This window comes from Mesorhizobium sp. WSM4884 (assembly GCF_029625675.1).
GTDB lineage: Bacteria > Pseudomonadota > Alphaproteobacteria > Rhizobiales > Rhizobiaceae > Mesorhizobium.
Genome location: NZ_JARTVO010000002.1, coordinates 170,804 through 227,431, shown reverse-complemented (window position 1 = coordinate 227,431; position 56,628 = coordinate 170,804). Strand labels below are relative to the sequence as shown.

Annotated in this window: 54 protein-coding genes, 1 tRNA gene and 1 pseudogene (2 of these 56 only partly in view); 28 read left to right on the top strand and 28 right to left on the bottom strand. The window is 62.8% G+C overall.

The features are described 5' to 3' along the window. A protein-coding gene (locus tag P9236_RS03710; protein ID WP_278073244.1) for a DUF2478 domain-containing protein crosses the window boundary here: on the top strand, positions 1-395 show its 3' portion. Its footprint begins 199 nt before the window's first position; 395 of the gene's 594 nt are visible here — the last part of the coding sequence; its start codon lies beyond the left edge, outside the window; it ends in the stop codon at positions 393-395. A 167-nt stretch (positions 396-562) separates the two neighbouring features. Here P9236_RS03710 and P9236_RS03705 read toward each other — a convergent pair whose 3' ends face one another. The 4 genes from P9236_RS03705 to P9236_RS03690 all read right to left on the bottom strand — a co-directional run bounded on the left by P9236_RS03705 (position 563) and on the right by P9236_RS03690 (position 6,407). Then, a complete protein-coding gene (locus tag P9236_RS03705) occupies positions 563-3,787 on the bottom strand; it encodes an efflux RND transporter permease subunit (RefSeq protein WP_278073243.1) in 3,225 nt (1,074 codons plus the stop codon). Continuing rightward, a complete protein-coding gene (locus P9236_RS03700) occupies positions 3,784-4,794 on the bottom strand; it encodes an efflux RND transporter periplasmic adaptor subunit (RefSeq protein WP_278073242.1) in 1,011 nt (336 codons plus the stop codon). The genes P9236_RS03705 and P9236_RS03700 overlap by 4 nt, the downstream gene beginning before the upstream one ends. An 86-nt stretch (positions 4,795-4,880) precedes the next feature. After that, the gene (locus tag P9236_RS03695; RefSeq protein WP_127248327.1) at positions 4,881-5,084 is read right to left on the bottom strand and encodes a DUF2892 domain-containing protein; all 204 of its coding nucleotides are present in this window, start codon (positions 5,082-5,084) and stop codon (positions 4,881-4,883) included. A gap of 30 nt (positions 5,085-5,114) precedes the next feature. Beyond that, positions 5,115-6,407 carry an FAD/NAD(P)-binding oxidoreductase gene (locus tag P9236_RS03690; protein ID WP_278073241.1) on the bottom strand — a complete coding sequence of 431 codons (1,293 nt, stop codon included), beginning with the start codon at positions 6,405-6,407 and terminating at the stop codon, positions 5,115-5,117. 123 nt (positions 6,408-6,530) lie between these two features. On the opposite strand from P9236_RS03690, the gene P9236_RS03685 reads away from it, so the two are divergent. Continuing rightward, positions 6,531-6,872 (top strand): metalloregulator ArsR/SmtB family transcription factor, encoded by a 342-nt coding sequence (locus P9236_RS03685; RefSeq protein ID WP_347405167.1) that lies wholly within the window; start codon positions 6,531-6,533, stop codon positions 6,870-6,872. Between the two features lie 155 nt (positions 6,873-7,027). After that, on the top strand, positions 7,028-7,432 hold the full coding sequence (locus tag P9236_RS03680) for a host attachment protein (RefSeq protein WP_278073239.1): 405 nt from the start codon (positions 7,028-7,030) through the stop codon (positions 7,430-7,432). A 90-nt stretch (positions 7,433-7,522) separates the two neighbouring features. Here P9236_RS03680 and P9236_RS03675 read toward each other — a convergent pair whose 3' ends face one another. Beyond that, entirely contained in the window at positions 7,523-7,744 is a 222-nt protein-coding gene (locus P9236_RS03675; RefSeq protein WP_278073238.1) for a hypothetical protein, read from the bottom strand. 203 nt (positions 7,745-7,947) lie between these two features. On the opposite strand from P9236_RS03675, the gene P9236_RS03670 reads away from it, so the two are divergent. From P9236_RS03670 to P9236_RS03625, 10 genes are all read left to right on the top strand, one after another. Continuing rightward, complete coding sequence (locus tag P9236_RS03670) at positions 7,948-8,397, top strand: hypothetical protein (protein WP_278073237.1); 450 nt, start codon at positions 7,948-7,950, stop codon at positions 8,395-8,397. A gap of 102 nt (positions 8,398-8,499) precedes the next feature. Further along, positions 8,500-11,031, top strand: coding sequence for a copper-translocating P-type ATPase (locus P9236_RS03665; protein ID WP_278073236.1), 2,532 nt, complete (start codon positions 8,500-8,502; stop codon positions 11,029-11,031). After that, positions 11,028-11,405 carry a cupredoxin domain-containing protein gene (locus P9236_RS03660; RefSeq protein ID WP_278073235.1) on the top strand — a complete coding sequence of 126 codons (378 nt, stop codon included), beginning with the start codon at positions 11,028-11,030 and terminating at the stop codon, positions 11,403-11,405. Before P9236_RS03665 ends, P9236_RS03660 begins: the two co-directional genes overlap by 4 nt. Before the next feature lie 10 nt (positions 11,406-11,415). Further along, positions 11,416-11,673 carry a DUF2933 domain-containing protein gene (locus P9236_RS03655; protein WP_278073234.1) on the top strand — a complete coding sequence of 86 codons (258 nt, stop codon included), beginning with the start codon at positions 11,416-11,418 and terminating at the stop codon, positions 11,671-11,673. Next, positions 11,670-12,350 carry an isoprenylcysteine carboxylmethyltransferase family protein gene (locus tag P9236_RS03650; protein ID WP_278073233.1) on the top strand — a complete coding sequence of 227 codons (681 nt, stop codon included), beginning with the start codon at positions 11,670-11,672 and terminating at the stop codon, positions 12,348-12,350. The genes P9236_RS03655 and P9236_RS03650 overlap by 4 nt, the downstream gene beginning before the upstream one ends. A 53-nt stretch (positions 12,351-12,403) precedes the next feature. Beyond that, on the top strand, positions 12,404-13,594 hold the full coding sequence (locus P9236_RS03645; protein WP_278073232.1) for a methionine adenosyltransferase: 1,191 nt from the start codon (positions 12,404-12,406) through the stop codon (positions 13,592-13,594). A 28-nt stretch (positions 13,595-13,622) separates the two neighbouring features. Next, positions 13,623-14,330, top strand: coding sequence for an ABC transporter ATP-binding protein (locus tag P9236_RS03640; protein ID WP_278073231.1), 708 nt, complete (start codon positions 13,623-13,625; stop codon positions 14,328-14,330). A 4-nt stretch (positions 14,331-14,334) separates the two neighbouring features. Then, the gene (locus P9236_RS03635) at positions 14,335-16,698 is read left to right on the top strand and encodes an ABC transporter permease (RefSeq protein ID WP_278073230.1); all 2,364 of its coding nucleotides are present in this window, start codon (positions 14,335-14,337) and stop codon (positions 16,696-16,698) included. A 5-nt stretch (positions 16,699-16,703) separates the two neighbouring features. Continuing rightward, positions 16,704-17,921 carry an HlyD family efflux transporter periplasmic adaptor subunit gene (locus P9236_RS03630; RefSeq protein ID WP_278073229.1) on the top strand — a complete coding sequence of 406 codons (1,218 nt, stop codon included), beginning with the start codon at positions 16,704-16,706 and terminating at the stop codon, positions 17,919-17,921. Between the two features lie 262 nt (positions 17,922-18,183). Continuing rightward, entirely contained in the window at positions 18,184-18,408 is a 225-nt protein-coding gene (locus tag P9236_RS03625) for a host attachment protein (protein ID WP_278073535.1), read from the top strand. A gap of 90 nt (positions 18,409-18,498) precedes the next feature. On the opposite strand, the gene P9236_RS03620 is transcribed toward P9236_RS03625, so the two are convergent. Next, entirely contained in the window at positions 18,499-20,160 is a 1,662-nt protein-coding gene (locus P9236_RS03620) for a PEP/pyruvate-binding domain-containing protein (RefSeq protein ID WP_278073228.1), read from the bottom strand. Next, positions 20,157-22,100, bottom strand: coding sequence for a DUF47 family protein (locus tag P9236_RS03615; protein WP_278073227.1), 1,944 nt, complete (start codon positions 22,098-22,100; stop codon positions 20,157-20,159). Before P9236_RS03615 ends, P9236_RS03620 begins: the two co-directional genes overlap by 4 nt. Before the next feature lie 268 nt (positions 22,101-22,368). Between P9236_RS03615 and P9236_RS03610 the strand changes: the two are divergent. Next, a pseudogene (locus P9236_RS03610) lies at positions 22,369-22,568 on the top strand (integrase); the annotation flags it as partial. A 179-nt stretch (positions 22,569-22,747) separates the two neighbouring features. On the opposite strand, the gene P9236_RS03605 reads toward P9236_RS03610, so the two are convergent. The 6 genes from P9236_RS03605 to P9236_RS03580 form a co-directional block, all read right to left on the bottom strand. After that, positions 22,748-23,770 (bottom strand): ABC transporter ATP-binding protein, encoded by a 1,023-nt coding sequence (locus P9236_RS03605; protein ID WP_278073226.1) that lies wholly within the window; start codon positions 23,768-23,770, stop codon positions 22,748-22,750. Continuing rightward, complete coding sequence (locus P9236_RS03600) at positions 23,767-24,393, bottom strand: cation-transporting P-type ATPase (protein WP_278073534.1); 627 nt, start codon at positions 24,391-24,393, stop codon at positions 23,767-23,769. Before P9236_RS03600 ends, P9236_RS03605 begins: the two co-directional genes overlap by 4 nt. Positions 24,394-24,788: 395 nt before the next feature. Further along, positions 24,789-25,409, bottom strand: a complete 621-nt coding sequence (locus P9236_RS03595; protein ID WP_278073225.1) for a hypothetical protein — start codon at positions 25,407-25,409, stop codon at positions 24,789-24,791. Positions 25,410-25,513: 104 nt separating this feature from the next. After that, positions 25,514-25,729, bottom strand: a complete 216-nt coding sequence (locus P9236_RS03590; RefSeq protein WP_278073224.1) for a hypothetical protein — start codon at positions 25,727-25,729, stop codon at positions 25,514-25,516. Positions 25,730-25,823: 94 nt separating this feature from the next. Beyond that, the gene (locus P9236_RS03585; protein ID WP_278073223.1) at positions 25,824-26,033 is read right to left on the bottom strand and encodes a ChaB family protein; all 210 of its coding nucleotides are present in this window, start codon (positions 26,031-26,033) and stop codon (positions 25,824-25,826) included. A 149-nt stretch (positions 26,034-26,182) separates the two neighbouring features. Then, on the bottom strand, positions 26,183-27,487 hold the full coding sequence (locus tag P9236_RS03580) for a divalent metal cation transporter (protein ID WP_278073222.1): 1,305 nt from the start codon (positions 27,485-27,487) through the stop codon (positions 26,183-26,185). Between the two features lie 193 nt (positions 27,488-27,680). Between P9236_RS03580 and ftsH the strand changes: the two genes are divergently transcribed. Then, a complete protein-coding gene (ftsH, locus tag P9236_RS03575; protein ID WP_278073221.1) occupies positions 27,681-29,519 on the top strand; it encodes an ATP-dependent zinc metalloprotease FtsH in 1,839 nt (612 codons plus the stop codon). Positions 29,520-29,681: 162 nt separating this feature from the next. Here ftsH and P9236_RS03570 read toward each other — a convergent pair whose 3' ends face one another. After that, a complete protein-coding gene (locus P9236_RS03570) occupies positions 29,682-30,509 on the bottom strand; it encodes a universal stress protein (RefSeq protein ID WP_278073220.1) in 828 nt (275 codons plus the stop codon). 97 nt (positions 30,510-30,606) lie between these two features. After that, positions 30,607-31,140, bottom strand: a complete 534-nt coding sequence (locus P9236_RS03565; RefSeq protein ID WP_278073219.1) for a flavin reductase family protein — start codon at positions 31,138-31,140, stop codon at positions 30,607-30,609. A 212-nt stretch (positions 31,141-31,352) separates the two neighbouring features. Here P9236_RS03565 and P9236_RS03560 point away from each other — a divergent pair, with 212 nt between their 5' ends. From P9236_RS03560 to P9236_RS03525, 8 genes are all read left to right on the top strand, one after another. Beyond that, on the top strand, positions 31,353-31,928 hold the full coding sequence (locus P9236_RS03560) for a hypothetical protein (RefSeq protein ID WP_278073218.1): 576 nt from the start codon (positions 31,353-31,355) through the stop codon (positions 31,926-31,928). Positions 31,929-32,046: 118 nt separating this feature from the next. Beyond that, a complete protein-coding gene (locus P9236_RS03555; protein ID WP_278073217.1) occupies positions 32,047-33,813 on the top strand; it encodes an alpha/beta fold hydrolase in 1,767 nt (588 codons plus the stop codon). A 63-nt stretch (positions 33,814-33,876) separates the two neighbouring features. Continuing rightward, positions 33,877-34,203 (top strand): cytochrome c, encoded by a 327-nt coding sequence (locus P9236_RS03550; RefSeq protein ID WP_278073533.1) that lies wholly within the window; start codon positions 33,877-33,879, stop codon positions 34,201-34,203. A gap of 87 nt (positions 34,204-34,290) precedes the next feature. Further along, on the top strand, positions 34,291-34,716 hold the full coding sequence (locus tag P9236_RS03545) for a DUF3775 domain-containing protein (RefSeq protein ID WP_278073216.1): 426 nt from the start codon (positions 34,291-34,293) through the stop codon (positions 34,714-34,716). Between the two features lie 73 nt (positions 34,717-34,789). After that, a complete protein-coding gene (locus tag P9236_RS03540; RefSeq protein WP_278073215.1) occupies positions 34,790-35,617 on the top strand; it encodes a universal stress protein in 828 nt (275 codons plus the stop codon). 54 nt (positions 35,618-35,671) lie between these two features. Beyond that, complete coding sequence (locus P9236_RS03535; protein ID WP_278073214.1) at positions 35,672-36,508, top strand: universal stress protein; 837 nt, start codon at positions 35,672-35,674, stop codon at positions 36,506-36,508. A gap of 167 nt (positions 36,509-36,675) precedes the next feature. Further along, a complete protein-coding gene (tnpA, locus tag P9236_RS03530; protein ID WP_278073213.1) occupies positions 36,676-37,104 on the top strand; it encodes an IS200/IS605 family transposase in 429 nt (142 codons plus the stop codon). Positions 37,105-37,263: 159 nt separating this feature from the next. Continuing rightward, entirely contained in the window at positions 37,264-39,807 is a 2,544-nt protein-coding gene (locus tag P9236_RS03525) for a cation-translocating P-type ATPase (protein ID WP_278073212.1), read from the top strand. A 146-nt stretch (positions 39,808-39,953) separates the two neighbouring features. Here P9236_RS03525 and groL read toward each other — a convergent pair whose 3' ends face one another. Further along, positions 39,954-41,576: a chaperonin GroEL gene (gene groL / locus P9236_RS03520; RefSeq protein ID WP_278073211.1), complete on the bottom strand. Its 1,623-nt coding sequence runs from the start codon at positions 41,574-41,576 to the stop codon at positions 39,954-39,956. Positions 41,577-41,704: 128 nt separating this feature from the next. Here groL and P9236_RS03515 point away from each other — a divergent pair, with 128 nt between their 5' ends. Both P9236_RS03515 and P9236_RS03510 read left to right on the top strand, forming a co-directional pair. After that, a complete protein-coding gene (locus P9236_RS03515; protein ID WP_278073210.1) occupies positions 41,705-42,244 on the top strand; it encodes a hydrolase in 540 nt (179 codons plus the stop codon). Positions 42,245-42,323: 79 nt separating this feature from the next. Further along, positions 42,324-43,286: an alpha/beta hydrolase gene (locus P9236_RS03510; RefSeq protein WP_278073209.1), complete on the top strand. Its 963-nt coding sequence runs from the start codon at positions 42,324-42,326 to the stop codon at positions 43,284-43,286. Positions 43,287-43,326: 40 nt separating this feature from the next. On the opposite strand, the gene P9236_RS03505 is transcribed toward P9236_RS03510, so the two are convergent. Beyond that, entirely contained in the window at positions 43,327-44,577 is a 1,251-nt protein-coding gene (locus tag P9236_RS03505; RefSeq protein ID WP_278073208.1) for an MFS transporter, read from the bottom strand. Between the two features lie 191 nt (positions 44,578-44,768). Here P9236_RS03505 and P9236_RS03500 point away from each other — a divergent pair, with 191 nt between their 5' ends. After that, a complete protein-coding gene (locus tag P9236_RS03500) occupies positions 44,769-45,131 on the top strand; it encodes an SHOCT domain-containing protein (RefSeq protein WP_278073207.1) in 363 nt (120 codons plus the stop codon). Positions 45,132-45,202: 71 nt separating this feature from the next. On the opposite strand, the gene arcC is transcribed toward P9236_RS03500, so the two are convergent. The 8 genes from arcC to P9236_RS03460 form a co-directional block, all read right to left on the bottom strand. Continuing rightward, the gene (arcC, locus tag P9236_RS03495; protein ID WP_278073206.1) at positions 45,203-46,108 is read right to left on the bottom strand and encodes a carbamate kinase; all 906 of its coding nucleotides are present in this window, start codon (positions 46,106-46,108) and stop codon (positions 45,203-45,205) included. 1 nt (position 46,109) lies between these two features. After that, on the bottom strand, positions 46,110-47,111 hold the full coding sequence (argF, locus tag P9236_RS03490) for an ornithine carbamoyltransferase (RefSeq protein ID WP_278073205.1): 1,002 nt from the start codon (positions 47,109-47,111) through the stop codon (positions 46,110-46,112). Positions 47,112-47,123: 12 nt separating this feature from the next. Next, entirely contained in the window at positions 47,124-48,338 is a 1,215-nt protein-coding gene (locus P9236_RS03485) for an arginine deiminase (RefSeq protein WP_278073204.1), read from the bottom strand. 11 nt (positions 48,339-48,349) lie between these two features. Next, positions 48,350-49,816, bottom strand: a complete 1,467-nt coding sequence (arcD, locus tag P9236_RS03480; RefSeq protein WP_278073203.1) for an arginine-ornithine antiporter — start codon at positions 49,814-49,816, stop codon at positions 48,350-48,352. A 124-nt stretch (positions 49,817-49,940) separates the two neighbouring features. Beyond that, positions 49,941-51,185 (bottom strand): MgtC/SapB family protein, encoded by a 1,245-nt coding sequence (locus P9236_RS03475; protein WP_278073202.1) that lies wholly within the window; start codon positions 51,183-51,185, stop codon positions 49,941-49,943. Positions 51,186-51,379: 194 nt separating this feature from the next. Then, complete coding sequence (locus tag P9236_RS03470) at positions 51,380-51,832, bottom strand: pyridoxamine 5'-phosphate oxidase family protein (protein ID WP_278073201.1); 453 nt, start codon at positions 51,830-51,832, stop codon at positions 51,380-51,382. A gap of 9 nt (positions 51,833-51,841) precedes the next feature. After that, complete coding sequence (locus P9236_RS03465) at positions 51,842-52,570, bottom strand: phosphoribosyltransferase (protein ID WP_278073200.1); 729 nt, start codon at positions 52,568-52,570, stop codon at positions 51,842-51,844. A gap of 3 nt (positions 52,571-52,573) precedes the next feature. Continuing rightward, a complete protein-coding gene (locus P9236_RS03460; protein ID WP_278073199.1) occupies positions 52,574-53,032 on the bottom strand; it encodes a DUF2267 domain-containing protein in 459 nt (152 codons plus the stop codon). Positions 53,033-53,184: 152 nt separating this feature from the next. Here P9236_RS03460 and P9236_RS03455 point away from each other — a divergent pair, with 152 nt between their 5' ends. After that, positions 53,185-53,409, top strand: coding sequence for a hypothetical protein (locus P9236_RS03455; protein WP_278073198.1), 225 nt, complete (start codon positions 53,185-53,187; stop codon positions 53,407-53,409). A 78-nt stretch (positions 53,410-53,487) separates the two neighbouring features. Here P9236_RS03455 and P9236_RS03450 read toward each other — a convergent pair whose 3' ends face one another. From P9236_RS03450 to P9236_RS03440, 3 genes are all read right to left on the bottom strand, one after another. Then, positions 53,488-54,024: an Hsp20/alpha crystallin family protein gene (locus tag P9236_RS03450; RefSeq protein WP_278073197.1), complete on the bottom strand. Its 537-nt coding sequence runs from the start codon at positions 54,022-54,024 to the stop codon at positions 53,488-53,490. Positions 54,025-54,479: 455 nt separating this feature from the next. Next, positions 54,480-54,554: transfer RNA gene (locus P9236_RS03445), tRNA-Gln, on the bottom strand. A 175-nt stretch (positions 54,555-54,729) separates the two neighbouring features. Further along, a complete protein-coding gene (locus tag P9236_RS03440) occupies positions 54,730-55,074 on the bottom strand; it encodes a VOC family protein (RefSeq protein WP_278073196.1) in 345 nt (114 codons plus the stop codon). A 217-nt stretch (positions 55,075-55,291) separates the two neighbouring features. Here P9236_RS03440 and ppdK point away from each other — a divergent pair, with 217 nt between their 5' ends. Continuing rightward, on the top strand, positions 55,292-56,628 hold the beginning of the coding sequence (gene ppdK, locus P9236_RS03435; protein ID WP_278073195.1) for a pyruvate, phosphate dikinase. Its footprint extends 1,348 nt past the window's final position; 1,337 of the gene's 2,685 nt are visible here — the first part of the coding sequence; the start codon lies at positions 55,292-55,294; the stop codon falls past the right edge of the window.

The window sequence follows — 56,628 nt, the reverse complement described above, 5'->3', positions numbered from 1 at the left end:
TCCATGGCATATCCGATGATCGAGGTCCCCATGCTCGAGGCTGTGTTTTGAATATCGATCGGCTGCTCGGCGCCTGTGAAGCCGCGGGAGCGGGATTGTCCGGTCAGACCGATCTGCTGGTTCTCTGCAAATTCGGAAAGACCGAGGCCGAAGGAGGTGGCTTCAGGGCTCTGATCGCCAAGGCGCTCGAGCTTTCCGTACCCGTGCTGATCGGCGTTCCCGTCGTCAATCTTGCACCGTTCCGCGAATTTGCAGCCGACCTCGCCCGGGAAATCGAACTGTCTCATCTTTCGTCAGATCGGTTCGCGGCCGTGGAGCGTCTGCTCCGCGGTAGCTTGATGCGTGACCCCAACCAATCCCAGGATGGGAGAATGGCCGGTGCCGAGGTGGCTTGAGATCATTCTGCGCTCCATCGTTGCCGGCGGAGCTGCGGGCGCTTGTGCAGCTGTCGTCAATTTGACCGGAGGCCCGTCGGTTTTGATTTCTTTGGCCGCGATCCTGATAGTGTTCGGCGTCTCCGGCGATTTCCGCCAGGACTAAACACTTCACCGGCTTGCTCAGGTTATCCAGCCTGCGGTGCTTCACCGGCGGGCGGGCCACCGCGCAGCGCTACGTAGATCGCCGGAATGACGAGCACGGTCAGCAGCGTCGAGGAGGCGAGGCCGAACAGCAGGGATATGGCAAGACCCTGGAAGATCGGATCGGTCAGGATCACCGCGGCGCCGATCATCGCCGCGAGCGCGGTGAGCAGGATCGGCTTGAAGCGGATTGCGCCGGCCTTGAGCAGCACGCCGACGAGCGGCTCGTCCGTCCCCCTGGCGTGCCGGATGAAATCCACCAGTAGGATCGAGTTGCGCACGATGATGCCGGCGAGCGCGATGAAGCCGATCATCGAGGTTGCCGTGAAGGGCGCGGCGAAGGCCCAGTGGCCGAGCATGATGCCGATCAGCGTCAGCGGGATCGGGGTCAGGATGACCAGCGGCAGCTTGAACGAGCCGAACTGCGCGACGACGAGAATGTATATGCCAAGGATCGCCACCATGAACGCGGCGCCCATGTCGCGGAACGTCACCCAGGTCACCTCCCACTCGCCGTCCCACAATAAAGTGGGCTTGGATTCGTCGTCCGGCTGGCCGTGCAGCGCGATGGCCGGTTTGGGCACGTTGCCCCAGTCCGCCTTGGCGATCGCGTCATCCACGGCAAGCATGCCATAGACCGGCGCCTCGAACGCGCCGGCCAGTTCGCCCATCACCATCTCGGCCGGGCGCCCGTTGTGGCGGAAGATCGGATAAGAGGCCGGCTCCCGGCTTATCCGCACGACGTCGCCAAGCTCGACAACGTCGCGCGCGCCGGGCAGCGCGTTGGCTGCCACCGGCGTTGCCAGGGCGCGCTGGTCGACCACGCCGTTTGTCTTGGACAAGGCGATGCGAATCGGGATCGGCAGGCGTCCGCCGCCCCGGTGCGAGTAGCCGACCGTGGTCCCGCCGTAGAGATAGCTCAGCGTGTCGTACACGTCCGCTTGCTCGACCTTGTAGTATTCCAGATTGTCCTGGTCGATCGAAAGCCGGAGCCGTTCCGGCTGATTGTGGAAGCTGTCATCGACGTCGACGATGAACGGGACGCTGGCGAAGGTCTCGCGCACCTTGGCCGCGACCGCACGGCGGGTCTCGGCGTCCGGGCCGTAGATTTCAGCCAGCAGCGTGCCGAGAACCGGCGGCCCCGGCGGCGGCTCGACCACCTTCAGCACCGTGCCCGCCGGCATCGCCATTCCCCTCAAGCGATCGCGCAAGTCGAGCGCAACGGCATGGCTGGCGCGGCTGCGCTCGCCCTTGGGAAGCAGGTTGACGGCAATGTCGCCCTGTTCGGGGCTCGATCGCAGGTAGTAGTGGCGCACCAAGCCGTTGAAGTTGAAAGGCGCGGCGGCGCCTGCGTAGGTCTGGAACGAAACCACTTCCGGCACCGAGGCCAGCCGGTTCACGGCGGCCTGCAGCAGCCGGTCGGTGTCCTCGACCGACGAGCCCCTGGGCAGGTCCGCCACGATCTGGAGCTCGGTCTTGTTGTCGAAGGGCAGAAGCTTGACCGTCACGTGCTTGGTGTAGATCAGCGCCATGGACCCGATCGTGGCGATACCCACGACCAAAAGGAACGCCCACGCCCGGAACCGCGACTTCAAGATCGGCCGCGCCACCGCGACATAGATGCGTCCCAGCACGCCGCCATGCGCACTGCCGGCATGGCCATGCGCGCCGGCCTGATCCTTGCCGCCTAGCTTCATCATCAGCCATGGTGTCAGCATCACCGCGACGAAGAAGGAGAACAGCATCGCGGCCGATGCATTGGCCGGGATCGGGCTCATATAGGGGCCCATGAGGCCGGAGACGAACAGCATGGGCAGCAGCGCCGCCACGACGGTCAGCGTCGCCACGATGGTGGGATTGCCGACCTCGGCGACCGCATCGATTGCAGCCTGGGTGCGCGAACGGCCATCGTCCATCGCCCAGTGGCGCGCGATGTTCTCGATGATCACGATCGCGTCGTCGACGAGGATGCCGATGGAGAAGATCAGCGCGAACAGGCTGACGCGGTTCAGCGTGTAGCCCATGACGCGCGATGCGAACATGGTCAGCAGGATCGTCGTGGGTATCACCACGGCCACCACCAGAGCCTCCCGCCAACCGATGGCGACGGCGACCAGGAGAACGATGGAGACGGTCGCCAGGCCGAGATGGAAGAGCAATTCGTTGGCCTTCTCATTGGCCGTTTCGCCATAGTTGCGCGTCACGGCCATCTCGACGTCCTTGGGGAAGATCTGGCCGCGCACCTGATCGAGGCGCTTGACGATCGTATCGGCGATGACGACCGCATTGGTACCCGGTCGCTTCGCGATCGCCACCGACACGGCCGGCGTGCGCTCGAGACCTTTGTCGGACTTGACGATGTCGGTGACGCGGTTCTCCGCCGGCGACGTCGCGAGCACGATGCTGGCGACGTCGCGGATATAGACCGGCCGGCCGTCGCGAGCGGTCAGCAAAAGGTTGCCGATGTCGGACAAAGCCTGCAGTGTCTGGCCGGCCACCAGCAGCCGCTGGTTGCCCTGGTCGCGCACCGTGCCGATCTGGAAGGAACGGTTGGCGCCCGCGATCTTGCCCGTCAACTGCTGCAGCGTGATGCCGTAGAGCGAGAGCTTTTCCGGATCCGGCTCGACCTGGATCTCTTCCGGCTGCTCCCCGACTATGTAGGTGAGGCCGATATCGGGAAGCTTTGCGACCTCGACCTGCAGTTCATGCGCAAGACGCGTCAGATCCGCAGAGGAGTAGCGCGTCGCTGCCTGTCGCGCCGGCGTCAGCGTCACCACCACGATGGCGACGTCGTCGATGCCGCGCCCGACGATCAGCGGCTCAGGGATCCCGACGGGGATGCGATCCATGTTGGCGCGGACCTTGTCGTGGACGCGCAGGATCGCGGCGTCCGAGCTGGTGCCGACCTTGAAGCGCGCGGTCACCAGCGCGCCGTCATCCGTGGTCTGCGAGTAGACGTGCTCCACGCCGGCTATGCCCTTGATGATCGTCTCCAGCGGCTCGGTCACGAGCTTGACGGCATCCTCGGCCTTCAGGCCGTTGGCGGACACGTGGATGTCGACCATGGGCACGGAGATCTGCGGCTCCTCCTCGCGCGGCAACGTAACCAGGGCCACAAGCCCGAGCGCCAGCGCGGCGAGCAGGAACAGAGGCGTCAACGGCGATGCGATGAAGGAACGGGTAAGCCAGCCGGCGATGCCGAGTTTCATGGCAGGACGACCTTGTCGCCATCGGCAAGACCGCTCAGGATCTCGACGCGAGGCTGGCCGGCGTCCTGGAATTCCCCGCCCAACACGACCGCGACCTCGAGCGGGCCGTCGGCCGTCTCGACCGTGACGTAGTCTATGCCGTGCACGGTCTTGAGTGCCTCAGGCGGAACGCCCAGCATGGTCCGTTTGGCAACCGGTATGGAAACCAGCGTGCGCTCATTGACGAAATAGGTCCCGATATCGATGACTTCGACGTCGGCAATGACGCGGCCGTTCTCGATCTCGGGGTAGACCTTCGCGATCCGCCCCTCGCTGGCCTTGACGAAGCCGGCATTGGTACCCGTGCCGCGTTCGCCGATGTCGACGCGGGCGCCTTCCGTTATTTCGACGGCATGCCGTTCCGGCAAGGACAGTCGCAGATAGTACTGGCCCGACGCTACCCGTGCGACAGATTCGCCCGCCATGACCACCGAGCCGGCGGCCACCGGTACCGTCAGCACCCGGCCGTCGGCCGGAGCCAGGATATCGCCTTCCCTGGTGCTTTGCTCGATGACCGCCTTCTCGGCAATCGCTGCCGCCAGCTGGTTCGTGACGACATCGAACTGCGTCTTCGCGGCATCGACCCGGCTTTGAGCGGCGGCACCCTTGGCGAGCAGGTCCTGCGCGCGCTGCAGATCGGTGCGGGCGCTGTCGAGTTGCGAATTCAGCGCTGCGATCTTGGCGTCGGCGGCTCTGAGCTGCAGTGCGAGCTTGTCGTCGACGACCGTGGCAATCACGTCGCCCTTGCTTACCTCAGCGCCCTCCGAGACGCGGACGGACGCGACGGTTCCCGAAATCCTCGCCCTGGCCGGCAGGATGGTGTGGCTCTCCACCTGTCCATACACAGCCTTCATCTCGGTGACGGCCGCGGCCTTGACAGTGAAATCGGCGGCGCGTGCATCGACCGCGACAAGGCCGGCGGCGCCGATCAGAACAATGCTCGCGAGGGCCGATCGTATGGTTCTCATTATGCTTGTCTCGTCGATTGAAATGGCTCGGGAGGCGACTGGGCCGCCTCCCGATCAGCGACCAATTTGCTCGCGATGACGTGCCGCTATTTGAACGCCACGCCCGGCTTGCAGCCGAGCTTCTTGAAGACCATCGCCGCCGGGCAGAAGCCCGTGACCGAGGCCTGCACCATGTTGAGCCCGGCGAATGCGGTCAGCAGGAACCAGTAGGGCGAATAGTAGATGCCGAGCGCGAGCGATATCAGCACCATGAAGCCCGCGAACATGAGAACTGCCCTGTCTATCGTCATGATCCCTTTTTCTCCTGGATACCGCCGTGCCTATTCGGCCGGCTCGATGTGGATGGCCTTGAGTTTCTTGATGCCGAGAACATCGAGCGCCAGCCCCTCATAGAAGGTCTCGCTCTTTCCCTGCCGCACCTTGTGGAGGAAGTATTTCTCGAACCCGACCTTCGCCGCGTGGACCCACTTGCCCTGCGAGGACCAGTTGACGTTGCGGGGAGGGATCTGCGGCTGCGCGACGAAGGCTATGCCTTCGTCGCCGAAATCGGCGAGGCAGACCGCATTCCATGTCGCGACAGCCCGCGGCTCCTCGCCGCGCAGAAGCGCGCCGATGTTCTCGGCGGTGGCCGTGACCATGGATTCGATCATGAAGCCCGTCTTCGGCACGCCCACGGGAAGCGGTGTCTTGCCGACCGGCGGAATGGCGACGCAGACGCCGATCGCAAAGATGTTCGGATAGGTCTGGTTGCGCTGATGCTTGTCGATGGTGACGAAGCCGCGTGGATTGACCATGCCCTCGACACCCATCACCGCCGGCACGCCGCGGAAAGCCGGCAGCATCATCGAGAAGGCGAAGGGAAGGTCATGCTTGGCCTTGGTCGTCCCATCGTCGTTGACTTCCTCGACATGCATCACGCCGGCGTCGACCGAAGCCACCTTGGCGTTGGTGACCCACTTGATGTGGCGATCGCGCATGGCGCTCTCGAGCAGGCCCTTGGTGTCGCCGACTCCGTCGAGGCCGAGATGGCCGATATAGGGCTCCGGCGTCACGAAGGTCATCGGCACGCGGTCGCGCACCCTGGTCTTGCGCAGCGCGGTGTCCAGGATGAAGGCGAATTCATAGGCCGGGCCGTAGCAGGATGCGCCCTGGACCGCGCCCACGACTATCGGGCCTGGCTTGCGGACCAATTCGTCGAACCTCGCCCGCGCGGCGACGGCATGATCGATCTGGCAAATGGATTGGGTGTGTCCGGCAGGTCCGAGACCCGGTACCTCGTCGAAAGCAAGATCCGGGCCGGTCGCGATGATCAGATAGTCGTAGTCGACGAAGGAGCCGTCGTTGAGCTCGACGCGGTTTTCCTTTGCATGCACCTTCTTCGCGCCCTCGGGGCGCAGCGCGATGCCGCGCCTTTTGAAGGTGCCCGCCAGGTCGACGGTGACGTCCTTGCGCTCCCGCCAGCCGACGGCCACCCAGGGATTGGAAGGCACAAAGGAATAGGACGTGCCGAGCGTGACGACGGTCAGCCGATCCTCGCCGCGCAGCTTGTCGCGCATTTCATACGCCATGATCGTGCCGCCGAGACCTGCTCCGAGGACGACGATGTGGGACATGATATCCTCCCGTTGGTTCGATCTTCGCAGCATCCTGCGCGGGAAAATCGCGCTCCGCGTTGATCGGGCTCAATTTCCAAACGGGGCGACGCAATTGTAAGGTGACGGCGTCGAAGAGCCCGAATGGCAAGCTTGCATGTAACATTCAAAGATTATAAATTCAAGAACATGAATGTAAGAGAATTGATCCCGGCCTCAGGCAAGGCGGCGGAACTCCTCCGCAGCCTGTCCCATCCACAGCGTTTGCTCGTGCTGTGCGCCCTCGGCGACGAGGAGCGCTCGGTGGCCGAGCTGCGCGAACTGCTCGACATCGACCAGGTGCCGATGTCGCAACAGCTTATGCGGCTGAGGGCCGACGGGCTGGTCGAGGCGCGCCGCGACGGGACCACCGTCTATTACCGCATCACCAGGCCGGAAGTGCTGACGGTCATCGAAGCGCTACATTCGGCTTTCTGCCCGAAGTAGGTGACCGCAGCTTTGAGGCTGGGGAGAGCTTCTTGCTCGCCGCCCGTTCTTCGCTTGATCCACGTCAAGGCAGCGCAACCGGATCTGCAATCTCCTTTTCGCATTGATGCATTAGGCGGACGAACGCCCACGCGATCCGATTGTGGAGAAGACACATGATCCTGAATAATGACACCCTTGTCGCGGTTACGGATGGCGAGAAGTTGCGGCTGTTCCACAACAAGGGCCACGAACCGCATCTCGATTTGATCGAAATCGAGGATCCCGTCCTTGAAGTAGCCCGCGCCGGATCCGGCGGCAGGCACCGCAGTTCTACCGCCAACCCGGACAACTCCCGGTTGCGTGAGGATGATTTTGCCGGGTCGGTTGCGGCCTATCTCAACCACCAGGCGCTCGAGGAAGCGTACGAGCACATATTGGTGATCGCCGATCCGCGCACGCTTGGCGAAATGCGCAGACACTACCAGCCGTCGTTGAATGCGAAGCTGGTGGGCGAGATCGGCAAGGATTTCGTCAAACATTCGGTGGAATCGATCAAATACGCCGTCGCGGCGGCGTGAGCGGAGATCGTGCGTCGCCATCATGGACGGCGACGCACATTCGCGGTCGGGTCAGGTCACGATAGCGGCCGATGTCCGTGATTGCGGCAGTCAGCCCACTTCGGCGAATGGCGTCGCCGATCTCTCCGCCGGCTCTGCCGGGCGGCCATGCAACATGTCCAGTCGGGCCAAGAGCTCGGTCTGCACGCTCTCGACGATACGCGCCGCACCCGAATAGATGCTGCCGTTATTGCCATCCAACGTGATCACCGCGCCTTCCGGAAAGATGGCGCCGCCGATGTTGACCTCGTTTCGCGCGGCGTCGATCCTCATTGTCACCGAGCTGCCGTGCGACGACATGCTCTCAGAGAACATTAGGGGGCCTTGATCCGTGCGACCAAGCGGACAGCGGATGCTTCTCGGCTTGCCTGCTGTTTCCTTCCTTCAACTGGACTCGATCGGAATTGACGTACGTCAAAGCGCATTTGGACTGACCAGGCGATCATGCGGGATGTGAAGAGCTTGGAAGCCCTGCTGTGCTTGGACGATCTTGTCAGATCTGGCAGCGAGACCATCGGACCGCAAGCGGTACCTTCGGTGCGACGTTGCTTGCTTTCGGGCTTGCTCTTTTCCTGCTGCTGCTTTCGGGCCAGGCGCAGGCGCACGAGTTCGATGCTTCACAGGATGTTTCTTCAGCCAACGTCATTCCGTCAATCGGCGACTGCAAAGTCGATCGATCGATCTCGATGATGACCGTTCCTGCCGTGTCTGTTCCGAGTGAACCAGGCTGTGATGGCGGTGCACTCCAGAGCAAATGCGACCTGTGTGCGGGCGGCCATTGCTTCGGCTGTTCGGCTGCGGTTCTTGCAGCGGCATCGGACGTCGGCCTTGTAGCGGAGTCCTACGGCCCCGCTTTGCTCGACCAATCAAGTTTCGCGCTGGCCAAGCCCGACGAAGCCTTTCGGCCTCCTCGCTCCACTCCCTGACGACCTGCTCGGCGAGCGAACCTCACGCTTGCCGGTCGGGGTCGCTCTTTGTGCTGGGCCTGTGCTGGCTCCGGCAGCGAATGCATTTCGAGGAGAAGACCCATGAACATCCGCACGGAAGCCGCAATCCCTGACCACACCCCTGGTGGCCTTGCCAGCGGGCAGGAGTCAGTCACGCTCCGTATCGGTGGAATGACCTGCGCCCACTGCCCGCCGGCGATCGAGCAGGCCATTCGAGCGGTCAAAGGGGTTCAGGCCGCCACGGTGAACCTCGCCACGCATACGGCGACGGTCGATTATGACCCGGCCCAGGCGAAGGTCGCGGAAATCCTGCGCGCCATCCGCTCCGTCGGCTACGCCGCCGGTACGGCGACGATGCGCATTCCCATCAAGAACATGCATTGCACCTCGTGCGCCACGCGCGTCGAACTGGCGCTGAAGATGACCCCGGGCGTCATCGCCGCCCGCGCCAGCCTCGCACCCAACGCCGTCGACATAGAATATCAGCCGGAACGGACCGATTTCCAGGAACTGCGGAGGTCGATCGAATCCTCCGGCTACAGGGTCGCCGAGCCGAAGGTGAAACCCGCGGACGAGACGCTGGACCCGGCCGAGGCGGCGAACGAGCAGGAGTATCGCGGCCTGATGCGCAGGTTCTGGCTCGCCGCGGTCATCTCCCTCCCGGTGATGGTGTTCAGCTACCCCGATCTCATTCCGGGACTGCGCGATTGGATGCCCATGGGCAGCGACACGCGTCGGGTCGTTTGGGCACTGCTGGGCGTGCTGAGCCTGCCCGTCCTTATGTGGTCCGGATCGCAGTTCTTTGTCGGCATGTGGGACGCGCTGAAGCACCGCGCGGCCAACATGCATACGCTGATCGCGATCGGCATCACGGCGGCGTTCCTCTACTCGGTTGTTGCAGTCGCATGGCCCGGGATCTTTCCCAAAATGGCGCTGGCCGAAGTCTTCTGGGACGTGACCGACGTCGTCGTCGCGCTCGTCGTGCTGGGCCTCGCCCTGGAGATCAAGGCCAAGGGCAGGACCTCACAGGCGATCAAGAAGCTGATCGGGCTGCAGGCGAAGACCGCAAGAGTCGTGCGCGAGGGCAAGGAAATCGACCTCCCCGTCGAAGAAGTGCTGGTCGGCGACACGGTGATCGTCCGCCCCGGCGAAAAGGTTCCGGTCGATGGCAGGGTGAGTGCCGGATCGAGCGCAATCGACGAATCGATGATCACGGGCGAGTCCATGCCGGTCGAAAAGCAGGCCGGCGACGAGGTCATCGGCGGCACGCTCAACAAGACAGGCAGCTTCCGTTTCACCGCGACCAAGGTCGGCAAGGATACAGCGCTGGCCAGCATCATCCGCATGGTGAAGGACGCGCAGGGATCTAAGGCGCCGATCCAGCGCGTGGTGGATACCGTCTCGGGCTACTTCGTGCCAGCGGTCATGATCGTCGCGATCCTGGCGGCAGTGGCCTGGTACGATTTCGGACCCGAACCGCGGCTGATCTATGCCACGCTCATCCTGGTTACCACGCTGATCATCGCCTGTCCCTGCGCCCTCGGCCTCGCGACACCGACCTCGCTCACTGTTGGCATCGGCAAGGGAGCGGAGAACGGCATCCTGATCCGCTCCGGCGACGCGCTGCAGGCGGCCGAAAAACTCGATGCGATCATCCTCGACAAGACGGGCACGATCACCAGGGGCGAGCCGGCGCTGACCGACGTCGTAGTCACGCCGGGCCACGAAGAGAGCGCCGTGCTGCGGCTCACCGCGTCCCTTGAGCGTGGCTCCGAGCACCCGCTGGCCTCGGCCATCGTCAAGGGCGCCGAGGCGCGCAAGATCGAACTGGTCGACGCTGAAGATTTCGCGGCCATCCCGGGCCACGGCGTCAGTGGTCGCATCGACGGCCATGACGTGCTCTTCGGCAACGCCAAGCTCATGCATGACCGCAGTGTTTCCGCAGATGCGCTGCTGCCGCAATGGGAGCGCCTCGCCAACGAAGGCAAGACGCCGATGTATGTTGCGGTCGACGGACAGGCGGCCGGGCTGATCGCGGTCGCCGACACCGTGAAGCCGGATTCCAGGGCGGCGATCGAAATCCTGAAAAGACTGGGCATCGAGGTCGTGATGCTGACCGGCGACAACGAGCGCACGGGTCGGGCGATCGCGCGCGAAGTCGGCATCGATCGCGTGCTGGCGGAAGTGCTTCCGGACGACAAGGCTCACGAAGTGCAGAAGCTTCAGCTCGAAGGCAAGTCGGTCGGCATGGTCGGCGACGGCGTCAACGACGCGCCGGCGCTCGCCCAAGCCGATGTCGGTTTCGCCATCGGGACTGGAACCGACGTCGCGATCGAAGCGAGCGATGTGACGCTTATCAGGGGCAGCCTGATGGGCGTCGTCACGGCCATCGAGATCAGCCGGGCGACAATGCGCAATGTCCGGCAGAACCTCCTCGGCGCCTTCGGTTACAACGCGCTGGGCATCCCGGTCGCGACGGGCGTGCTCTACCCGTTCATCGGGCTTCTGCTCTCTCCCCTCATCGCCGCCGCCGCCATGGCCTTTAGTTCGGTGACTGTCGTCACCAACGCCAACCGTTTGCGCTTCTTTCAGCCGAGGAGGACAGGCCCATGACACCCGACCGCTGGATTGTGACCGTCGCCGGGATCGGCCTGGTGGCTTTCATCATCTGGTTTTTCTGGCTCAAGCGCTCGAAGGGCATCCACGCCGCGGAAACGAGCGGCGGCTACCAGGAGGCGATGATCCTCGTGAAGGGCGGCTACACGCCCGACACGATCGTCGTCCACAGCGGCCGCCCGGTCCGCCTGAACTTCCGCCGCGAGGAAACCGCCTCCTGCTCGGACAAGGTGATCTTCCCCGATTTCCAGAAGAGCGCCGATCTGCCGACGGGTGAGACCGTCGCCGTCGAACTGATGCCCAAGGAACCAGGCGAGTTCGGATTCTCGTGCCCCATGGGCATGTTCCGCGGCCGCCTCATCGTCGAATAGGAAGACTAATATGTCCATGCACGACCATTCGGACCATGACCATCCGCAAGGATCTTTTCTGGCTTCCCGAGCTGGGATCGTCCTGCTTGGCTTCCTCGCGATCGGCGGCTTCCTGCTCTTCACCGAGCACCGCGCCCATGTGCTCGGCGCGCTGTTCTATCTGCTGCCGTTCGGCTGTTTCTTCATGCACTTCTTCATGCATGGAGGACATGGCCATGGCGGACACGGCGGTCACCACAACCAGCCAGACGAAAGGAATCTGCCATGAGCGCCGAGACACAAGCCTATGGCCTTTGGAGCCTGGTCATCGTCAATTCCGCCGTCTTCATTCTGTTCGCCTACAGCTTCTTCAAGCCGACGACGACCCGTGACTGGCGCTCGTTCGGCGCGTTCAGCGCATTCCTGGTCGCGCTGTTCGCGGAGATGTACGGCTTTCCGCTCACCATCTACTTGCTGTCGGGCTGGCTGCAGTCCCGCTATCCGGGGATCGACTGGTTCTCGCACGACGCCGGGCACCTGCTGGAAATGATGTTCGGCTGGCGGGTCAATCCGCATTTCGGGCCATTCCATCTGCTGAGCTTCATCCTGATCGGCGGCGGGTTTTGGCTGATCGCGGTCGCATGGCGGGTTCTCTACGACGCGCAGCAGCACCGCTCCCTCGCGACCAGCGGGCCGTACAGCTACGTGCGCCACCCGCAATATGTCGGCTTCATCCTGGTGATGCTCGGCTTCCTCGTTCAATGGCCGACGCTGCTGACGCTGGCGATGTTCCCGGTGCTGGTCGTCATGTATGTGAGGCTGGCGCGGGCCGAGGAGCGCGAAGTGGTTGCCGAATTCGGCGACGCGTATCGCGCCTACACAAAAAATGTCCCCGGATTCCTGCCGCGGCTGGATCGCATCCTTGCTCGATTGAACGGTCAGTCCGGTGAAGGCAAGCCGTCATGACCAGTCGCTCATAAGTCGGACGCGCGGCGATGTCATCCCCAGAAACCTCGCCAATGCTGCAGCTGCTGCTCACGGCATACGACGTTCCCGATGACCCGGTCGAAGTCGTCGAGCGTAAGGGACTGGGTCACCCGGACACCATCTGCGATGCCCTTGCTGAAACATTCTCGCGCAATCTGTCCCTGGAGTATTCTCGATGCTTCGGTCGCATCCTTCACCACAACGTGGACAAGGCGCTTCTGGTGGGCGGTCGCTCCATGCCCGCTTTCGGGGGTGGCTCACTCACCAGTCCGATAAACATCTATCTGGCGGGCAGGGCCACAACTGAAATCGGCGGGAAAAAGATTCCGGTCGAAGAGATAGCGGTCGAGGGATCCCGGTCTTGGCTGAAATCCAGCCTGCACGCGCTCGATGCGGACCGCGACGTCCGATTCCACGTGCTGACTCGACCGGGTTCACTGGACCTGCAGGAGCTGTTTTCGCGCACGTCCGAAGCTCCCTTGGCCAATGATACTTCGATTGGCGTCGGCTATGCGCCGATGAGCGCCCTTGAAACCCTGGTGCTCGACGTAGAGCGGCACATCAACGGCAGAGACCGAATTCGTCTACATCCCGCATGGGGCGAGGATGTAAAGGTGATGGGTGTTCGACAAGGCAGGTCGGTTCGCCTGACAGTCGCCTGCGCGATGATCGGACGTTATCTCGCTCACCGTGACGATTATTTTGCCGAGAGATCTGCGCTCCGGACGCTCGTGGCAGAACTTGCCCGACAGCATGGGTTCATAGAGTCCGATGTGGACGTCAATGCCGCCGATGAAGCGTCCCAGGGCGCGCTTTATCTCACCGTCACCGGGACATCGGCCGAGGCTGGGGATGACGGCCAGGTGGGCCGCGGTAACAGGGTCAATGGCTTGATTAGTCCCTGTCGGCCAATGAGCCTCGAAGCGGCCGCGGGCAAGAACCCGGTGTCGCATGTCGGGAAGATCTACAACATCGCTGCGCGTGATATCGCCGAGGCGATCTGCACCGCCCTATCCGAGGTCGCAGCTGCCGAATGCATGCTGGTGAGCCGGATCGGCGACCCGGTAACCCGACCCGCTCTCGTGCAGCTGAAAGTCGCGACGCGAGACGGCTTGCCAATCGCAAAGATCAGGCGATCCGCAGAGGCAATCACAGCAGATCGCTTGAACCGGATTCCGAGGCTCATCGAAGATTTCGTCGCCGGCAGGACAGCCTCGTTCTGAGGACGCGGCCGAGGCAGGTTGGAAACTCATGACTGAAAAAGTATTTGCCGCTCATGATCTGACCAAGACCTACGTCTCAGGCGAGACGCAGGTGCACGCGCTGCGCGGCGTGAATCTGGAGATTTCAGCAGGGGAAGTGATCGTCTTGCTTGGCCCGTCGGGCAGCGGGAAATCGACGCTGCTCAACATCATGGGCGGTCTCGATCACGCGACCAGCGGCGAGCTGTCCTTCAAGGACTTGCGGCTGACCGACCTCGACGACCGGGGACTGACGTCCTATCGCCGCCGCCACGTCGGTTTCGTGTTCCAGTTCTACAATCTGATCCCAAGCCTGACGGCCTATGAGAACGTCGCGCTGGTCACCGAGATCTCCGACGATCCGATGCGTCCTGAGGAAGCTCTCTCTCTCGTCGGGCTGGAGCTGCGCATGCATCATTTCCCGGCGCAGCTGTCCGGCGGCGAACAGCAGCGCGTCGCCATCGCCCGCGCGATCGCCAAGCGTCCAGAGGTGCTGCTCTGCGACGAGCCGACAGGCGCGCTCGACTCCAGGACGGGCGTCCGGGTGATCGACGCGCTGATGAAGGTCAACGCCGAACTCGGCACGACCACCGTCATCATCACCCACAACGCCGTCATTCAGGAGGTCGCGCACCGGGTCCTGTTCTTCAGCGACGGGCAGATATCGAAGGCCGTCACCAACGAAGCCCGGCGCGCCGTCGCCGAGTTGCAGTGGTGAAGACATGCGCGCCCTGGACAGAAAGCTCTTCCGCGACCTCGTCCGCCTTTGGGCGCAAGCTCTCGCCATCGCGCTCGTGGTCGGCGGCGGGGTGGCGACGCTTCTGCTCGCCGTCGGTTCCTACCGTTCTCTCGACGAGACGAGGACTGCCTATTACGAGCGCTACGGTTTCGCCGATGTCTTCGCCACGGTGCGGCGGGCGCCAAAGGCTCTCATCGACCGGATCGCCGAGATTCCCGGCGTGGCTGCCGTCGACGCACGGATCGCGCAGTTCGCACTTCTCGACATACCAGGCCAGACCGCACCGGCCACCGGCGTGGTCGTCTCGCTGCCCGAGGTCGGCGAGCCGAAGCTCAATCGCCTCTATATGCGCGCCGGCCGAACTCCCGATCCCGGCCGGGAAGACGAAGTCGTCGTCAATGAAAACTTCGCCGAAGCGCATCGGTTCACCCTGGGCTCAGGCTTCGCGGCAATCCTCAACGGCCGCAAGCGCGACCTGAGGATCGTCGGCATCGCCCTTTCGCCCGAGTACATCTATGCGGTCGGCCCTGGCGACATCATGCCGGACGGCCGCCGCTTCGGTGTCATCTGGATGTCCGAACGGACCCTCGCCAGCGCCTACGATCTGGAGGACGCCTTTTCGTCCGTGTCGCTGAAGCTGCTGCCGGGAACGTCGGAGCGGGAGGCGATGACGCGTCTTGACGACCTGCTGGACCGCTATGGCGGGCGCGCTGCCTACGGACGCAAGGACCAGACATCGCATGCCTGGCTCGATCACGAGCTCGACATGCTCAACAACATGAGCCGCACGCTGCCGCCGATCTTCCTGCTGGTCTCGGCGTTCCTGGTGAACCTTACGCTCAGCCGCCTCGTTTCACTCGAGCGCGAACAGATCGGCCTGCTGAAGGCGCTCGGCTACCGCAACGCCAGCGTCGTCCTGCACTACCTGAAATTCGTGGGCATCATCACGGTGGTCGGCATCGTCATCGGCAGCATGATCGGCACGTGGCTCGGCAGCTATGTGACCGGAATATTCGCAGACTTTTTCCGCTTCCCTTTTCTTCTGTTCACCAAGAGCCTCGATCTCTACGTCGCAGCGGCTGGCTTGAGTTTTTTTGCCGCGGCGATCGGCGCACTGCGCGCCTTGCGCGAAGTCGTAAATCTGGCTCCTGCCGTCGCCATGCAGCCGCCGGCTCCGCCGGTTTTCCATCGAACGCTGCCGTTGAGCATCAGTCTGGCAGGCCTTGTCTCGCAGCCGACGAGAATGATGCTGCGCAATATCGCGCGCCATCCAATTCGATCCTCTTTCACCGCGCTCGGCATGTCGCTGGCGACGGCGATCCTGATCGTGTCGCTCTTCACGGGAGGCACGATGGAACAGCTTATCGATGTCACGTACTTCCTTGCGGATCGTCAGGACGCGACCGTGAGCTTCATCGAGAAGCGTCCTCAGGAAGTGGCCTTCCAGATCGTGAGACTTCCCGGCGTCCTGAACGCGGAGCCTTATCGAGAAGTCCAGGTCCGTGTCCGCAACGGCCATGTCGAGCGCCGGGTCATGATCCGCGCCAGGCCACGCGGGGCGGAGCTCAACCGCATCATTGATGCTGACCTGAAGCCTGTAGTTCTGCCGGAATCGGGCCTCGCGATCTCGGACATGCTTGCCAAGATACTGAAGGTGCGGGTTGGCGACACCGTCGAGGTCGATCTGCTCGACGGTGAGCGCCGGACGGTTACGCTTCCTGTGGCGGCGCTGGTCGAGGACTATCTCGGCATGCGCGGCATGATGGATCAGGAAGCGCTCGCCAAGCTGCTTCGCGAAGCGCCGATGGCGAACGGCGTCAGCGTCAGTCTGGACAAGTACAAACAGGATGAGTTCTACACCGCGGTCAAGGCCATGCCGGTCGTGAGCGGCCTGGCTCTGCAGACGGCGTCCCTCGCCACTTTCCGCGATGCCGTGGCAATTCTGGTCACGACGATGTCCAGCATCTACACGGGTCTCGCGGCCGTCATCGCGTTCGGCGTGGTTTACAACAACGCTCGTGTATCCCTGTCGGAGCGAGCCAGAGAGCTGGCGAGCCTGCGGGTCCTGGGCTTCACAGACGGCGAGGTGCTGCGCATCCTGCTGCTTGAACTCGCGCTGTTGACCCTGGTCGCGCAGCCGCCTGGCTGGGCTGTGGGTTACGGTCTTGCCTGGATCATGAAGACGAACCTTGCCGGCGAACTGATGCGGGTGCGTCTGGTCGTCGAGCCTGCGACCTATGTTTTCGCCAGTGCGATCATCATTACGGCGGCTGTGCTCTCAGCGCTGATCGTCCGTAGGCGAGTCAATCAACTCGACCTCGTTGCCGTTCTCAAGACGCGGGATTGAAGATCATGCGCACCAACTGGATGAAAAGAATCGGCGGCGTTGCGGCCTTTGGCCTGATCGCCGCGGCTGCGGTCTGGTTCGCATGGCCACAGCCGATCCCAGTCGACCTGGCGACGGTGGCCAGGGGCCTGATGGAGGTCACGGTCGACGATCAAGCCAAGACCCAGGTTCGGCACGTCTATACGATGTCGGCGCCGATCGCCGGCAAGGTTCTCAGGATTTCGCCGCCACATCATGTCGGCGACGCGGTCGTCAAGGACGAAACCGTGGTGGCGGTGATGCAGCCGGCTACCCCCAGCTTTCATGATGTCCGCACACATGAGGAGCTGCTGGCGGCGCTTGGCGCGGCCGAGGCGGCGGTGACGTTCGCTGAAGCGGAAGTAAAGCGGCTCGAAGCGGCGCTCGGGTATTCTCGCACGGAACTCGAGCGGGCGGACAAGCTCGCCAAGACCGGGGCGATATCGCAGGGGGCTCTCGACAAGGCGAGGTTCGAAGTCGATACCAACGAGGCGGCCTTGGCGAGCGCGAAGGCGCAGGTCGAAGTCCGGCGCAACGAACAGGCGATGATCCAGGCGCGGCTCGGCCAGCCTGCCGACGACGCCGCACAATCGGATCCGGCCTGCTGCATCCAGCTTCGTGCGCCAGTGAGCGGCCGCATACTGAAGATCGTCCAGGAGAGCGAAGGCATGGTCCAGCCCGGCGCGCCGCTTGTCGAGATCGGCGACCCGCTCGACCTGCAGGTGGTGGCGGACCTGCTTTCGACCGATGCGGTCCAGATCAGGCCCGGTGCCGCGGTCCGTATCGACGGTTGGGGCGGCCCCACGCTTCAGGGCAAGGTGACGCGGGTCGATCCAGCCGGCTTCCTCAAGGTCTCCGCGCTCGGAATCGAGGAGCAACGTGTCCACACCGAGATCGACTTGGTCGACCCTTCCGAAAAATGGTCACAGCTCGGGCACGACTATCGTGTCATCGTCCACGTGACGAGTTGGCGGGACGACAATGTCCTCACAGTCCCGGTGGCGGCACTGTTTCGAAAGGGTGACGACTGGGCAGTCTATCTTGCCAAGGACGGACGAGCGCGTGCGACCATGGTCAAGGTCGGCCACCGGGACAACAAGGTGGCCGAGGTCGAGTCGGGCCTCTCGGAAGGCGATCGGGTCGTGCTGCACCCGAGCGACCGGGTGGACGACGGGGTGGCCGTGCGCGAACGGAACACGGAATAGATCAATGATTTTTCGAGCCTAGACCAATAATCCCGCAGGATACGCTGTACTTTTGAGCGCGTCCGGTCGTTCCACAACGTGAGTTCGAATGGCCGGAAAGGTTTCCGCAACTAGCCTGTAGCTGCCTTTCTTAACGGAAAGCCCTCAACTGAAAGCGCTGGCTTCCGCAGCTTAAAGTTATTCGTTCTGGCAGTTTTCATTACTATTTCAGGCGCGCAAATATCGGGCGTGAACCCGCTTCTAGTGTGGGTGGGCGAGCCGACTGGAACCTCGGCACGGCTTCGGTCCAAGGGTTTTTCGAGTTGATGCGGCGCTTCGACATGGAGCGAGGCACGAGCACATATTGGTGATCGCCGATCCGCGCACACTTGGCGAAATGCGCAGACACTACCAGCCGTCGTTGAATGCGAAGCTGGTGGGCGAGATCGGCAAGGATTTCGTCAAACATTCGGTGGAATCGATCAAATACGCCGTCGCGGCGGCGTGAGCGGAGATCGTGCGTCGCCATCATGGACGGCGACGCACATTCGCGGTCGGGTCAGGTCACGATAGCGGCCGATGTCCGTGATTGCGGCAGTCAGCCCACTTCGGCGAATGGCGTCGCCGATCTCTCCGCCGGCTCTGCCGGGCGGCCATGCAACATGTCCAGTCGGGCCAAGAGCTCGGTCTGCACGCTCTCGACGATACGCGCCGCACCCGAATAGATGCTGCCGTTATTGCCATCCAACGTGATCACCGCGCCTTCCGGAAAGATGGCGCCGCCGATGTTGACCTCGTTTCGCGCGGCGTCGATCCTCATTGTCTCGCAACCGACCAGACAGACCTTGCCGAGCTGCCGTGCGATGACCGCGGCATGAGATGTCCTGGCGCCGTGCTGCGTCAACAATCCATCGGCGACGTCGAGCGCGGCAATGTCGCGGGTTTCGGCATCGCCGCGTACGAGGATGACGCTGATACCGGCGGTTTTGCGCTCGCGCACCCTTGCCTCTGCGAGCGCGATCTCGCCGCAGACGACACCGCTCGATGCGGATGCCGCCGAGGCGATGGGAGATAAAGCGACGCCGTCGCTCCCGATGTCGCGGACGGTCAACGCATGCTGGTCGAGGCCGCGCGTCCGCTCCCGCGCTGTCTCCGCGTCGATCACGCCCTCGGCCAGAAGATCCAGCGCAATGCGGGCGGTCGCCATGGGAGTGCGTTTTCCGTTGCGGGTCTGCAGCAGGAACAGCACCCCTTCCTGAACGGTGAACTCGAAATCCTGCATGTCCTCGAAGTGGCGTTCGAGCAAGGCCGCTGCGTCGACCAGTTCCTCCCAGACACGCGGCGCTACGGCGGAAAGCTCGTCATGGCCGCGAGCGGTGCGGCGCCCGCTCACGACATCCTCGCCCTGCGCATTGAAAAGGAAGTCCACCCATGGTTTGGGGTCGCCGGTGATGGGATTGCGCGTGAAGCCGACGCCGGCCCCGGAAAGGCCGCCGGCGTTGCCGAACACCATTCGCTGGACGGTCACGGCCGTGCCCATCTCATGCGACAAGCCATGGAGGTTGCGATAGGCTGTCGCCTTTTCGCTTTCCCACGACCGGAAAACGGCATTGATCGCTTCGCTCAACTGGGTTTCCGGATTCTGCGGGAACGGCGCCCCGGTTTGCCGGTGAAAAGTCTCGAGATGCAGTTGGGCGACCTGCCGGAGGCTGGTGAAGTCGAGGGATCGTTCATCCTCGTCCTGCCGGACGGCGGCAAGATCGGCCTCGAAATGATGCAGATCGATACCGGCGACCACCTCGCCATAGCCGGCGATGAGCCGGCGATAGGCGTCCCAGGCTAGTCGGGGATGGCCGGTCAGGCGTATCAGGCCTGGAATGGTCGCGTCCGTAAGTCCGATGTTCAGCAGCGTCTCCATCATGCCCGGCATCGAGACCGGCGCACCTGAACGCACCGAAAGCAGCAGCGGCCTGCGGGCGTCCCCCAGCTTCAATCCGGTGAACGCTTCGAGCTCGGCCAGGGCAGGCCGCCAAAGTTGCGGAACGACCGCTTGCGGATCGGCGCAATAGCCGGTCCCGATCACGAAAGCGGGCGGCACCTCGAGGCCGAGCGCGGCCAATTTGGCGAGGTTGTAGGCCTTGAACCCGAGGGCGGCCGTGGTGGCCGCGTCCTGCGGCGGCTTCTTGCCACCGATGAAGTATATGCGTTTGAGATCGTCCTTGGTTTCAGGCCGCCCGGCCGGCTTGACAGATGCGCTCATGCCTCGACTCCCAGGCGGCTGAAGGCCAGATCGCGTATGCCATAGGCGGTTGCAAGCAGCGCGTCTGTCGCCGATTCCAAGGCCGCGGCGAAATCGGTGCCCAAGCCGAGCGTCGCGGCATCGTCGATGTTGCGCACCAAAAGTCGTCGCACGTCGCGCAGCAATTGATCGCACTGCTGCTCGGCGTTGACCACGCGCCAGGAGATGGCGATGAATTCCTCATGGTCGCTGGCGTCGCTGCCTTCGCCAAGCGCGCTGGCAATCAACAGCAGCTTGACATGATCCTGCGTGGCCTGGAGGGTTTTTTCGGCAAGCTGCCGCATGCCTTCGCGCACGTCGGCGGGCCAGGCCTTGTCGTGGTTCTCGGCTATCAGCGAGAACAGGAAGGCGGCTTCCTCCATCGCGTCGGCAATGTCGTCGGCGCGTTCGATCAGCCGTGTAAAAGGCAACCAGCGCGGATTGCGTTCGGCTCGTTCGCGCGAGCGCATGACGAGCAAGTCCGCCTTGCGCTCCCATGCCTTCGCCCGCTTGGCCAGCTTTTCGGCATCCTTGGCGGAACGCTCGTGGCCGTGGGCGATGGCGTCGCGGATTCCTTCGGCCAGCGCATGGCAGAACGAAGCGTGCTCGCTCAACAGAGCGAATTCATCGTGATGGCGCCCGACATGGCGAATGAGTAGAAGGCGGATCGAGTCCGCGATGCGCGATACCGGCTGACGCTGCTGCATCGCCTGCGACGCCATTGCCATCGCCTCGATCAGGAATTCCTGCGCCGGGGCGGCGCCCATCACCGCATCGAGTGTGTCGCCGATGCGGAAGTAGTCGCTGCCGACAGCCTCCATCGCGGCGAATATCAATGCTTCGCCTCCCGCCTCCAGCCAGCCCCTGTGACCGATTTCCCGCCGCGCGCATTCGTTCAGAACGGCGATGGAACCAGCCTTGCCGACGATCTGGCGCAACCGCTTGCGAGCGCGATTCCAATCGATCAGAAAGACGATGCGCGCCCCCAGTCCTTCCAGCGCCTTGAGCAAGGCGGCTTCGTCCGAACATTCAAACGTCGCGGTGCCGATGTAGTAGGCATCTCCTGAATTGAGGCCGTCGGTCATGCGCGAACCGACCGCCGACCATTTCGCGCCGATCTGCGAAAGCATGTCCTGAAAGAATGCGAAGCGCTGCCGATGCAGATCCGAATAGGTCAGCGTCAACACCAGGCCTTCCACCTGCGCGACGAGCACATGCGCATCGTTGGTGCCGATATCGTTCTGGATGAGCAGCCGTTCGCCGTCGCGCGTTGCAGCGGTTTCGAGGCCCGGATGATCGAGCTTCAGCGCCCGTGTGCGATTGAGCCCCCGCATGAAAGCGGAAATCCTCGGCCCATCCTGTTGCGACAATTGCCAGATATGGGCACCGTCGATCGTCTCGCCGGAGAGTTGCGCCGCCAAATGGTTGAGCGCCTTGTGCAAATCCATGACCAGCAGGTGGAAGCTGTCCTCGTCGCCGCGTTTGCCGCTGGTCAGCGCCTTCAATTGCGCCGGGTCGAGCTCGGTTCCAAGACGGTCGACCCACCGGCACCACTGGTCGACGCGCGCGGAAAGGGTGAGATCCGGGTCTTCGGCGCTGCCCTGGATCGGGCGCGCCATGATGCGCAGGTCATCGCGCAGCTTCTGCGCCAGCTTGGGCAGGTTAGCGAGATGGAGCGTCGAAGCCTCGAGATAAGCGGAAGCAGGGAGTTCGATGATCCATGGCGCATCGATATGCGCCGAGGAATATTCCCGGTGAAGGTCGAGTTGCGCCGTTCCCGGATGATCGGCCTGGTCGCGGGCCGCCTGCAGCACGGTGAGATAGAATTTGAGCCGGTCGTTGGCCGCCAGCGCCGACTTGATCCAAGCCGGGCGCAAAAGCTCGGTCTGCCCGAGCGCGGCGACGACACCGGTCTTCTCCATGTTCGAAACTCCGGGATGATTTGTGCGGGCTTCAAATGTTGATGTGTTGTAATGGAAATAAACATTCGTGGGTCGCCTTCGGCCTTGATGTGGATCAAAAGCAGCTATCGAGTTACGCGGATAAGTTTCGCTCGGGTGATTTGAGCGATTCTAAAATAATTAATCGACTAATATATTTTTGACTTAAAGCCATGAATTGCGGATGGATTCATCATTTTTCCCTCCTGCCGTCCAAGTCTCGCTTTATGCCGCTATCGCCTCCTGGCGGAAAATCACACCGGACGATCTGAGGGCACACTGTGGCAAGATCATTGACCGCGGCGCTGCAGCGACGGCTATCCATGTGCGAGACATTCTGAAGCAGGCCTATGCGTTATCGATCCCAGCAAGGAGAGAAGGTTGCCAATCCTGGGGACGACGTCGGGGACGGCATCAATAGCAACCTTGGTGCCGAAAGACCGCTCGCTTTGCTCAAGCGGCTCGAGCCGCAAGGCGAAGGCCGGCCGTGCCCCTCAACTGGGGGCGGCTTCAGCCGGCGGTGCAATGCGAAGCGGTGCTCAAGCGGACAGCTCCGCCTGAAGCCGTCCTTGTGGCTGTCCCAAGCGGAGCACCAGTTCCGGCAACAGGCTGGCTGGGACGGTCATCCATCAATTCTCGCTGTGCGCGGAATGTCCGGTTTGCGCGGGATGATCGCCGTCGATCCACTGGACGATCATCCGGAATTGCACCTTCGCTTCCGAATACGTGCGATAGAAGTCGAGAAGTTCTCCCGTGGGTTCCGACAAGCGTTGGAAGCCTGAAATAAAGGCGACGACCGCGCCGATCGTCGTCTGCCCACGGATCACAAGATAGCCGCCAACGATCAGGACCATCAGCGACCCCACCGCGTTGGCTATATTCAGCAGCGTCTTCAGCCCGAGTTTCAACAAATAGAATTCAATGCGGTTGCTGAAGATCATGCGTATGGTGCGAAAGGCTGCTCGGCGCTTCGTCGAGTGGCTGCCGAAGGAATCGACTGCTTGGTTGCCTAGCTTGCGGACCAGTGCGACCTGCCGTTCCACGAGTGTGTTCAAGTCCTTCTGCATGTAAAGCGCAAGCAGGATCTGCGGCATGAGTGACACGCCGCTGACCAGAGCGATTACCGGCTGCATGTAGATCATGTAAGATACGACGGAGATCATCACCGTGATGTTGACTACGCATTCAGAGACGCTGGTGCCGACAAATCCGCCAACATAGTCTATCTCGTTGCCGATGATGCTGGCGGTCTGACCACTCCTTGCGTGCTCGCGCGCGGACCTTTGCGTGGCGACCAGCGCGAGTTGGTCGCGGGCCGTCTTCACTACGCTCTCTCCGACCCAGCCCTGATAGACGATTAGCGCGTATTTCAGCCCCGCATGCAGGAGTATAGCCGCAAGATACAGACCGGCGAGCATCAGGAGCGCCCGTACGTTCTTGTCGGCAACCGCCACATCGACGACGCGTCTCTGCAGGTCGATGGGGATGAAGTTGGCCAAGGCAACCGAAATTGCGATCACGCTGACATAGACCTGATGCATGCCGCTGGCGCGCCGGACAAAACTTGGAAACTTCTCGCCAGGGCGCATCACATTGGCCGTCGGCTCAAACGGGGTGACACGCCGCGCAATCGTCGCGAAAATTCCGCTCACCTTGGGTGCGCCTCCGTCGCCTCCATTCCCGGTTCAGCCGATACGGGCAACGCACTCTGTCGGTGACCAGCTGAACGGGAATCCTCAATCAGGCTGGGAGCTGTCGCTCGGCGATGCCTCGCGCTCCGGCATGGTCCCGGGTGGTGCCCATCGTGCTCGAAGAAGAGCCTCTTCGACCATTGCGAGACCAAGGCATAGGCGATCGTGATGCGCTTCAACGCGTCGAGCGTGCGAGACGCGCTGTATACCTGACTGAAGCCGAGACCGCAGCCCGCTAGGATGATTGCTTTGATGACGACGGTCTCGCAGCCTTCACCAACAGCACCGGAAACGATCGCCACGACAATCAGGATCAGAACCAGCGGATTGCGATACTGCCGCAACAGGACCGCCAGCGCTTGTTCTCGCCGATGATCGGCGAACGTGTTTGGCCCGTGGCGCGAAAGTCCGTTGCGCGCCTCGGTCGAAGTCAGCTCGGTAGGCCCAGAGCGGCATTCCTGCAGCACCTCGATAGCCGGTCGCGACCTGCGGCGCTCACACAAGCCGCGCCGCGTTGGGAAGGCTGAGTCCTCGATCATCGCGGTTTGATAGCGAATAAGGCCGAGAACCCCCTTGATCGACATCAAGGGGGAGAATTCACGATCGGAGCGGGAGCAGGCGGGCCGCACGATAGGTGGCTGGGGCGCTCAGGGCGTTGCGTGAACCCGGACCATCGAGCTGCCGGAGCCGCTGTGAGCACAGGCTTACCAAGGGAGCAGATCGGTAAAGTAAAGCTCCACAGGAAACTTCAACGCGGCTTCGGCCCAGGGGTGTTCGAATTGATGCTGCGCTTCAAACTTGAACGAGGAACACGGTCCTGTTCTCGCAGTCACGACTTTGCCGCACAATGCGTTCGCATCATCGAGCCGGTCGAGGGTCGGCTGACCGCCGACCGGCCCAATTCAACTATTCATAGCGTCGCGCAGCTGGGTTGAACTTCATGCTCCAGCTGTGTCGCCCCTGCGAAACGGTCACGCGCCTAGTTTCGTTGGCCGTCCGGCAGCCCAGACGGTTCCGTGAAGGGCTGGCCAAGGTGAATGGACTGGGGCGGCAGCGCGCCGGAAGTCGAGAAGGGCTCCGCCGGCGAAACCTCGCCGCCTGCGGGCACGGCATGATCCGGGAATTGCTGTGCGGCCATTTCCTGGGTCCACACAGCGAGGACGCTCTGCTGGGTCGCCTCGGCAACGATGCAGTAGCCTCTGGGGTCGAGGATCGAAAGCACGGCATGATCGTCATTGCGCGCCAGGCGGAAGGCTCGGTCGATCACGTCCAGGCAAGCGGCCAATTGCCGAGCGTTTGGGAGACGCGTGTTACGCAGCATGTCGGAAAGCCGGAAAGCCTCCAGGCCTCGCTCGGTAATGTTCGTTCCCTCGCGGCCCAGCTCGAAGAAGACGCCAACGACAGGCAGCATGCTGCGGATCGAAGCGTAGATTGCCATGGCTTCCTGCGGGCTGCAGGCGGCAAGATGCGGCGCCTCCGGCGGACCTGGTTCCGCAGAGGGACCAAGCCCCAGCGAATGCGCGATTTCATGTTCCAGCCATTGCCGGACTTCCGGCGGAGCGGTTCGGATCTGTTCGGGGCTCAAGGTAATGCCGACCATCGCAGCGTCTCCCATTGGTTGCTCACGACATCAAGACAGCTTGCGAACGCAATGACCTTGACCGGCATCAAGGCCGACAACCGAAGGGTCGCCTCGGCGCTGAGCTATAAAAGAGAGAAATGCGAGCCCAGGAACACGAGAAACTGGCCGGTGATCAGAGGAATCTTCAGGACAGGGCCGTCCTCGCCGCTGTCTTGAATCGGCAGTCCGCGCACGCACGGATGCGTCTTCAGGACCTCCCTCCAGATCGTTGGAAAGTCCGATCCCTTCTTCCTTTCGGCGTTGCACGCATCGACGAGCCTCGCAATGGTGTTGATCATTGATCGGAATTACCTAAGCGCCTGATTCGAAAACGTATGACCGAGAATTCCGGCAAGAGGTTTGATTTCGATCAAAAACGTCGGGCGCAGTCTCTCACAATGGCACCCACACGCTGCCCTGCTTGCGGTAACGGCGCTTCACCGCGGCCCATGCGACCCGGTGAGCGATCTCCTCGCGCCTCTCCCCACGGTCTTCATATTCGTCCCAGGCACTGTTGAAGGCGGCGCGATAGATCTCCTGGGCGTGCCCGGGAAGATGCTCGCTGATTGACGGCGGAAGATCCTCGATCGACGCATATGGCATGGATGCGTTCCACATTTTGACGAGGGCGAACCCCGGTCACCTTGGAAGCGGTCGCCCGCACGGCCGCCTTTTCTTGTAGGGCTGACGAAGGCACATGCCTTGATCTCGCGCAAAGCCATGGCCAGGCCTGGCGCTTCGGGAACCTGATCCTAGCTGGGAAAAAGCATCATAATCGACGCTCCCGCCATGAGCGCTGTTGCAATCCAGCCGAGAATGATGATCGGCCGGCTGGAAGTGAAAGGCCCCATGACGGATCGGCTTGAAGCGAGCAATATGACCACCACCATGAGCGGCACCGCTACAACGCCGTTGATGACGGCGCTCCAGAACAGGGCCTTCATCGGGCTGATGGGAAGATATTGGATGGCCAGCCCTGCAAAGACGCTTACTGCGATGACGCCATAGAAGCCGCGGGCATCGCTGGCCTTGAGCTCAAGGCCTTCTTGCCATCCCATGGCTTCCGCCAGCGCATATGCCGCCGAGCCCGCCAGGACGGGCACGCCGATCAATCCAACGCCCAGTATCCCGGTTGCAAAAAGCACAAAGGCCAAATCGCCTGCCAGCGGCCGCAGGGCGCTTGCCGCCTGCGCGGCGGTTTCGATGTTTGTCACGCCTGCGGCGTTGAGCGTTGCCGCGGTCGCCAGGATGATGAAATAGGATGTCAGATCCGAGTAGAACATGCCGCTCCAGGTATCCCAGCGCAACCGGCGGAATTCGCGCTCGGATGGCGTCGCCTCCTCGAGGAGCGATCGTGCGCCTTTCATCTCCTCGACCTCCTCGGAAGCCTGCCAAAAAAAGAGGTAGGGACTGATCGTCGTGCCGAAGATGGCAACCGCCACGGTGGCTGTGTCGGCATTAAGCGTCAGCTTGGGCCACACGGTGCGAAGGGCCACCTCGCTCCATGGCACGTGCACCGTGAAGAGCACGGCGGCGTAGGCGAGAAGCGATAACGTCAGCCATTTGAGGAAACTGACATAGCGATGATACGGAACGAACACTTGCAGGACCAGCGTGGCGAGCGTGAAGAACAGCGTGGCCAGATGCCTGTTCACGCTGGTGACAAGCTCCGCGACCTCTCCCATGGCCGCAATGTCGGCGGCAATGTTCAGCGTGTTCGCCGCCAGAAGCAGCACAACGACGAATCTAAGCACGACCGGCGGGAACGACGCCTTTATATTGGCGGCAAGCCCCTTGCCTGTAACCCGGCCGATGCGGCCGCACATCGACTGGACCGCAGCCATCAGCGGAAAGCAAAGCGGCATAGTCCAAAGCATGTTGAGACCGAATTGCGCGCCCGCCTGCGAGTAGGTCGCAATTCCGCTCGGATCGTCGTCGGCCACGCCGGTGATCAAACCCGGACCGACACGAGCGAGAGGATGTTCTCTCAGCCGGCCGATCAGACCCCTCAATTTGGCGGAGACGGGGGCTTCTTTGATATTCTGGTCGACGTTCATGGCTGTGGCTTCGCTTGGGCTGCCGAGGCGGCGAGCTGCCACAGCGCTACATCGTCAAGCGCGGATCTCCTTGACTTCGCTCAAAGTCTGGAAGGCGCGGCACGGCTAGGCTTCTGAAGCGGCCGAGAAGCAACCGAACCGTCGACGCCTGCCGATCCGCCGCCGAAGCAGCACGACCCCGCCGGAGACAGGCATGGACAAGAAGCATAGTTTCAACATCGGCTACTTCATCTTCGCGCTGGTCCTGGTCGGCCTGTTTCAGGTCTGGCTCGGTTGGCGGGACGTCGCGCAGCTCCCTTACAGCGACGTCATGAGGATGGTCGGCGAGGGCAAGGTCGCCTCGGTGACGCTGACCGAAACGACCATCCAAGGCCAGTTCAAGGAGTCGCAGGGCGGCAAAAGCCTTTTTGTCGCCGCACGCGTCGATCCGGCTTCGGCCGAAGTCTTCGAGAGGGCCGGCGTGAAGGTGTCGGGCGGCACCGACAGCAATTGGCTGACGACCATATTGTCGTGGATCCTGCCGGCGCTGCTCTTCTTCGGCTTCTGGATGTTTCTTTTTCGCGGCTTCGCCGAACGGCAAGGCATGGGCGGACTGATCAACATCGGCAAGTCCAAGGCCAAGGTCTATGTCGAGAGGCAGACCGGCGTGACCTTCGACGATGTCGCCGGCGTCGACGAGGCCAAGCTCGAGCTCAAGGAAATCGTCTCCTTCCTGAAGGACAAGGACAAATATGGCCGGCTTGGCGCGCGTATCCCCAAGGGCACTCTCCTGGTAGGGCCGCCTGGCACCGGCAAGACATTGATGGCGCGCGCGGTGGCGGGCGAGGCGGGCGTGCCCTTCTTCTCGATCTCCGGTTCCGAGTTCGTCGAGATGTTCGTCGGCGTCGGCGCCGCACGTGTTCGAGATCTGTTCGAGCAGGCAAGGCAGGCCGCGCCATGCATCATCTTCATCGACGAGCTGGACGCGCTCGGGCGGGCGCGCAGCCCTTTCGCGGGCTATGGCGGGGCTGACGAGAAGGAGCAGACGCTGAACCAGCTCCTGTCGGAGTTGGATGGGTTCGATCCCCGCATCGGCATTGTGCTTCTTGCCGCAACCAATCGGCCGGAAATTCTCGATCCGGCGCTAACCCGCGCCGGCCGCTTCGATCGCCAGGTGGTGATAGACCGGCCCGACCGGAAGGGACGCCAGGCCATCCTCAAGGTCCATGTCCGCAGCGTTGCGGTGGCGCCGGGCGTGGACATCGGCGAGGTGGCAGGCATCACGCCGGGGTTCACGGGCGCCGACCTCGCCAATCTCGTCAATGAAGCCGCGATCTTCGCCACCCGGCGCAATGCCGACAAGGTGACGATGGATGATTTCACCAACGCGGTGGAACGTATCGTCGCCGGTTCCGAGCGCAAGAGCAGGCTGCTCAATCCGGCGGAGCGCGAGAGAGTCGCGTATCACGAAATGGGACATGCGCTTGCGGCAGCCGCGCTTCTCAAGACGGATCCCGTGCACAAGGTGTCGATCATCCCGCGCTCGATCGGCGCGCTCGGCTACACCATGCAGCGCCCGACCGACGATCGGTTCCTGATCACCCAGGGCGAACTGAGGGAGCGGATGATCGCCCTTCTGGCAGGCCGGGCAGCGGAAGATATCGTCTATGGCGAGGTCTCGACCGGGGCCGCCGATGATCTGGCCAAGGCAACGGATGTGGCGCGCCAGAGCGTCACGCGGTTCGGCATGAGCCCGTCCTTGGGACAGGCCGTTCTCGAGGAAGAGAAGCAACAGTGGCTGGGAGACGGGTCACTGCGCAGGCGCGATTATTCCGAGGCCACCGCTCGCGAAGTCGATCTCGCAATCCGCCAGATGCTCGACGAAGCCTTCGCGGCGGCGCAGGACCTGCTCCGATCCCGGATGGCCGACCTGAAGGCCGGGGCCAGTCTCCTTCTCGAGCGCGAGACGATAACGCCTGACGATTTCCCGCCTCTGCGTCGTGCGATCATGATTGCTCCTCCTGCCAAGAAGGTGGCGGTGGCACTGGCGTAACGAGCGATAAACGCGGCGGCGACGAAGTCTGCCGCGGCGCAATCTGATCCGCACCCGCCACTGTTACCTTTGGTTTTTGCGGTTGCTGCCGCGATGCGACCAATGACGATGGAGCGATTTCATGCGGCACGCGCACTCAGCTCAGCCAAGACCAAACCGGCATCAGCTCGACATCAGCCGGTTGAGCCAGACTTCGTCGAGCAGCGAACGGGTAACGCCGCCGAACACCCATTCCCTCACACGACTATGTCCGTAGGCGCCCGACACGACCAGTTCGGCGCTGACCGAGGCGAGGAAATCGATGAGGCGGTTGGCCTCGTCATCGTCCGTCTTGATGATTTCGGTCCGCGCCCTGATGCCGTGGCCCGCCAGGAAGCTCGCCGTGTCCTTGACGCCCTCCCTGATCCAATCGTCCGGATTGTGATCGACCGCCACGATGGTGACCTCGTTGGCCATGGTCATCAGCGGCACCGCGTCTGCCACTGCGCGCCTCGCTTCGGGCGTGTCCTTCCAGGCGATTACGACCTTGCCTGTCGACAGAGCCGTGGCTCCATCGGCCGCAACCAGCACCGGTCTGCCGGCGCGCAACACCAGGCTGCCAGGATCGGCCGTGCGGTAGGAATCGCCCGTGGATGCGCCCTGCGGGGCGCTGGTGACGATCAGGTCGGCGAGGCGTGAATTCCTGGCGAGGGCATGATCCGGGTTCTCGATCGCGCCGCGCCAATCGGTCTTGACCGCTCCGGCGACCAGACTGTCGAACTCGCCGCGCCGATCCTTCAGCCGTTGCCGGATTTCATCCCTCGACTGCTCCCAAATCTCCGCCGCAACGGCCGCGCCCTCGGGGGCCATCGTCACCGGCAGTGGAGCATCGGCGCCGCAGAAGCCTATCAGGCGTGCGTCAAAACGTTTGGCAAGGTCGATAGCGACCCGCGTCAGCGGTTCAATCGACCCATCTATGCCCAAGTTCAGGAGAATGGATTTGTAGCTCATCGGACGCGCTTTCGATCTGAATGTCTTCGACGCGCCGGAAGCTAGCTTATGGGCAGGACCTTACCTTGATGCCGATCAAAAAGTGCCTCCCAAGCCGTCAAGGCATACGGGATTCGAAATGGATCACTTCGCCATCCACAATGAAGGCGCCGTTGCCGATGTGATGGATTGTTCTCGGCCTCGGCCGCCCCGGATCGACCCAGGCTTTGACAACCTGGAGGACGAACAGATTGTATCTGTTGACCAGGCGCGTATCGACGACGCGGCATTCGAGATTGGCGAAGCATTCGGCCACCAGCGGCGCCGACACCTGCTCGGCTCGTAGCGGCGTTAGCCAGGTCGTCGCGAATTTGTCCGTGTCGCGACCGGAGCAGTTGCCGACCTTGACGACCTTCTCCGCGAGCTCGACAGCGGGGATCGCGATCACGCATTCCTTCGTTTCCCGCAATGCGGTGAACGAGAAGTCGTCGCTCGACACGACGCAGGCGAGCGTCGGTGGCGTAAACTCCATCATCATGTGCCAGGACATGGTCATCACATTCGCGCGGCCTTGCCTGGACCTGGTCGTCAGCAGAACGACCGGACCGGGTTCGATGAGCCGATATACGTCGGCAAGCGGCAGTTCCTTCATCCCGTTCCTCGCTGCGCATCCGCAACACTTGTTCTGGTCGACTTGTCGCCGCCAATGCCCTTCTTCGCCTTGATCACGGTCAAAAGCTGCGAAGCGGGTCGGGGATGGGGCGGCGCTCGAAGCGGCATGGCAAGCGATTTCCGATTGATCACGATCAATGCCGGTTTGAACCGGTCCTGCGATTTTCGAGCAGGACCAACGAGGGGCTCATAGTGTCAGCGGAAGAATTCTCCTTTGGGGCGCCGTGCTCTGCCTCGCCTTTCTCGCTGGAGCCGCGATCTATTTCGAGCCGCCTTCGTCCAAGAGAGGCGGGCGCCCGTCGGTCGGCTATCGCTTCGAACGCCGCTCGCGGTCTCGCCAGCCGAAAACAAGACATTGAATCCAAGAGCGAAAGGAAAAACGTCATGATCTGGAATGCAGAAGAATTTCGCGCGCCGGAGTTGCTCCCCTTCGCCAAAACCGGACAGAAATTCATGCGAGCCACCGCCACTCTGCAGGCGCATTCTGTCCGTGCCCTCCTGCGCTGCCAGATCGAAGGCGCATCCTTCCTCAAGCGGCGGTTCGAGGATGACCTGAAACTCCTCGATAAACTGACCGGCGGCGACGAATTCGTCGATGCCTTCGACGTGTTCGCGAACTTTGTCCAGAATGCCACTTCCGACTATGCGAACGAGGTCGGCAAGTTCGCTTCCATCGGCGCCAAATTTGCCTCGGAAACGGCCGGGCGGGTTCGGAAGGAGGCAGAAACGACCGTCGACGACATGGCCGCGGCAACCCTTGCGACCTGAAATGTTGCGACCAGGAAAGAGCAAGCGGAGCCCGACCGCTGATCGGTCCTTCGTCTTGAACGCTCGCGCCAAGGCGGAGAAGCGGCGGACGCTGCGGAAATCCGGGCATGATGAGGCCGTGACCGCGGTCGGTGACCCCGCGCTGCCACTGCCGGACGATGAAGCCGGGAGCATCTTTCGCGATGTCGATCGGCTCTCGCATGCCTTGCTGGCGGCCTCCACCGCAGGCATTTCGCCGATCAGCCTCCTGCAAGCTTGGCAGGACTGGCTGCTGCACATGTCCGCATCACCTGGCAAGCAAGGGGAGGTCTGCGCCAAAGCGGTCGAAAAGGTCGCGAGGTTGAGTGATTTTCTTTTCCGCTGCGGGCTCGGAATGGGAGCCGCTGCGCCAACGATCATGCCCTTGCCGCAAGACAGAAGGTTCCAGCACCAGTCGTGGCAGGCCTTCCCCTTCAACGCCATGCAGCAAGCCTTCCTGCTTTCCCAGCAATGGTGGCACAATGCGACCACCGGCCTCCCCGGCGTTACCAGGAAGCATGAGCGGTTGGTAGAGTTCTACAGCCGGCAAATCCTGGACACGGTCTCACCGTCGAATTGCCCCGTGCTCAATCCCGAGGTCATCGACAGGACCGTTCGGGAAAACGGCACCAATTTCGTCAGCGGCGCCAATAACTTGGTCGACGACCTGCTTCGCCTGATCGACGGCAGGCCGCCGACCGGCGCGGAGAGCTTTCGGCCCGGCATGGAAGTCGCCGTCACGCCCGGCGAGGTCGTCTTCCGCAACGAACTGATCGAGCTCATTCGCTTTGCTCCCATGACGGGCGCGGTGAAGGAGGAGCCGATCCTCATCGTCCCGGCCTGGATCATGAAATACTACATTCTCGATCTTTCGCCGCGCAATTCGCTCGTTCGCTATCTCGTCCAGAGCGGCTTCACCGTCTTCTGCATATCCTGGCGCAATCCGGGTACCGATCAGAGCGGACTCTCATTGGACGACTACGGGCGTCTCGGCGTGATGGCGGCCATGGATGCAGTCGAGGAGGCGACCGGGAGCAGCCGGATCCACGGCGCGGGCTACTGCCTTGGCGGGACGCTGCTGTCGATTGCCGCGTCGGCAATGGCGCGCGACGGCGATCATCGGTTCGCCAGCCTGTCGCTTTTCGCGGCGCAGGTCGATTTCGAAGAACCAGGCGAACTCGGCCTCTTTATAGACGAAAGCCAGATCGCCCTGCTCGAGGACATGATGTGGGTCGAGGGCACCCTCGATCAGCGCCGCATGGCTGGCGCCTTCCAGATGCTTCGCTCGCAGGACCTTATCTGGTCACGCATCGTGCGCGAATATCTGCTCGGCGAGCGCGCTCCGATGACCGACCTGATGGCCTGGAATGCCGACTCGACCCGGATGCCGTTCCGCATGCAGTCGCAATATTTGCGGCAGCTTTACCTGGGCAACGATCTTGTCGAGGGGCGCTTTCGCGTCGGCGGCAGGCCGGTTCATCTGGAAGACATTGGGTCGCCGGTGTTCGCGGTCGGCACCGAGACGGATCACGTCGCGCCGTGGCGCTCGGTATTCAAGCTGACTTATCTCCTCGACACCGACATCGACTTCGTGCTGACCAGCGGTGGGCACAATGCGGGCATCGTTTCCGAGCTTGGCCACCCCGGTCGTTCCTACCGGCGGCTCAGTTGCCGCCACGCGGATATTCGTCCGGACGCGGATGAATGGGCGAAGAACGCGACCGTGACATACGGCTCCTGGTGGCCGGCCTGGGTTGAATGGTTGACGCGCTACTCCAGCCGCGAGGTCGCGGCCGACCGGTCCGACGCCGCAGCCGGCTTGAAGGCGATTTGTGCGGCACCTGGCACGTATGTCCTTGAGCGATAGAGCTTTTTCGACAGTTTGAGCCAGGTCAAGGCGCGGCGTCCATTCGTCGCGTATTGGTATGCCATGAAACGTCGAACAGCGTTCGAGATCCTGCCGTTGGCAGTCGCCTTCGCATTGCCTGCCTGGGCGGGCGATAATTCGCAGATTGCCTATGGCAAGAGGCTGGTCGAAACGAACTGCGCGCGCTGCCATGCAATTGGCTCGACCGGCGCGAGCACCCACCCTGATGCTCCGCCTTTTCGTTCATTGCACCTGCGCTATCCGATCGAAGACCTCCAGGAGGCCCTGGCGGAGGGAATTTCCACTGGCCACCCGGACATGCCCGAGTTCGTGGCCAGCCCTGATCAGATCGAGGCGATCATCGCCTATATCGGGAGCCTCGATCGATGATCGGGGCCATTCAGACCGGCATTCCAGGGCTTGGGCGACGCGCGATCGGCGGAAGAGAAAGCGCTTAAGACGAAGAGGAGATGTCGGATGAAACGCGGAATCGGAAGTGCGGACGCCGAGACGCCCGAGTTGGCAATTCCCGTCCGGAAAGTCTGCTTCATAATCGCCAAGGCACATGAGTTCGACGTCAAGGTTGCCGTTACCGAGCCTGATACGGGATCCAATCCCACGGACGACAACGAGGTTGCGGTGCTTCAGGACCATGACGATGATCCTGTGCGTGAAGAGCTTGGCTCGCTGATTTCGGAGCTCTCCATCGACGAGCAGGTCGACCTCGTGGCGTTGACGTGGCTCGGCAGGGATGACGGCCAGACGGCTGATTGGGAAGAGGTCCGCCAGCAGGCCGCCTACGCTCACAACAAACGCACGGCCCGCTATCTGTGCGGCAATCCGCTCCTGGGCGATCACCTCGAGGCCGGGCTCGATGCCCTCGGCCTGTCTTGCTCCGGCTGAGCCGAACTTGATGCGCATCAAAGCAAGAGGATTTCGACCGTGCTGATCTACCGGCCTGTCATGGAGTCCGGGCATGATCTACACGACAATACTGGTTCAACTCGACATCGATGCACCGGCGACGCCACGTCTCGTTTTCGCGCAGGAGATAGCGAGGAAATTCGAGGCCGATCTTATCGCCATGACGGCGGGCGAGCCCTCCACGCTGGTGTCGCCGAGCGAGTCCTCGCCGGACGTGGCGGAGGTTTTGGGTCGTCGGATCCTTGAACTCGAGGAGCGCATCAGGAAGCTCAAGGAGGAGTTCCTCGCCGTCGTCGGAAACAACGAGCGCGCATCATGGCGTGCCGAACTCGACGATCCCACGCGCGCGGTCGCCCTGCATGCGCGAGCGGCCGATCTGGTGATCACCGGCGCGCCGCCTGCCGCCGCCGCCGGCGACTTCCAAAGGACGATCGATCCGGGCGCATTGATTCTCTCCACGGGCAGGCCGGTTCTGTTTGCCGCCGACGATCTCAGCCTCCTTAAGGGTGACAAGGTGATGGTCGCCTGGAAGGATTGCCGCGAATCGCGGCGGGCATTGGTCGATGCGATGCCTTTCCTGCGCAATGCCAAGGAGGTGACGGTTTTCAGCGCTGCGGAGGAGGGGGCGCTCGTCGCGCGACATGGCACGGCCGATGTGGTGCGCTTCCTGATGAAACACGGTGTGCAGGCCCGCTCCGAGTTTCTGGAAAGCGACGGATCATCGGCCGGTGACGCCATTGTCATTGCGGCCGATCAAATCGGAGCCGATCTCATCGTGGCCGGTGGCTATGGCCATAGCCGGTTCCGGGAATGGGCCTTCGGAGGCGCAACGCGATCCCTGCTCAGATCGGGCTCATTCCACAGGCTGCTGTCGAACTGAACAGCAATGGCACCGATGTGCCTGCCGGTATATTCATCGAAGGAGATGAGGCCAATGCAGCTCTTGGCGTCTTTGTTCTTACCGACTTATCCGGACCCGCCCGGACCCAAGGTAGTGTCCAACGCGGTGGCGGTCGCCAGGCAGCTCGACGCCACGCTGGATGCGGCAGTCATCAACGTCGACATTCCAGATGTTTCGAACGCGTTGTCCGGCTTTCTGCTCGACCTTCCGGCCAAGATCCGAGAGGTCGAGGCTGCCAGCAGGAATCGTGGCAAGGCATTGCTGGAGGCGGCGGCGGCCGAGGCTTCGCGATGCAACGTGACCTTGACCAGGCAGCAGTTTAAAGCACAGCCGGCCCTGATGGGAGAGGCCGCCGCCGCTGAAGCACGCTACTTCGATCTTTGCATGGTAGGCTGGTCGCCGGACAATGACGCAGCCCGGATGACGGCCGAGGCGATCGTGTTCAGCTCGGGCCGGCCGGCTTTGATCCTTCCGGATGCGAAGGACATCGGGGTGCTTGGCCATGTCGTGATAGCCTGGGATGGCAGCCGCGTAGCCGCTCGTGCGGTCGCCGACGCCAGGCCGTTCCTTGAGCGGGCGTCGGCGATATCGATCGTTACCGTGACGGATGAGAAGACGCTGCCAAGGCAGGATATCGGTGAACGGCTTGCACAGGGGCTTGGGGCGCGCGGCTTGCAGGCGAAGGCGGCGTCTATCCAAACCGGCAAGGCTGAAATTGGGATTGCCCTCCAGGAACATGCCCTGAAGATCGGCGGCAGTCTGCTCGTCATGGGCGGATGGGGCCATTCTCGCCTGAGAGACTTTGTGCTCGGCGGAGCGACGGAAGACATTCTGTCGGATTTGCGCTTGCCGGTGTTGATGTCGCACTAATGCATGTCGCCAAAAGTGCGCAGCGGTTTTGGGAGAACGACATGCATCAAGGCGCGTTGCTTGAATCCGCTTAAGCGCGATGCGCTTTAGAGTCCCCGATAGGGGATCAGGAAACCCCACGCCTTTAGGCGGCTGGGATTGCGACGTTTGCAGTGTAGATTGGCTGGATGGAAGCTTACAAGCGCGGCAGCCATACGGTTTGGGACTGTAAATATCACCTGGTGTGGGTGACGAAGTACCGCTACGCGGTGCTTGGCGGCGACGTTGGAAATCGATGCCGGGAACTGCTGCGCGAGACGGCGCAAGCGCATGAGATGGTGGTGCACGCCGGGTCGATCAACCGGGACCATGTGCACATGCTGGTATCGATCCCGCCGAACCTGTCGGTATCGCGTGCGGTGCAATACCTGAAGGGGCGCAGTTCGCACAAGCTGCTGAGCGAGTTCGGGATATTGCGCAAGCGCTACTGGGGCCAGCACTTGTGGGCGAGGGGTTACTGGGCGGCGACGAGCGGGAACGTTACCGACGAGATGTGGGTTGAGTACATCAAGAACCAGACACCACCTGAGCCCGACGACAACTTCAACGTGACATGAGTTGGCGCCAGTCCGCCGGCGGGCGGACCGATCCGGCTTTAAGCCGTAACCTGAAGCCACCGCCTTGTAGGCGGTGGAGCATTCACGCGTAGCCACCCTCGAAGATTTGGACCTGAGCGAATGCCGAGGGCCGCCGCAACCAAGCATCAAGCGAACGAAATGGAACTGGGCACTTCCATCCCTCGCGGCCTCAGCGAGGCCGACGCGCGGAGCAGACTTCTGGCCGAGGGACCGAACGAGCTACCCAGATCCGGACGGCGCACGCCATTGAGAATCGCCCTCGAGGTCGTGCGCGAGCCTATGCTTGCGCTCCTGCTCGGTGGTGGCGCGGTCTATCTCCTGCTTGGCGATCTGCGGGAGGCATTGATCCTGCTGTGCTTCGCCACTTTGTCGATTGCGATAACCATTATCCAGGAAGCGCGCACCGAACGCGTCCTGGAAGCCCTTCGCGATCTCACAAGCCCTCGCGCCCTGGTCGTGCGCGATGGCCAACACCGGCGCGTTGCCGGTCGCGACGTGGTGCGCGGCGACATCGTCATGCTTGCCGAGGGAGACCGTATCCCCGCCGATCTGTTGCTGGTCCAGGGCCGTGATCTTCAAGTCGACGAATCCTTGCTCACCGGCGAATCCGTTCCGGTGAGGAAGACGGCCGCCATGGCCCCAGACCGGACGGTCAAACACCGGCCGGGCGGCGATGACGTCCCCGCCGTGTTTTCCGGATCGCTTGTCGTTCGCGGCTCAGGCATCGGCGAAGTGGTGGCGACCGGAACGCGAACGGAAATCGGGGCAATCGGGCAGGCGCTGAGCAGCTTGGAGAGTGAGGCGCCGCGCCTGCAAATGCAGACAAGGCGTCTTGTAAGACTGTTCGCCTTGGCCGGCGCTTTCGTCAGCGCACTGGCGGTGTTGCTATATGGCTGGCTGCGAGGCGGATGGCTTGACGGGATATTGGCGGGCATTGCGCTGGGCATGTCGATGCTTCCGGAAGAGTTTCCGATGGTGTTGACGATTTTCATGGCCATGGGCGCTTGGCGCATATCCCAGGTGCGGGTGCTGACCCGCCGAGCCGCGGCAATCGAAACGCTTGGATCCGCAACTGTCCTGTGCACCGACAAGACCGGAACGCTGACCAAGAACCAGATGGCCGTTGCAGAGTTGAGGACGCCTGGCGGAGGCATCTTCTCGCTTCTGAAGACCTCGGGCGTCGTTCCGGAGGCATTCCGCGACCTTGTCGAGCTTGGTGTGCTCGCGAGTGCCGAGGTTCCTTTCGATCCTATGGAAAAGGCGTTTTACGAGCTGGCGGCTGAAAGGCTGCCAATGCGCCCGGGCAATCGGCAGTTGGTTCGCTCCTACGGACTCCGGCCGGAGCTGCTGGCAATGTCGAATGTCTGGCGGACGAGCCCGGGCGATCCGGATTGCCTCATCGCCGCCAAAGGCTCGCCGGAGGCGATCCTGAAGCTATGCCGCTTGGATGAAGGGCAAACCATTGCAATCCGGAAAGACGCTGATGCCATGGCGGCCGAGGGACTAAGAGTCCTGGGGGTGGCGCGTGCGCGACATGCCGAGAGCAGATTGGCCGACGAGCAAACCGGCTTTGCTTTCGAATTCGCAGGCCTGGTCGGCCTAGCTGATCCGCTGCGGCCGGGCGTTCGCGATGCCGTCGCCTCTTGCCGGTCGGCGGGTATCCGTGTGGTTATGATCACCGGGGACTATCCTGCCACCGCGAAGGCCATAGCGCGTGAGGCCGGACTGGACGTTGCGGATATCGTCACCGGAGAAGAGCTGAGGGCGCTGAGCCCAGCAGAGCTTTCACGGGCGGTGAAGACGACGACCGTGTTCGCGCGAATTATGCCCGACCAGAAACTGGCCATCGTGAATGCTCTGAAAGCGAACGGCGAAGTTGTCGCCATGACCGGGGACGGGGTCAACGATGCCCCCTCGCTGAAGGCTGCGGATATCGGCATCGCCATGGGTGGGCGCGGCACTGACGTTGCACGAGAAGCCTCCTCCATCGTCCTTCTGGACGACGATTTCGGTTCGATCGTCGGGACAATCAGGCTGGGACGGCGCATCTACGACAACTTGCGAAAGGCGATGAGCTTCATCTTCGCCGTGCACGTGCCGATCGCAGGACTGGCTCTGATGCCATTGCTGTTCGGCCTGCCCATTCTGTTCGGGCCGATTCACATCGCTTTTCTGGAGATGGTGATAGACCCGGTCTGCTCGCTCGTCTTCGAAGCGGAGGGCGAGGAGGAAGACATCATGAAACGGCCGGCGCGGGATCCGGAGGAAGCGCTGTTTACGCGCCGATTGATGGCATGGAGCCTGGTCCAGGGTGTGCTGGCATGGGCAGTCGTCGCCGCTGTCTTTCTGCTCGGCCTTAACGCGGGAATTTCGGAAAATGAGGTCCGCGCCCTGACTTTCTTTGCCTTGGTGGCAAGCATAGTCGGCCTGGTTTTGGTCAATCGTGCTTTCAGCGCCTCGCTGGTTTCAGCACTATCAAGACCCAATCGCGCCCTTGGCGCGGTCATCGCCGTCGACTCGATAGTGCTCTGCCTGGTGCTTTTGTGGCCATCCGCAAACGGCCTCTTCCAATTTGGACCACCGAGACTGGGCGATCTGGCCGTGGTGCTGGCGGCCGCAATTGGGTTGGTCGCCTTGCTCGAGTTCATCAAATATCGTTCGACTGGGCGGCTGAGTGGCTGACGGGGCAATGCACGTCGAAAGGCCGCAACTTGTGTCTCCACGAGATATACGCGTCGCCGCGCCGGAACGGCGCTCGCGAGCTCGCATGCGGACTCCCGCGGCTTCGCCGAAGGGCGCTTGGGCGGTCGCCGGAATGTGTCGGGGCCCTACATCGACATTTCCGGTTCGAGCGCGCGCTCCTTCGCCGGCTCCGCAATCTCGGTCATGGTCGCTTCCGTCAGGAGCAGGACGCTTGCGACCGAGACGGCGTTCTCCAGCGCGATCCGCACGACCTTCGTCGGGTCGATGATGCCGGCCTCGACCAGATCGACATATTCCTTGCGGCCGGCGTCGAAGCCGAAATTTCCCTTGCCTTCGGTCATCTTGGCGACGACCACGCCGCCGTCGACTGCCGAATTCTCGGCGATCTGGCGCACAGGCATTTCGAGCGCGCGCTTAAGGATCTGGACGCCGGTTCGCTCGTCGCCTTCGCAACGCGCCTCTTCCTCCGCGACCGCACCGATGCAGCGCAGCAAAGCCAGTCCGCCGCCAGGCACTATACCCTCGGCGACAGCCGCCTTGGTGGCGCTGATGGCATCGTCGAGAGCCTCTTTCTTCGACTTCATCTCGGCCTCGGTCGGCGCACCAACCTTGATCACGGCCACGCCGCCGGCAAGCTTGGCAAGCCGCTCCTGAAGCTTCTCGCGATCATAGTCGCTGGTCGTATCGCTGATCTCTCGCCGAATTTGCTCGACGCGCCCTTTGATGGTCTTCTGGTCGCCGCTGCCGCCGATGATCGTGGTGTTGTCCTTGTCGACGACCACACGCTTCGCGCGCCCCAACTGAGCCATCGTGACGTTCTCGAGCTTGAGGCCGATGTCCTCCGAAATGACCTGCCCGCCGGTCAGGATGGCGATGTCCTGCAGCATGGCCTTGCGGCGGTCGCCGAAGCCCGGCGCCTTCACGGCGCAGTTCTTGAACGTACCGCGAATCTGGTTGACGATCAGCGTTGCCAGTGCCTCGCCCTCGACGTCCTCCGCGATCACAAGCAAAGGCGAACCTGATTTCGCCACGGCCTCGAGCAGCTTGATGAGGTCGTTGAGCGAGGAGATTTTCTTTTCAACGATGAGCACGAGTGCGTCTTCCAGCACCGCTTCCATCTTGTCGGTGTCGGTGACGAAGTAGGGGGACAGGAAGCCGCGGTCGAATTGCATGCCTTCGACCACGTCGAGCACCGTCTCGGTGGTCTTCGATTCCTCTACAGTGATGACGCCTTCGCCACCGACTTTCTCCATCGCCTCGCCGATCAACTCACCGATGAGCGGATCATTGTGCGCGGAGATCGTCGCCACCTGTTCCTTCTCGCGCCTGGTCGAGACCGGCCGCGATATCTGCTTGAGCGTCTCGATCGCGCGCTTTGTCGAACGGTCGAGACCGCGCTTGATGTCGATCGCGCTCGCGCCCGCGACCACGTTGCGAACGCCATCGGCGAACATCGCATGGGCGAGAATAGTCGACGTGCTGGTTCCGTCGCCGACCATGTCGCCGGTCTTCTCGGCCGCCTGCCTCAGCATCCGCGCGCCGAGATTTTCCTCCGCATCCTTCAGGTCGAACTCCTTGGCGATCGTCACTCCGTCGTTGCAGACGATAGGCGCGCCCCATTTCTTCTCGATCAGCACCGACTTCGAGCGCGGACCGAGCGTCACCCGCACGGCGTCGGCAAGTTGGGTGGCACCGCGAAGAATCTTTTCGCGTGCCGCTGAGCGGAACAACACCTGTTTGTGAGCCATGACCATCTCCCGAAGTCTGCCAGCTCTTTCCTGCTAACAGCCATTCCTTCGATCGGCCTTGATGCGCATCAAATGCGTTTCCGTTCCTTGTTGACGAGGATCAATGACGGTGGCGCGACATCTGTTGGATGGTGCCGATCCGATCCGGGGAAGCGAACATGCAGACGAATGAAACGCCTCGATACGATGCCAGCGTAAACACCACCGGCTGCTGCCCCAGGTTCAATCCTGAAGGCTGGGACGGGCAAGAACTGCATTTCAAGGACAAGCGATTTCTGAGAGCGACCACCCGCAGCGTCATGCATATCCCGCTGAACATGGGCAACGTGTTCTCGCGCGTTAACAGGCATATCGACGACGCGGGAGCCTCGGACACGGACCAATTCATCGTGCTCAGCCGGGATATTTCGCCCTGGAGCAGCGAGCATCTGTTCTCGGTTGCGAAATCGGTTCCGGGGGAAGAAATGACGACGCTGAGCGGCGACTTTCTGACGAAAGTGTTCGAGGGTCCCTACAGTCAGGCAAGGCAGTGGCACGAGGAGATGCGGCAGATCGCGCGCAATCGAAAATCGGAGCCGGGCGACGTCTATTTCTTCTATACGACGTGCCCGAAATGCGCCAAGGCCTATGGAAAGAACTATGTCGTTGGCGTTACGGCCGTAGCTTAGCACCCGCGCGTCACCGCGTTGCCGTCACGTCCGGGAGACGCAGGTCAGTTTTCGCTCGTCCCTTGCAGGAGCTTTGGCGATGGGTCGAATTGGCGGTTTCCTGCTGGTCGCGCTCATCGCCATGGCGGCCGTGGCCGGTGTGGCCTTCTTGCTTTACGGGAACGAGCTTGGTCGGCTGCGCGACGCCGTCGGCCGAGGCAGTCTGGTCGCCACCCTCGACATCGGCCCGATCGAATACGCCGACAGCGGTGCGGGCATTCCGCTGCTGTCGATCCACGGCGCCGGCGGCGGCTTTGACCAAGGCACTGCTCTTGCTGCCGATCTCGTAGGTGGGGGCTTTCGGGTCATCGCGCCGTCGCGCTTCGGCTATCTGCGCACGCCCGTGCCGCGAGACCCCTCTCCAGCCGCGCAGGGCGACGCGCACGCGGCGTTGCTCTCCAAGTTGAACGTTCCCAAAGTGGTGGTTGTCGGTGTTTCGGCCGGCGCCCGTTCAGCGGTCGAGCTGGCGCTACGGCACCCTGACAAGGTCGCCGCTCTCATTCTGATCGTCCCAGCCCTTCACTCACCCACCAGTCCCGTCGCGGTCAATGTGAGCTTCGGCAACAGGTTCGCATTCTGGGCCGTCAGTGTCGGCGGCGATTTCGCATGGTGGGCCGCCGAGACTATCGCACCGTCGATACTCATTCGCTTTCTCGGCGTTCGACCGGCACTCGTGGCGGCCGCGCCCGAGGCCGAGAGAGCCCGCGTCATGAGCTTCGTCAGGAGCGTCGAACCGCTGTCGCTGCGCTTCCCCGGAATCAATATCGACAGCGCCCCCGAGCTGCATGAGCTGCCGTTGGCAGAAATCACCGCACCGACAATAATCGTCTCCGCGCGTGACGACCTGTTCAACACGCTGCCGTCAGCCGAATTCGCAGCCGCCAGGATCCCCGGTGCCAAACTGGTCGTCTACGACACTGGCGGACATCTTTTGGTCGGACGGGAGCAGGAGGTTCGCAAAGCAGTCCGCGCGTTCTTGGAGGGAGCGGGCGTGATCCCGTGATCCGATAATTCGGACAGCGACGCGCTGCTCAGTATCGGCGTCAGGAGCCGGACGCCGCGCCTCCCTCGGCCTTTCCGTTACGTCCAAGGGTCGGCATTCGCCAACGGACCAGGCCAAGGCCAAGGAGCGCTAGCGCCGTGAAGCCGGCACCCGCCAGGAAGGTCATGCGCGGTCCGAAAAGATCCCAGAGCATGCCGGCCAGCAGGCTGGCAGCCAGCAGCGCGAGCCCGCCCGACAGATTGAACATTCCGAAGGCGGTGCCTCTCAGCTCCGCCGGGGCGGTATCGGCGACGAGCGTTGCCAGAAGCCCTTGCGTGAACCCCAGATGCAGGCCCCAGAGAGCCACGCCGAGCGCAACGCCGGCCAGGTTTCCGGGAAACGCCAACACGATGTCCGCGGCAATCAGGATCAGGAAACCGAGAATGAGCATCGTCAGGCGATTGACCCGATCCGAGAGCACGCCGGCCGGATAGGCCGCGAGCGAGTAGACCACGTTCATGACCACGAGCACCAGCGGCACGAGTACGATCGGCAAACCCATGCCCTGCGCGCGCAGTATGAGGAACGCTTCGCTGAACCTTGCCAATGTGAACACGGTGGCGACGCAGACGACCAGCCAGAAGGGCGACCCCAGCCGCCTGAGCTCGGCCAAGCTCAAGGGAGCATGCACTTCACGCAGGCCGGCCGGCCGGGCGGGCTCATGGACGGCCGCGATCAGCAGCACGACCGCCAGGAGGCCGGGAACGACCGCGGCCCAGAACACGGTCCGGAACTGATTGGCGGTCAGCCACATGAGGCCGATCGCGAGCAGCGGCCCGACAAACGCGCCGACCGTGTCGAGCGCCTGGCGAAGTCCGAAACTGGCGCCGCGCGCATGGGCTGGGGCGATGTCGGCAACCAGGGCGTCGCGCGGAGCGCCGCGAATGCCCTTGCCGACACGGTCGACAAAGCGGGCCGCCACAAGCCAGCCGACCGACGAAGCCAGCGGGAATACCGGCTTGGTGAGGGCGGCGAGGCCGTAACCGATGACCGCCAGCAGCTTGCGCTTTCCCAGCCAATCCGACAGCGCGCCCGAAAAGACCTTGGTGATGGCGGCCGTCGCTTCGGCGATGCCCTCGATGGTGCCGACCGTCACCATCGATGCTCCCATGACGGTGACGAGATAGATCGGCAGCAAGGCGTGGATCATCTCCGACGAGACGTCCATCAGCAGCGAGACGAAGCCCAGCGCCCAAATCCCCGCAGGAATGGTCCTCAGGCGGACGGAGGTGGTTTGCCCGAACTGTTCCATGCTCCTTCGCTCCGTCGGTATTGGTCGTGCTCAGCGTAGCGAACCGGCGGTGGCGCTGTCCATTGAGATCGACCGCGCAATGGGAAGGCGTTGCGCCGCTATGCGAGCACGCCGCGAACGTGGTTGATCTCGCGCAAAGTGGAACCCGATCGACGGCCTAGAATGTTGTCCATTCAAGATGGAGCAAGCCAATGCAGAAGGCTTTGATGAAGTCGGTCGCGGCAGCGAGCGCTGCTATGACCCTTGTCCCCGATGCGGCATGGGCGCAGGCGCCGTCCGACATCGGAAGGTACGATTGGGGACCTCACATGATGTGGGGCGGAGGTTGGTATGCCATGATTTTCGGTCCGCTGTTCATGATCCTCTTCCTCGCGGTGTTGGTGGTTGCCGCGATGCTTCTCGTCCGCGGACTGGGTGGATCGTGGTCGGGGCCAGTGTCACCGCACCACTCGGTCGCGGGCCGCACACCGCTCGACATTCTTCGGGAGCGATTTGCGCGCGGCGAGATCGACAAGGAAGAGTTCGAAGAAAGGCGTCGTGTGCTCGGCGAATAGCCTGGGTCAGTGCCCCAGGGCCATCGACCGGCTCTTCAAGGAATGCGCCGGATAAGGGGCCGAAAACGAGGCTAGGCTTCGAACCGGGTGCCTCGCCGGCCTTTGACGATCTCCACCGCGTCCTCGAGCCTCCCGATCGCCGACGGCTTGCCGGTGGCTTGGGCGAATTCGATCGCGGCGCTGATCTTGGGTCCCATCGAGCCGGCCGGGAAATCGCGCCCGGACAATTCCGTTGCCCCGACTTTACGAAGCGCGCGAGCGTCCGGCGTGCCGTAGCCGACATAGACCGCATCGACATCGGTCAGCATGAGCAGCATGTCGGCCTTCAACTGACGCGCCAGGAGCGAGCTCGCCAGATCCTTGTCGATGACGGCTTCGACGCCGACCATGCTGCCGTCATCGCGAGCGACCACGGGGACACCGCCGCCGCCCGTGCAGATGACGACGACGTCGTGCTCGACCAGATAGGAGATCACGGACACTTCCAGGATCTCGACAGGTCGCGGCGAGGGCACGACGCGGCGCCATTTGTCGCCGTCGGGCGCAACTGCCCAGCCACGCTCGCTTGCAAGCCGTCGCGCGGTCGCCTCGTCATAGACGGGGCCTATCGGTTTCGTCGGATGCGCAAAAGCCGGATCTTGCGGGTCGACTTTCACCTGCGTCAGCAGCGTCGCGAACAGCCTCTGGCTGGCGAGGTTGGCAAGCTCCTGCTCGATCATGTAACCGATCATGCCGGCGCTCTCGGCGCCGAGAACATCGAGCGGGAAGGCACCTTCTTTCGAAGCGGCGGCCGATTGGAGCGCGAGCAGGCCGACCTGCGGACCGTTGCCGTGCGTGATGACGAGCGAATGGCCTTCGCCGATGAGCGCCGCCAGGACGGACGCGGCGCGCTTGACGTTGCTGCGTTGGTTCTCGGCGGTCATCGGCTCGCCGCGCCGCAACAGCGCATTCCCACCGAGCGCGGCGACGATCAGCATGTCAGTTGCCGATCGTGGCGACGAGCAGCGCCTTGATCGTGTGCATGCGATTTTCCGCCTGGTCGAAGACGATCGACGCGCCCGACTCGAACACCTCGTCGGAAACCTCCATGCAGTCGATCCCATATTCGCGCGCGACGTGGGCGCCGACTTCGGTCTCGGTGTCGTGGAATGCCGGCAGGCAATGCATGAATTTCACGTGCGGATTGCCGCTGGCCGACATCACTTCGCTCGTCACCCGATAAGGCGTCAGCTGACGAATGCGCTCCGGCCAGCCGGACTTGTCCTCTCCCATCGAGAGCCAGACATCCGTGTATATGAAGTCCGCACCTTCGACGCAGCTCTTGACGTCCTCGTCCAGCCTGAAGCGGCCACCGCTGCGTTCCGCCAGGTTTCTCACATGGGCGCAGAATTCCTCGTCCGGCCAAAGCTCCCTCGGTGAAGCAATGCGTATGTCGATGCCGACCTTGGCGGCGCCTACCGCCAGGGACTGGGCGACATTGTCCCGACCCTCGCCGACGAAAGCGACGGTCATGTCCGAAAGATGCTTGTGCGTGAACTCGCGCATGGTCATGAAATCGGCGAGGATCTGCGTCGGATGCGCCTCGTCCGTCAGGCCGTTGTACACAGGCACGCCGGCATGCGCGGCAAGCAACTCGGCCTGATGCTGCGCAAAGCCGCGATACTCGATCGCGTCATACATCCGGCCAAGCACTCGAGCGGTGTCCTTCATGGACTCCTTGTGCCCGATGTGGCTGCCGGTGGGGCCGAAATAGGTGACGTGGGCACCCTGATCGTAGGCGGCGACCTCGAACCCCGTCCGCGTGCGGGTGGAATCCTTTTCGAAGATCAGCGCGATGTTTTTGCGGACGAGACGCGGCGTCTCGTGCCCGGCCTGCTTGGCGGCCTTGAGGTCGGCGGCCAGCTTCAGGAGAAAGCGGATCTCCTCGGCCGAGAGGTCGTCCAGCGAAAGCACCGAGCGGCCATGCAGGTTGATCGACATTTTGGGGTCCTTTCAGAGCGGGTCGCGTGCGATGGGGCAGGTCATGCAGTGGCCACCACCGCGGCCGCGGCTGAGCTCGGCGCCCTCGACGGTGATCACCTCGATCCCCGCGCGGCGCAGAAGCGTGTTGGTGTAGACGTTGCGGTCGTAGCCGATGACGACGCCCGGCTCGACCGCGATGACGTTGTTGCCGTCATCCCATTGCTCGCGCTCGGCCTCGTAGCGGTCGCCGCCGGTGGCGATGATCCGCAGCGATTTCAGCCCAAGCGCCTCCGCGACGACCGTGGTGAAAGGGGCATTTTCTTCCCTGACCTCGACCGCCGCATCGCCGTCTCCGGGACGGATCGAGAAGCTGCGCAGCCGCTCAACCACTGGCGGATACATGGTGGCGAGGTCCCGGTCGCAGAGGGTGAAGACGGTGTCGAGATGCATGAAGGAGCGGTCGCGCGGCATCAGCGCCGCGATCACGCGCGTGGCCTCCCCGGCGGCAAACAGGCTGCGGGCAAGGTCGCCCACTGCCTGCGGCGTGGTGCGTTCACCCATGCCGACCAGAACGACGCCGCCGCCGACCGGCATGACGTCCCCGCCCTCCAGGCTAACGCCCGGTCCCCCTGCGGGCGATACGAATGGAATGCCGCTGTCGCGAAACCGTGGATGGAAGCGATAGACAGCCTCGACGTTGGCCGCTTCAGGCCGCCTGGCGGGCCAATACATGGCGTTGACCGAGACCGAGCGATAAATCCAACAGGAACTGTCGCGCGTGAAGAGCTGGTTCGGCAGCGGCGGCAGCACGAAGTCCTGCGGCGCGAGCGTTCTTCCGGTCAGTCCCTTGGGTTCGAACGGCAGCTCGGCGCGAGCGATGCCGCCGACGAGACAGCTCGCCAGCAGATCGGCCGGCATCTCGTTCAGCCATCCCCGCATCTCGTCGACCATGTCCAGGCCGACGACACCGGCATGCACGCGGCGATCGAGAAGCCAGTCGCGCGCCTTGCCGATGGCCATGGTCTCGGCAAGGAGCTCGCCGAACGAATGAACCACCACGCCGCGTTCGCGCAAGGCATCGACGAAAATGTCGTGTTCCTGGCGCGCTCGCTTGACCCACAGCACGTCGTCGAACAGCAGCGCCTTGCAGTTCTCCGGCGTCAGCCTGCGCAGGCTGAGATCCGGCCTGTGCACCATCACCTCGCGCAGGCGACCGACTTCCGAGTGGACCCCCAGATTTGCCATGGGATCACCTCTCAAAGCGCGCTGACGGCGCCGGTCCACATCTCGTAGACGGCAAGGAGAGCTACGGCGACGAGCGCGACCGCTATGACTGCCTCCACCGGATGGAAGACGCGCTGATTGCCTTCGCGACGGGCCCAGACATAGAAGATGATGCCCGGTGCATAGAGGATCGCGCACATGAAGAGATACGCGGGTCCGGCTGCGTAGACCAGCCACAGCCCGTAGATCGTCGCCAGCACGCCGGCAAAGAGAGCTCCGGTGCGCCGCTCGCCGCTCTCATAGCTTTCCCCGGTCCAAGCCAGCTTGGCGGCGAAAGCTCCGGAGAAGATGTAGGGCACGAGGATGGCGGCCGAGGCGATGTAGAAGAGCGCCTGGTAGGTGCTCTGCGCAAAGAGCGTGATCACCAGGAAGGCCTGCACGAGCAGGTTGGTGATCAGCAGCGACGTCGAGGGAACGCCGCGTTCGGTTTCCCGGCCGAAGAACTTCGGCATAGTCCCGTCCTTGCCTGCGACATGCGGAACTTCCGCGGCGAGCAGCGTCCAACTCAAGAAGGCGCCGACGACCGAGACCACGAGCGCGAGATTGATGAGCACGGCGCCCCAGGGCCCGACGACCGCCTCCAGCACGCCCGCCATCGACGGGTTCTTTAGGGCGGCAAGTTCAGGTTGGCTAAGGATGCCGAGCGAAAGGAGCGAGACCAGCGCATAGAGCGCGAGGCAGGTGAAGAAGCCGAGCACGGTCGCGGTAGCGATGTCCTTGCGGCGTTCCGCCCGAGCGGAGAAGACACTGGCGCCTTCGATGCCGATAAAGACCCATAGCGTTACCAGCATCGTGCTCTTGACCTGAGCGGCGATGGTGCCGAGTGAGGCGTTGCCGAGCCCGGTGAAATCGAGTGTCCAGACATTGAGCTTGAAGGCGACGGCGACGATCCCGGCGAAAAGGACGACGGGCGCAATCTTGGCCACGGTCACGATGGTGTTGACGATCGCAGCTTGGCGAATGCCTGCAAGAATGAGGAAGTGGATGATCCACAACAGGATCGACGCGCCGAGCACCGCCTGCCATGTGTTCCCGTCACCGAAGGCAGGGAAGAAATAGGACAAAGCGCTGAACACAATCACGGCGTAGGAGACGTTGCCGACCCACGCGCTGATCCAGTAGCCCCAGGCGCTGTTGAAGCCGACGAAGGGACCGAAACCCGCCTTGGCATAGGCGTACGGCCCTGCGTCGAGTTCGGGTCGACGTACCGCCAGCGACTGGTAGACGAACACCAGCGCGAGCATGCCGACGGCGGTGATCGCCCAGCCGATCAGGATCGCCAGAGGGCCAGCGCCGGCCGCCATGTTTTGCGGCAGGCTGAACACGCCCGAACCCACCATCGAGCCGATGACGAGGGCTGTCAGGGATCCCAGTCGTAGCTTCGTCGATGCCGTGGCGCTGGCTTCCCGGATTGGGACATTGATTTCTGTCGTGGACATGATGCGCTCCCGAATTGCGAACAGTGGCAGGATCCAACAGGAAAGAGAGAGCGGCAGCCTTGACGCGGGTCAAATCCGGTTTCCCTGCGGGGCCGCCGCGCGGAGACAAAGCCGATGCGGATCGCTACAGGAGTTGCATGGCGCTATAACCCGCAGCCGCGGCGATCAAAGTCATGCCGGCCAGGGGCAGCCAGAATCTCACCGGACCTGCGAATGCCGCCAGCGAAAGGCGTCCGATCGCGTTCGCCATCAGCGCCATCAGCACCGCATGTCCGACCGTTTCGATCGAGATTGAATTCTTGACCAGGCGCAGGGCGCTGAGCACTGAGGCATCGACATCGAACGCGCCCGCGATCGCGGAACTCGCCAGCAGGCCCTGTTCCTGAAACCGGGAGGCCAGCGCGGCGCTCGCTGTCGAAGCGAATGCGAACAGCAACGCGAAGATCAGGAGAGGCGTCAATTCGAATGGATTGCGCGTCGGGGCAGGGTTCTCCGGTTTCTGGCCATGGATGCCCAATGCGATTGCTCCGCAGGCGGCGAATGCCAGCGCGGCAGCGAGCGCGGGCGCGGCGATGAACGCGGCCACGCCCGGCGTGAGGGCCAGAACGACAAGGCAGACACGCAAGATCGAAACCGTTGCCGCCAGCGATGCCGCGCCCACAAAAGACAAGGAATTGTTCGCTGCGTTGGCCATGCGGGCCAGCGACAAGGTGACAGCGGTGGATGAGACGACCGCGCCGACAAGCGCGCTGACAATCAGGCCGCGAGCGTTTCCCAGAACGCGTACCGCGACGTAACCGGCAAAGGAGATCGAGGCCATCAGCACCGTCAGGAGCCAGATCTCGCGCGGGTTGAAGCCGCCCCACGGGTCCAATGTGCGGTCAGGCAGCAGGGGCAGCACGATCACGCTCATCGCCGCAAGTATCAACGCCGAGCGAAGCTCTATCCAGGTCAGGCGCTGCAAGAGTCCGTGCAGGACCTCGCGGCTTGCCAGAAGTGCCGCGAGGGCTGCGCCGCCCGCGGCGGCAACCCGGAAATCGCCGGCCACGCAGAGTGCTCCAAGGGCGAAGACGGCAAGGCCCGCGATGACGGTCGTGACGCTGTAGTCCTCATCGTGCGCGGCTTCGCGCGCCTTGTACCATGCAAAAATGGCTGCGAACGCGATGAAGCCGGCGACCAACACGGAATTCGCCGCGAGCGCTTTGGCTAAAGCCGCGACAACACCACCGAGCAACCCCGATATGCCGAATGTACGAATGCCGGCTGTGCGGCTGCGATCGGGCGCATCGCGCTCTCTCCAGCCGCGTTCCAACCCGACGAGCAATCCTATCGCCAGGGCGACCCCAAGCTGGGCGATGAGCGTATCCATGACGAGCCACCTTAATGCATGTCGCCCAAAAGTGCGCTGCGGTGTTGGGATAACGACATGCATCAAAACAAGGGCTTAAAGCGTGTCGCCGGAATGCGTTTCGTCGCGATGCGCTTTGGATGGACGGCGTGTGTCGTCAACCGCTTCGACCAACGTCGGCCCGGCGCAGCTTCCGCCGGGGCTTGCCACAGGGATCAGATTTCCATCGCCTCGCGGCCCGAAACTTCCGCGATGAAGATCCTGAAGAACACGTGGGGAAGATGCTCCGCCTCCGAGGACGTAGCCGGCTTGAGCGCGCCTGGCTCCCACCAGTCGGCATGCTTGTTGCTCAAGACGGACCAGGCGTGGTCACGCTGGACCTCGTGCCCAATCCGATCGGGGAGCTCCTCATAGTGACCGTTGACGATCACGCTTTTCCAACCTCGTCCTGTGCCGCGTTCGTCGACCTGGACGGACACGAGAGGATTGGTGCGCATCCAGTCGATCTTCTTGCCCGGCATGGAAAAGGCATAAAGGTGATTGTCCGCATGGGCGAAGTAGAACGGAATGATATAGGGTTGCCCATCCTTGGCGCAGGCCAGGCGGCCGACGCGACTGGCCGTTAGGATTTTTGTGCATTCCAGGACGGAAAGCGTGCGGATGTGCATCTGGAACTCCTATTCTTCGGCGCGAGCTTTCTGCCGTGATTTGTTTGCGGCATGCGCGGCGGGCTGTCTTCTTCCGTTACTGCCGCGGCTGCCGGCCCGTGCCCGGGCAACCTCATCCATGATGTCGAGAACCTCGCCATCGGAGAGCTGCGGGAAGTTGACGTAGTAATAGCTGAGCGCGCGGAAGCGGGCCGGCTGGCTGAGACAGACGACCAAATCGGCTTCCTGGGCAAGATCGGTCACAGTTTCCGCCGGCGCGACCGGAAGCGCGACAACGATCTTACGCGGCGAGCGTCGCTTCATCGCACGGATGGCAACCTTCATCGTCGTCCCCGTGGCAGCCCCGTCGTCGACGATAATCACCGTTTTGCCGGCAACCGACAACGGCGCGCGTTCGCCGCGATATGTCGTGCGACGGCGCTCCAGCTCCGGACGCTCCCCTGCGATCAGGACACGCAGCGCGTCGTCGCCCAGGCCATAGGTTTCCACGATTTCCCGGTTGAGAACGACGTCCGGAGGATCTCCGTCCACGATAGCGGCAACGGCCAGTTCCGGATTGCCTGGGGCCCCGACCTTGCGGACGAGGATCAAATCCAGCGGCGCCTTGAGAGCCTTGGCCACCTCCGCGGCGACGGGAACGCCGCCCCGCGGCAATGCCAGGACGACCGGATCCCGCAGGGTCAGTTTGGCGAGTTCGAGCGCGAGTCTCTGTCCAGCCTCATGGCGATCGCGAAACATCGATCATCCCTCCGGCCATAATTCACGGAGCGATTTCTTCATCGAATTGCGGACTTGGACGATCTCGCCGTGCGAGATGTGACGATCGAGAAGCCTGAACACCGCTCTGATTGCGTTGTCGACGTCGATCATCGGCTCGTAGCCGAAACTGTTGCGAACGCAGATCACGAAGTCGCGCTTCTTCCTTTCCCATGTCGGCTCGGCCGGGTTCCACCCTTCGAAGTAGATACCTCTGATCAGCGTTGGCAACTGGGCCGACAGGTCGGCCATTTCCTCCGGCGAGAGCCAATCGCGCAAAGCGTGCAGCACCGACTTCAACAGGCGGAACGCGCTCTGCTCGTTCCAGTCCAAATCCTTGGCGAGTTCGTTCACCCATTGCTGTGCCTGCTCGGCAGCATGTGTGATGGACGTGTGCGAGCGTGTCATCGTCGTGATCCTCCAACCTGTTCCTTTCTCGGCCATTCAGACCCGCGCGCATTGCGTTAGGTCAATTTGACGCGCGCTTCATGCTTGGCGCCCGAACTCGACCGATCGGCAGCAGTTTGGAAGGCGGCTGCGGCAAATGTGAACAAGCATGGGTGGAATACCCACGTTATTAGGATAGTCTCCAAGCAATGCGTCTTGTCGACAATCGAGGGACTGTCGTGGACCGGTTCATTGCGCGGGCCAACATCGCCCATTTTGAAGACTTGCTCGCCGGTGAAACCGACCCGGAAAAGCGACGCATGATTCAGGATTTGCTTGCGGGCGAGAAGCAGAAGCTCGAGATCGCGGAACGCCAAGCGGTAACAGCCCAGAAGCCGGCTGCTCCTTCCAAGGCAGACGATCCAGCGGTGTAAGCGAGCCAGGGGCCCCTCAGGAAGGTTTCTTCCTCAGTGCACCGCCTCGGCGCACTGAGGAAGCGGTCATTCGAGCCGTTATGCGGCCTTGACGGTGATCTTCTTCTCGGCCTTCTGGGCTTCGGCCGTCTTGGGCAGCTTCACGGTCAGAACACCCTTGGTGAAGCTGGCGTCGATCTTGTCGGCGTCGACCCCCTCAGGCAACTGGAACGACCGCTGGAAGGAGCCGTAGCGGCGCTCCGAGAGGTAGTAGTCCTTCTCCTTTTCCTCCTTCTCTTCCTTCTTCTCGCCCTTGATCGTCAGCACGTTGTTGGCGAGCTTGATCTCGACGTTCTTTTCGTCGATGCCCGGCAGTTCGGCCGTGATCTCGTACTCGTTCGCCTTTTCAATCAGGTCCATCGCCGGCGCGACGGACCAGTCGCTGCGCAGCGCTGGGAAATCCCGGCCAAAAAACGAGCGGGTGGAGGGCAGACGGAGATCGAAAGGATGGAAATCATCGAAGAGCCGGTCGATTTCGCGACGCAGGCTTTCGAACGGCCCCGTCCAGTGATCCGACCTGGCGGCGGGCGCATTCTTCTCGGTTTTCACGGGCAGTTTGGTAGCGACTTCAGCCATGGTTCTCTCCATAAGACAGGTTGATCGACAAGTGCCGCTGCCTCCGCTCTTCCACCTCAGGTTTCCCCAAAGGCGCCAGAGCTGGAGGCCAGCGGACCCGCTCGACAGGCGTCCCCACCGAACCGGTTCATTGCTTCGCGATTTCCGCGTTTGGCGCGGATCGTCGCGCCCGCATCGCCAGTTCATGCTCGACCTATCGAGGCTTGGCATCAAAGCACCGGTCCGAGCAACCATCGTTGATCCGTGTCAAACGAGATCGAAGAAGAACCGGTTCTGGATTTGAGCAGGTCAAGGCTCAGCACGCTGGGCTCCGGCGATCGTGTCGGCTCCGGCTTGCTTTCTGCTTTGCGGCGAAGCGAGCTACATAACCGGTAGCTATCGCTTGGTGGATGGTGGCTACACGGCGCGACGAGTGGTTCGCGACCAACTGGGCCGAGCGAGGCCACGGTGAGGGATGGCTGGGGCGCCAGGATTCGAACCTGGGAATGTCGGTACCAAAAACCGATGCCTTACCACTTGGCGACGCCCCAGCAGCCGGGCGGTGCCCGCTGCGCGCGGCCTTATAGGACGAGCCGGTGGAAAGCTCAATGCTTGGACCGCCGACATCCAAGGTAATCTTGCCGCACGCCTGCGTCGGCGGATTGCCGCCGCGTTTTCCGGCGGAACCCAAGGGGAAAGATTAAATCCGACGACGGGAGCTGCGGGCTATTCGCCCCACACGGCCAGTTCGTTGCCGGCTGGGTCGGTGAAATGGAACCGCCTGCCGCCGGGAAAGGAAAAGATCGGCTTGACGATGCTGCCGCCGGCATTCTCGATCGCTTCAGCTGTGCCCTCAAGGTTTTCGGAATAGAGCACGGGCAGCGGTCTGGCGAGCGCCTCGCCGGCATCGGCCTGGAAACCGCCGTCGAGCCCTTCGGTAAAAGCGGAGTAGGTTGGCCCGTAGTCGGTGAACGACCAGGAAAACGCCGCGCTGTAGAAGGATTTGACGCTGTCCAGCGTGCCGCCGGTGGCCGGCAGTTCCAGATAGTCGAGTTTTCCGTTGAGTTTCATAACGCTACTCCACTTCGTTCTTGTTATGTTCTATATCGCCCGGCCGATACCGGCAAGTCTTTTTGACGCAGCTTTTGCTTAATCGATTGTAGTGGCTGCGCTCGCTTTGCCGACGCTTGCCTTTCGCACTGCAGCATCCTATCGCTCGGATCGGAAGGACGGGGAACCGGGCCTGGGTCCGGGTGTTGTCTATCTTCCAAGGACCTGGAGGGCATGCATGACCAAGTGGGTTTACACCTTCGGCGACGGCGCCGCGGAAGGCCGTGCCGGCGACCGCAATCTTCTCGGCGGCAAAGGCGCCAATCTGGCCGAAATGTGCAGCCTCGGCCTGCCGGTGCCGCCGGGCTTCACCATCACCACCGATGTCTGTAACGCCTACTACGCCAACGGCCGCACCTATCCGGCGGCGCTCGAGGCGGATGTCCTTGCGGCGCTCGACCATATCGGCAGGCTCACCGGCCGCCGTTTCGGCGACCCATCGAAGCTGCTCCTGGTCTCGGTTCGCTCCGGCGCCCGTGCCTCGATGCCCGGCATGATGGACACAGTGCTCAATCTCGGCCTCAACGACGAGACCGTCGAGGCACTGGCCGCCGATTCCGGCGATGCCCGCTTCGCCTATGACAGCTACCGCCGCTTCATCCAGATGTATTCCGACGTCGTCATGGGCCTCGACCACGAGGTTTTCGAGGAAATCCTCGAGGACCAGAAGGCGAGCCTCGGTCATGAACTCGACACCGAGCTTTCAGCCGGGGAATGGCAGGACGTGATCGGGCTCTATAAGGCCAAGGTCGAGGAGGAGCTCGGCAAGCCGTTCCCGCAGGACCCCCGCGAGCAGCTCTGGGGCGCCATCGGCGCGGTGTTTTCGAGCTGGATGAACAACCGCGCCATCACCTACCGGCGCCTGCACGACATCCCGGAAAGCTGGGGCACGGCGGTCAACGTCCAGGCCATGGTGTTCGGCAATATGGGCGAAACCTCCGCCACCGGCGTCGCCTTCACCCGCAATCCCTCGACCGGCGAAAAGCAGCTCTACGGCGAATTCCTGGTCAATGCTCAGGGCGAGGACGTGGTGGCCGGCATCCGCACGCCGCAGAACATCACCGAGGCGGCGCGCATCGCCGCGGGCTCCGACAAGCCGTCCTTGCAGAAGCTGATGCCGGACGCCTTCCAGGCCTTCGTCGACATCTCCGACCGGCTGGAGAAGCACTACCGCGATATGCAGGACCTCGAATTCACCATCGAGCGCGGCAAATTGTGGATGCTGCAGACCCGCTCCGGCAAGCGCACCGCCAAGGCGGCGCTCAAGATTGCCGTCGAGATGGCGAGGGACGGGCTGATCACGAAAGAGGAGGCGGTCGCCCGCATCGATCCCGCCTCGCTCGACCAGCTTCTGCACCCGACCATCGATCCGAAGGCCGCGCGTGATGTCATAGGCATGGGCCTGCCGGCCTCGCCGGGCGCCGCCACCGGCGAGATCGTCTTTTCGTCCAGCGATGCCGAGGACGCCAAGGCGCAAGGTCGCAAGGCGATCCTCGTGCGCATCGAAACCAGCCC

Excerpts from the sequence above, each read along its gene's own strand:
- P9236_RS03695 (WP_127248327.1), bottom strand. The coding sequence starts at position 5,084 with ATGACGATAGACAGGGCAGTTCTCATGTTCGCGGGCTTCATGGTGCTG.
- P9236_RS03450 (WP_278073197.1), bottom strand. The coding sequence starts at position 54,024 with ATGGCTGAAGTCGCTACCAAACTGCCCGTGAAAACCGAGAAGAATGCG.
- P9236_RS03640 (WP_278073231.1), top strand. The coding sequence starts at position 13,623 with ATGACTGAAAAAGTATTTGCCGCTCATGATCTGACCAAGACCTACGTC.
- P9236_RS03500 (WP_278073207.1), top strand. The coding sequence starts at position 44,769 with ATGCAGAAGGCTTTGATGAAGTCGGTCGCGGCAGCGAGCGCTGCTATG.
- P9236_RS03680 (WP_278073239.1), top strand. The coding sequence starts at position 7,028 with ATGATCCTGAATAATGACACCCTTGTCGCGGTTACGGATGGCGAGAAG.
- P9236_RS03705 (WP_278073243.1), bottom strand. The coding sequence starts at position 3,787 with ATGAAACTCGGCATCGCCGGCTGGCTTACCCGTTCCTTCATCGCATCG.
- ftsH (WP_278073221.1), top strand. The coding sequence starts at position 27,681 with ATGGACAAGAAGCATAGTTTCAACATCGGCTACTTCATCTTCGCGCTG.
- P9236_RS03510 (WP_278073209.1), top strand. The coding sequence starts at position 42,324 with ATGGGTCGAATTGGCGGTTTCCTGCTGGTCGCGCTCATCGCCATGGCG.
- P9236_RS03685 (WP_347405167.1), top strand. The coding sequence starts at position 6,531 with ATGGCAAGCTTGCATGTAACATTCAAAGATTATAAATTCAAGAACATG.
- P9236_RS03580 (WP_278073222.1), bottom strand. The coding sequence starts at position 27,487 with ATGAACGTCGACCAGAATATCAAAGAAGCCCCCGTCTCCGCCAAATTG.
- P9236_RS03570 (WP_278073220.1), bottom strand. The coding sequence starts at position 30,509 with ATGAGCTACAAATCCATTCTCCTGAACTTGGGCATAGATGGGTCGATT.
- P9236_RS03475 (WP_278073202.1), bottom strand. The coding sequence starts at position 51,185 with ATGGATACGCTCATCGCCCAGCTTGGGGTCGCCCTGGCGATAGGATTG.
- P9236_RS03660 (WP_278073235.1), top strand. The coding sequence starts at position 11,028 with ATGACACCCGACCGCTGGATTGTGACCGTCGCCGGGATCGGCCTGGTG.
- P9236_RS03440 (WP_278073196.1), bottom strand. The coding sequence starts at position 55,074 with ATGAAACTCAACGGAAAACTCGACTATCTGGAACTGCCGGCCACCGGC.
- arcC (WP_278073206.1), bottom strand. The coding sequence starts at position 46,108 with ATGCTGATCGTCGCCGCGCTCGGTGGGAATGCGCTGTTGCGGCGCGGC.
- P9236_RS03595 (WP_278073225.1), bottom strand. The coding sequence starts at position 25,409 with ATGGTCGGCATTACCTTGAGCCCCGAACAGATCCGAACCGCTCCGCCG.
- P9236_RS03485 (WP_278073204.1), bottom strand. The coding sequence starts at position 48,338 with ATGGCAAATCTGGGGGTCCACTCGGAAGTCGGTCGCCTGCGCGAGGTG.
- P9236_RS03505 (WP_278073208.1), bottom strand. The coding sequence starts at position 44,577 with ATGGAACAGTTCGGGCAAACCACCTCCGTCCGCCTGAGGACCATTCCT.
- P9236_RS03690 (WP_278073241.1), bottom strand. The coding sequence starts at position 6,407 with ATGTCCCACATCGTCGTCCTCGGAGCAGGTCTCGGCGGCACGATCATG.
- P9236_RS03675 (WP_278073238.1), bottom strand. The coding sequence starts at position 7,744 with ATGAGGATCGACGCCGCGCGAAACGAGGTCAACATCGGCGGCGCCATC.
- P9236_RS03585 (WP_278073223.1), bottom strand. The coding sequence starts at position 26,033 with ATGCCATATGCGTCGATCGAGGATCTTCCGCCGTCAATCAGCGAGCAT.
- groL (WP_278073211.1), bottom strand. The coding sequence starts at position 41,576 with ATGGCTCACAAACAGGTGTTGTTCCGCTCAGCGGCACGCGAAAAGATT.
- P9236_RS03455 (WP_278073198.1), top strand. The coding sequence starts at position 53,185 with ATGCGTCTTGTCGACAATCGAGGGACTGTCGTGGACCGGTTCATTGCG.
- P9236_RS03550 (WP_278073533.1), top strand. The coding sequence starts at position 33,877 with ATGAAACGTCGAACAGCGTTCGAGATCCTGCCGTTGGCAGTCGCCTTC.
- P9236_RS03655 (WP_278073234.1), top strand. The coding sequence starts at position 11,416 with ATGTCCATGCACGACCATTCGGACCATGACCATCCGCAAGGATCTTTT.
- P9236_RS03665 (WP_278073236.1), top strand. The coding sequence starts at position 8,500 with ATGAACATCCGCACGGAAGCCGCAATCCCTGACCACACCCCTGGTGGC.
- P9236_RS03465 (WP_278073200.1), bottom strand. The coding sequence starts at position 52,570 with ATGTTTCGCGATCGCCATGAGGCTGGACAGAGACTCGCGCTCGAACTC.
- P9236_RS03700 (WP_278073242.1), bottom strand. The coding sequence starts at position 4,794 with ATGAGAACCATACGATCGGCCCTCGCGAGCATTGTTCTGATCGGCGCC.
- P9236_RS03565 (WP_278073219.1), bottom strand. The coding sequence starts at position 31,140 with ATGAAGGAACTGCCGCTTGCCGACGTATATCGGCTCATCGAACCCGGT.
- P9236_RS03645 (WP_278073232.1), top strand. The coding sequence starts at position 12,404 with ATGCTGCAGCTGCTGCTCACGGCATACGACGTTCCCGATGACCCGGTC.
- tnpA (WP_278073213.1), top strand. The coding sequence starts at position 36,676 with ATGGAAGCTTACAAGCGCGGCAGCCATACGGTTTGGGACTGTAAATAT.
- P9236_RS03620 (WP_278073228.1), bottom strand. The coding sequence starts at position 20,160 with ATGAGCGCATCTGTCAAGCCGGCCGGGCGGCCTGAAACCAAGGACGAT.
- P9236_RS03630 (WP_278073229.1), top strand. The coding sequence starts at position 16,704 with ATGCGCACCAACTGGATGAAAAGAATCGGCGGCGTTGCGGCCTTTGGC.
- P9236_RS03525 (WP_278073212.1), top strand. The coding sequence starts at position 37,264 with ATGGAACTGGGCACTTCCATCCCTCGCGGCCTCAGCGAGGCCGACGCG.
- P9236_RS03635 (WP_278073230.1), top strand. The coding sequence starts at position 14,335 with ATGCGCGCCCTGGACAGAAAGCTCTTCCGCGACCTCGTCCGCCTTTGG.
- P9236_RS03540 (WP_278073215.1), top strand. The coding sequence starts at position 34,790 with ATGATCTACACGACAATACTGGTTCAACTCGACATCGATGCACCGGCG.
- P9236_RS03600 (WP_278073534.1), bottom strand. The coding sequence starts at position 24,393 with ATGTCGATCAAGGGGGTTCTCGGCCTTATTCGCTATCAAACCGCGATG.
- P9236_RS03650 (WP_278073233.1), top strand. The coding sequence starts at position 11,670 with ATGAGCGCCGAGACACAAGCCTATGGCCTTTGGAGCCTGGTCATCGTC.
- arcD (WP_278073203.1), bottom strand. The coding sequence starts at position 49,816 with ATGTCCACGACAGAAATCAATGTCCCAATCCGGGAAGCCAGCGCCACG.
- P9236_RS03460 (WP_278073199.1), bottom strand. The coding sequence starts at position 53,032 with ATGGCCGAGAAAGGAACAGGTTGGAGGATCACGACGATGACACGCTCG.
- P9236_RS03590 (WP_278073224.1), bottom strand. The coding sequence starts at position 25,729 with ATGATCAACACCATTGCGAGGCTCGTCGATGCGTGCAACGCCGAAAGG.
- argF (WP_278073205.1), bottom strand. The coding sequence starts at position 47,111 with ATGTCGATCAACCTGCATGGCCGCTCGGTGCTTTCGCTGGACGACCTC.
- P9236_RS03535 (WP_278073214.1), top strand. The coding sequence starts at position 35,672 with ATGCAGCTCTTGGCGTCTTTGTTCTTACCGACTTATCCGGACCCGCCC.
- P9236_RS03545 (WP_278073216.1), top strand. The coding sequence starts at position 34,291 with ATGAAACGCGGAATCGGAAGTGCGGACGCCGAGACGCCCGAGTTGGCA.
- P9236_RS03515 (WP_278073210.1), top strand. The coding sequence starts at position 41,705 with ATGGTGCCGATCCGATCCGGGGAAGCGAACATGCAGACGAATGAAACG.
- P9236_RS03470 (WP_278073201.1), bottom strand. The coding sequence starts at position 51,832 with ATGCACATCCGCACGCTTTCCGTCCTGGAATGCACAAAAATCCTAACG.
- P9236_RS03615 (WP_278073227.1), bottom strand. The coding sequence starts at position 22,100 with ATGGAGAAGACCGGTGTCGTCGCCGCGCTCGGGCAGACCGAGCTTTTG.